Origin of the sequence: Streptomyces sp. NPDC020422 (assembly GCF_044386705.1) — a bacterium.
Classification (GTDB): domain Bacteria; phylum Actinomycetota; class Actinomycetes; order Streptomycetales; family Streptomycetaceae; genus Streptomyces.
In genome coordinates this window covers 115,344-171,766 of sequence record NZ_JBIRVJ010000004.1, presented here as the reverse complement: position 1 = coordinate 171,766, position 56,423 = coordinate 115,344, and the positions used below count along the sequence as shown (strand labels likewise).

The following is a 56,423-nucleotide window of genomic DNA, read 5'->3' as shown; positions in this document are numbered from 1 at the left end:
CTGCAGGCGCAGGATCACGGCGGGGTGGTGGCGGACGATCCGGATCGAGGGCCCGGCGATCCGCGCGCCCGCGGGCAGCCGCCCGTCGCGCAGGCGCGGGGTGACGAACTGCGCGAGGGAGACGGTGGGCAGGGTCGGTGCGGCGGCCGCGATGCGGTGCAGGGAGCGGGCCGAGAAGCTCATGACGCGCACGGGGGACTCCTCGGGCGCGGCGGGCTCGGCGAGACCGAAGCGGTCGAGGAGCTTGAGCAGCTTGTCCTCGACCTGCCCCGCCCAGCGGGTGGGGTGCTTGGTCTCGATGGCGAGCTCGACCCGCCGCCCGGCGTCGGAGACCAGCTCCAGGAGGCGCTCCAGGGTGAGCACGGAGGTGGCGCCGGGGTCGCCCCAGTCGGGGCTCTCGCCGGCCTCCTCGCGTCCCTTCCAGGTGCCGAAGTCGAGGGCGGCCAGGTCGGCGAGCTCCAGGGCGGAGACGGCGCCGCGGCCGTTGGAGGTGCGGTTGACCCGCCGGTCGTGGACGCAGACGAGGTGGCCGTCGGCGGTCAGCCGTACGTCGCACTCCAGGGCGTCGGCCCCGTCCTCGATGGCCTTCACATAGGCGGCCAGCGTGTGTTCCGGGGCGTCCTCGGAGGCCCCGCGGTGGGCGACCACCTGGATGGGGAGGCGGTTCGGTTGCTGCGGTGCGTGGGTCACCGCGTCATGGTAAGGGTGTGTCTGATATGCACCTATATAAAGAGTGGGGTGCGGACACACAGCTCCGGCTTACAGTGGCCTGACGCCCGGTGGGAAAAGCTGATTGCAGCACCACCACATCCGTGCAGTGAACGAGGAGAGAGCTGTGAGCACCGAGAACGAGGGCACGGCGGTTCCGGCGGACCAGAGTGCCCCGTCCGTCCCTCCCGCCCCTCCCGCCCCGCCCGCGACCCCTCCGACGCCGGCCGCCCCGACGGAAACGCCCGCCACGGCCCAGGAGCCGACCCCGGCCGAGGCCCCGGCTCCGACCCAGGCCCCGGCTCCGACCCAGGCCCCGGCTCCGTCCCAGGCCCACGCTCCCGCGGCCCCCTCCCCCGAGCCCACTCCGGCCCACGCCCCGGCCGCCCCGGCCCACGCCCAGACCCCCGTCCCCGCCCCCGCGGCGGCCGGTGGCTGGCCGCCCCCGCCGCCCGTGACCCCGGCCTGGGGCGCACCCGTCCCGCCCGCCCCGGAGGCCCCGCGCAAGCGCACCGGCGGTCTGGTGGCGGCCGTCCTCGTCGCGGCCCTGGTCGCCGGCGGCGTCGGCGGCGGCGTCGGCTACTGGGCGGCGTCGCAGCGCGACGACGACCCGACCAGCTCGACCACGATCTCCTCGGGCGACTCCCCCGCCTCCTTCAAGCGCGACCCCGGCACGGTCGCCGCCGTGGCCGCGAAGGCGCTGCCGAGCGTCGTGACGATCCAGGCGAAGTCCGGCGGCACCGACGGCGAGGGCGGCACGGGCACCGGCTTCGTCTACGACAAGGAAGGCCACATCGTCACCAACAACCACGTGGTGGCCTCGGCTGCGGACGGCGGCACGCTCTCCGTGACCTTCTCCAACGGCAAGTCGTACGACGCGGAGGTCGTCGGCCGCGCCGAGGGCTACGACGTGGCCGTGATCAAGCTGAAGAACGCCCCGTCGAACCTGACGCCGCTGGCGCTGGGCGACTCCGACAAGGTGGCGGTCGGCGACTCGACCATCGCGATCGGCGCGCCCTTCGGCCTGTCCAACACGGTCACCACGGGCATCATCAGCGCCAAGAACCGTCCGGTCGCCTCGGGCGACGGCGGCAGCGGCAAGAACTCGTACATGAGCGCCCTGCAGACCGACGCCTCGATCAACCCGGGCAACTCGGGCGGCCCGCTGCTCGACGCGAGCGGCGCCGTGATCGGCATCAACTCCGCGATCCAGTCCACCGGGAGCGGCTACGGCCAGTCGCAGGCGGGTTCGATCGGCCTCGGCTTCGCGATCCCGGTCAACCAGGCCAAGAACGTGGCCGAGCAGCTGATCAAGACCGGCAAGCCGGTCTACCCGGTGATCGGCGCGACGGTGAACATGCAGGACCAGGGCGAGGGCGCGGCCATCGCCGAACAGGGCACCGGCGGCACCCCCTCGGTCACCCCGAACGGCCCCGCGGCCAAGGCGGGCCTGAAGCCGGGCGACGTGATCGTCGCCTTCGACGACCACAAGATCGACAGCGGCCCGACCCTCATCAGCGAGATCTGGACCCACAAGCCCGGCGACACGGTCAAGATCACCTACGAGCGCAACGGAAAGACCGCCACCGCCACGGTCACCCTCGGCGAGCGCACGGGCGACAGCTGACCCTTTCCCGTCCCGGTAGGCTGTAGCTCGCTTCGCCCTCGCGGGCGGGGCGAGGGTGGGTTGCCCGAGCGGCCTAAGGGAACGGTCTTGAAAACCGTCGTGGCGCGAGTCACCGTGGGTTCAAATCCCACACCCACCGCGGCTTCGACGAACGGCCCCCGACCGGCAGTGACCGGTCGGGGGCCGTCGGCGTTTCGGGCAGACCGGTGGATTGGCCGAAAAGCTGCCGAAACGCTTCACCCCTTGGGAGGGCCGGGCTCCCTCGTCCCGTCGGTGGCTCCGTGGGGGTGAGCTGCGGCTTTGCCGTGGTCGGGTGGGTTTATCGACTTGTCCTCACGCTTGAGGGGGAATCGGGCGCTAGGGGGTGGTTCGCCGGGGATTCGGTGGGCAACTCTGGTCTCGCGACGTCGAGCACGAAACGACCGAGGCGGTCGGCCAACCGCCTTGGAAACAGGAGCAGTCAGCACACGCACGTGCTGCACCATCCAGAGCTTCAGTTCCCGGAGGAACAGACATGGCAAGCATCCGTAACGCCCGCGTCATCGCCGTTGTCGCCGCCCTGCCCCTCGCCGCCGCGCTCTTCACCGGGGTGGCCCAGGCCGACAACGGAGGATTCGCGGACAACGGATCGAACACGAGCGTCGCCACGATCATCGGCAGCGGTGTGGGTGGCAACAACCTGGGCAACTCCACCACGACGCAGCAGGTGGCGACCGGTTCGGGTGCCTCCAACCAGAACAACACCGCGAGTGTGAACGGCTCCGCCTTCACCCACATCGACCAGTCCAACACCAATGCGGTGGTCAACTTCTATCCGTGGTGGTGACCGGCCCGACGGGGGGGCAGTCCGCGGGGTGAACGACGGCCTGCGCGACGGTGCTTCGGCACCCGAGCGCGGGCCGTCTCGCGTTGCGGTGCGGCGCCGAACGGCGGTGGGGCAGCCCGTGGCCGCCGTGACCTTGACAGCCGTGCCAAATCTGACGGACAGTCAGAAACCTCAGGTGGAAGTCCTGTCCGACGAGAGGCCGTCGCCGTGCACCTCGCCCCGACCGAACGGCAGCTGCGGCTGCGTGCCGAACTCCGCGCGTACTTCCGCGACGTGATGCCCGAGGGCCCCCCGCCCGCCGCCGACACCGCCGCACAGCGCCGGCTGCTGCGCCGTATCGGCGGCGACGGCATGCTGGGGCTCGGCTGGCCCGAGGAGTACGGCGGCCAGGGTCGCGGCCCCGACGAGCAGTTCGTCTTCTTCGACGAGGCCTACCGGGCCGGCGCCCCGGTCTCGATGGTCACGCTCAACACCGTCGGCCCGACCCTGATGAAGTACGGCACCGAAGAGCAGAAGGCGTACTTCCTGCCGCGCATCCTGCGCGGCGAGACCGTCTTCGCGATCGGCTACAGCGAGCCCGAGGCCGGCACCGACCTGGCCTCCCTGCGCACCCGGGCCGTACGCGACGGGGACACCTGGCTGATCGACGGGCAGAAGGTCTTCACCTCGAACGCCCAGAACGCCGACTGGATCTGGCTCGCCTGCCGCACCGACCCCGACCCGGAAACGCCCCGGCACCGGGGCATCTCGATCGTCCTCGTTCCCACGGACGCGCCCGGCTTCTCCTGGACGCCGATCGAGACCGTCGGGGGGCTGACCACCACGGCCACCTACTACGACTCCATCCGTGTCCCGGCCGGCAACCTCGTCGGGCCCGAGAACGGCGGCTGGGGTCTCATCACCAACCAGCTCAACCACGAGCGGGTCGCACTCGCCGCGATCGGCATGCAGGCCGAGGACTTCTTCGCGGCGGCGCTCGACCACGCCCGTACCCCCGACCCGGTGACGGGAGCGCGCCGGATCGACGAGCCGTGGGTCCGGATCAGGGCCGCCGAGGCCCACGCCCGGCTGGCCGCGACCCGCCTGTTGAACTGGCGCCTGGTGGGCGAGGTGGGGGCCGGGGCGCTGGCCCCGGGGGACGCGAGCGGCGTGAAGTTCGCGGGCACCGAGTCGGCGGTCGAGGTGTACCGCATGTGCCAGGAGATCACGGGCGGCGCCGGGCTGGTCAGGGCGGGATCGCCGGGCGCGTTCGACGGCGGCGAGCTGGAGCGGATGAACCGGGCCGCCCAGATCAACACCTTCGGCGGAGGGGTGAGCGAGGTGCAGCGCGAGATCGTCGCCACGATGCGGCTCGGCATGAAGGGGAGGGGACGGCGATGAGCGACCCGCAGGGCGAGGACCCGCACGACGCGCTCTACGAGCGGCTCAAGGCGTACGAAGGGCGCCCGGCGGCGGTCGGAGGCACCGGCAAGGACCCCGTCAACGAGCCCATGATCCGGCACTGGTGCGAGGCGATGGGCGACACCAGCCCTGCCTACCGCGGTCCCGACGCCGTCGCGCCGCCCACCATGCTCCAGGCCTGGACCATGGGCGGGCTCTCCGGCCACACCGACCGTTCCGGGGCGTACGACGAGCTGTCGGCCCTCCTCGACCGGTCCGGGTACACCTCGGTCGTCGCCACCGACTGCGAGCAGGAGTACCTGCGGCCCCTGCGGCCCGGTGACGCGATCACCTTCGACGCCGTCATCGAGTCCGTCTCGCCGCGCAAGACCACCAAGCTGGGCACCGGCCACTTCGTCACGACCCGCATGGACGTGCGCGCCGCCGGCGAGCTCGCCGGCACCCACCGCTTCCGCATCCTCAAGTACGCGCCCGCCGCGCGCGAGGCGGAAGCCGCGCCCGCCGCGCGCGAGGCGAAGGCGGCGCCCAGGCCCCGCCGTCCCCGCCCCGTCGTCAACCGCGACAACGCCGGCTTCTGGGAGGGCGTCGCCGGGCACCGGCTGCTCGTCCAGCGGTGCGCCGGCTGCGCGACGCTCCGCTTCCCCTGGCTGCCCGGCTGCAACGCCTGCGGCTCGCCGCGCTGGGACACCGTCGAGGCGAGCGGCGAGGGCACCGTCTACTCGTACGTGGTGATGCACCACCCGCCCTTCCCCGCCTTCGACCCTCCCTACGCGGTCGGTCTGATCGAACTGGCCGAGGGCGTGCGGATGGTCAGCAACGTCATCGGGGTGCCGTACGACAAGGTGCGGATCGGGATGCCGGTCCGGCTGGAGTTCCTGAGGGTGGACGACGAGCTCGAACTGCCCGTCTTCCGGGCCGGAGACGAGGACTGACATGGACTTCACGCCCACCGAGGAGCAGCAGGCCGCCCGGGACCTCGCCGCGCGGATCTACGGCGACCTCGCCACCCACGAACGGCTCACGGCCACCGGCACCGGAGTCGACGCCGAGCTGTGGAAGGCCCTGTGCGCCGCCGGACTGCCCGGCGCCGTCGAGGAGACCGGACTCCTCGGACTCGTCCTGCTCGCCGAGGAGCAGGGCCGCACGACCGCGCAGGTCCCCTTCACCGCGAGCTGTGTGTACGGGCTGCTCGCCGTCGCCCGGCACGGCACCGAGGAGCAGCGCGCCCGGCTGCTGCCCGGCTTCCGGGACGGCACGGCGGTGGCGACCGGCGCCTTCCCCGCCCTGCCGGGGGCCGGGGCGGTACGGGCGGACGCCGACGGCCGGCTCACCGGCACCGTCGAGCGGGTGCCCTGGCTGCGGGACGCCACCCATGTCCTCGTCCCGGACGAGGAGCGGGCGCTGTGGCTGGTGCGCACGGCGGACGCCGGGCCGGTCGAGGCCGTCGAGCTCACCGCGCCCTGGTCGGCCGGCCGGCTCGCCCTCGACGGGACGCCGGGCGAGCGGCTCGGGACGGCGGCGGGCAGCCGCCCGTACGACGACGTCCTCGCCGCCGCCAGGATCGCCTTCGCCGGGCTCCAGGCCGGTGTCTGCGCCGGGTCGCTGGCCCGGGCCGTCGCGTACACCTCGCAGCGGGAGCAGTTCGGGCGGCCGCTCTCCTCCCACCAGGCGGTGCAGCTGCGCGCCGCCGACGCCCACATGGACACCGAGTCCATCCGGGTCACCGCCTACGAGGCGGCCTGGCGCCTCGACCGGGACCTGCCCGCCGCCGAGCACGCCCTGACGGCGGCCTGGTGGGCCTCCGAGGCGGGCAAGCGGGTGGTGCACGCGGGCCAGCATCTGCACGGCGGACTCGGCGCCGACCTCGACCACCCCGTGCACCGGCACTTCCTGTGGGGGCGGCAGCTGGACGCGTATCTGGGCTGCGGCACCGAACTCCTCGCCGAACTGGGCGATCTGCTCGCGAAGGGAGCGGCCTCATGACCGCCGTGCAGGCCGGGGACGAGCTGGCGCCGCTCGTCGTCCCGATCACCCGCACCCTGATCGTCGCCGGGGCCGTGGCCTCCCGCGACTACCAGGACGTGCACCACGACGCCGAGCTCGCCAGACAGAAGGGCTCCCCGGACATCTTCATGAACATCCTCACCACCAACGGCCTGGTGGGGCGGTACATCACCGACCGCTTCGGCCCCGGGGCCGTGCTCCGCAAGGTCGCCATCCGGCTCGGCGCGCCCAACTACCCGGGAGACACGATGACGCTGACCGGCACGGTCACGGAGGTCGAAGGCCCCCTCGTCCGGGTCCGGGTGGTGGGCGCCAACGGTCTGGGCCACCACGTCACCGGCACGGTCACCGTGGAGCTGCCGGGGACCGGGGCTGAGGCCGGGGCAGGGACCGGCACGGAGGCGGAGGCGGAGGCGGGGACCGGGACCGGAACCGGGACGGCGACGATCACGGCGTCGGCGTCGGGGGCGGGGGAGCGATGAGCGTCCGCAGCCGGGACACGCTCGGCGGCCGGGCCGCCATCGCCGGGATCGGGGCCACCGAGTTCTCCAAGGACTCGGGCCGCAGCGAGCTCACCCTCGCCGTGGAGGCCGTGCACGCGGCGCTCGACGACGCCGGGCTCACCCCCGCCGACGTCGACGGTCTGGTCACCTTCACCATGGACACCAGCCCCGAGATCACCGTCGCCCAGGCGGCCGGCATCGGCGAGCTGTCCTTCTTCTCGCGCGTGCACTACGGCGGCGGCGCCGCCTGCGGCACCGTCCAGCAGGCCGCCCTGGCCGTCGCCGCGGGCGTCGCCGACGTCGTCGTCTGCTACCGGGCCTTCAACGAGCGCTCGGGGCGCCGCTTCGGCTCCGGGGTGCAGCAGCGCGAGCCGTCCGCGGAGGGCGCCGCGCTCGGCTGGCAGCTGCCGTTCGGGCTGCTCACCCCCGCCTCCTGGGTCGCCATGACCGCCCAGCGCTACCTCCACGCGTACGGGCTGACGCCGGAGGCCTTCGGCCACGTCGCCGTCACCGACCGGCGGCACGCGGCCCGCAACCCCGCCGCGTACTTCCACGGCAAGCCGATCACCCTGGAGGACCACGCCGCCTCCCGCTGGATCGCCGAGCCGCTCCGCCTCCTCGACTGCTGCCAGGAGACCGACGGCGGCCAGGCCCTCGTCGTCACCTCCGTCGAGCGCGCCCGCGACCTGCGCCGGCCGCCCGCGGTGATCGTGGCCGCGGCCCAGGGCGCCGGGCGCAACCAGGAGGCGATGACGAGCTTCTACCGGGACGACCTGACGGGGCTTCCGGAGATGGGAGTGGTGGCCCGTCAGCTGTGGCGGAGCTCGGGTCTCGGGCCCGACGACATCGACGTGGGCATCCTCTACGACCACTTCACGCCGTTCGTGCTGATGCAGCTGGAGGAGTTCGGCTTCTGCGGCCCGGGCGAGGCCGCCGGCTTCGTGGCGGCGGACGCGCTGCCGCTGAACACCCACGGGGGCCAACTGGGGGAGGCGTATCTGCACGGCATGAACGGGATCGCGGAGGCGGTCCGGCAGATGCGGGGCACCTCCGTCAACCAGGTCCCCGGGGCGGCCAGGACCCTGGTGACCGCGGGCACCGGGGTTCCCACGTCCGGGTTGATCCTGGGCACGGACGGCTGAGGCGACGGCCCCAGCGGTGGCCGCGCGGGGCGCGGCGCTCTTCACTCGCGCCATGGACGCCATGGACGCACCGAAGCCGATCGCCCCGCCCGCCCGCCGCCGCATCCGCACCGCACCGGCCGCCGTCGCCCTGCTGGCCGCCTCCGCCCTCCTCGCCGGCCCGGCGGGGGCCACCGCCCACGGGACGCCCGGGCGCGGGACCCCGGGGCACGGGACGGCGGCCCACGGCACCCGCCCGCACGACACGCACGGCACCCGCCCGCACGACACGCACGGCACCCGGGCGCACGGGACCCCCGCGTACGGCAACCGGGCGCACAGACCCCCCGCGTACGGCACCCCGGCGCACGGACCCCTCGCGGTCAGGGCCGCCCATCCCGCCCCCGGCGCCCCCGCGGCAGCTCCCCACGCCCCTCACGCCCCTCACGCCCCCGAGGCCGTCTCCGCCCCTGCGGCAGTCTCCGCCCCCGCGGCCGGCTCCGCCGCCCCCCGTCACTTCTCCGGCCGTGCCTTCGACACCTGCGAGGCCCCCTCGCTCGCCGTCATGCGGGCCTGGCGGGACTCTCCCTACGGGGCGGTCGGGGTGTACGTCGGCGGGCGTGGGCGCGGGTGTCCCGCCCAGCGGAACCTGACGCCGGGCTGGGTCGACTCCGTGCACGCCCTCGGCTGGCGGCTGCTGCCGCTCTACGTCGGCTCGCAGGCCCCGTGCGTGATCGCCGAGGCCAAGCGGCGGTACGCCATCGGCCGCACCCCCTGGCGGCAGGGCACCGGCGAGGCCGCGGACGCGGTGCGGGCCGCCCGGGCCCTCGGGATCGACGCGGCCAGCCCGCTGTACCTCGACATGGAGGCGTACCGGAGCGGCGACGCCGCCTGTGCCGCGACCACCCTGAACTTCGTGCGGGCGTGGAGCAGGGAGGTCCGGCGCCTCGGCTACGTGCCCGGCTTCTACAGCAGCGCCGAGACGGGCGTGCGGCACATGGAGCGGGAGCGGCGGGCGGGCACGAAGGACCTGCCGTCGGTGATGTGGTTCGCGCGCTGGCGCGGTGGGCCCGCGCTCGACACGGAGTCGGTGCTGCACCCGCTGGCCTGGCAGCCGCACGCCCGGATCCACCAGTACGCGGGGAACGTCGCCGAGACCTACGGCGGCCGGCGCCTGGTGATCGACCGCAACGCCGTCGACGCGCCCGTCGCCCGCATCCGACCCTGAGCCGGGCACACCCGGGCTCCACCTGAAGGAGGTCCGGCAGGCCCCACCCCTACAACCTGAGGCGGAGTGCGGGTCGGGACCTGGGGCCGATACCCCGGAGGGTCACCCGCTCATAGCGTGGAGCCATGACTCCGCCACCCTCCGGCCCCGTCTGCGCGGGCGCCTCGCAGTACGCCACGCAGGTGACCCACGCGCCGTACGCGGCGCACGCGGCGTCCACGGCGTACACGGCGTACTCCTCGTTCTCCTCGTACGTGCGCGCCCGCGGCCCCGTCCTCCTGCGCACCGCGCGCTCGCTGACGGCCAACCCGTCGGACGCGGAGGACCTGCTCCAGACGGCGCTGGCCAAGACCTTCGTCGCCTGGGAGCGCATCGAGGACCACCGTGCCCTGGACGGTTACGTCCGCCGCGCGCTGCTCAACACCCGTACGTCCCAGTGGCGCAAGCGCAAGGTCGACGAGTTCGCCTGCGAGGAGCTGCCGGAGCCCGCCGGGCTGCCGGAGCCGGACCCGGCCGAGCGCCAGGTGCTGCACGACGCGATGTGGCGCGCGGTGATGAAGCTCCCCGACCGGCAGCGCGCGATGGTCGTCCTGCGGTACTACGAGGACCTCAGCGAGGCGCAGACCGCCGAGGTGCTCGGGGTCTCGGTCGGCACGGTCAAGAGCGCCGTGTCGCGTGCCCTGGGCAAGCTCCGTGAGGACCCGGAGCTCTCGCCCGTCCGCTGACGGGCGACACCGGCGGGCCCGCTCCCCCGCCCCGGCCCGGAGTTACCCTCGGTTATGCCAGTGATCGCTGGCAAATTCGTACTCTCGGGTAGTGACATGCCACGCGGTACGTGCGCAGAATCGGCACATCCTTACTGCCGCGTAGCGCCCTCGGGAGGACGCCCGTGCTCAGCACCATGCAGGACGTACCGCTGACCGTGACCCGCATCCTGAACCACGGGATGCGCATCCACGGGAAGTCCACCATCACCACGTGGACCGGAGACGGCGAGCCGCAGCGCCGCACCTTCGCGGAGACGGGCGCCCGCGCCGCCCAGCTGGCCAACGCCCTGCGCGACGAACTCGGCGTCACCGGCGACGAGCGGGTCGCCACCCTCATGTGGAACAACGCCGAGCACGTCGAGGCGTACTTCGCGATCCCCGCCATGGGCGCGATCGTCCACACCCTCAACCTGCGCCTGCCCGCCGAGCAGTTGGCCTGGATCGTCAACCACGCCGCCGACCGCGTGGTCCTCGTCAACGGCTCGCTCCTCCCCCTGCTCGCCCCGCTGCTCCCGCACCTGCCGACCGTCGAGCACGTCGTCGTGTCCGGCCCCGGCGACCGCTCCCTGCTCGACGGCGCCGCCCCGCGGGTGCACGAGTACGAGGAGCTGCTCGCCGGCCGTCCCACCACGTACGCCTGGCCCGAGCTCGACGAGCGCCAGGCCGCCGCCATGTGCTACACCTCCGGCACCACCGGCGACCCCAAGGGCGTCGTCTACTCCCACCGGTCCATCTACCTGCACTCCATGCAGGTGAACATGGCCGAGTCGATGGGGCTGACCGACCAGGACACCACCCTCATCGTGGTGCCGCAGTTCCACGTCCTGGCCTGGGGCCTGCCGCACGCCACCTTCATGACCGGCATCAACATGCTGATGCCGGACCGTTTCCTCCAGCCGGCCCCGCTCGCCGACATGATCGAGGCCGAGAAGCCGACCCACGCCGCCGCCGTCCCCACCATCTGGCAGGGCCTGCTCGCCGAGGTCACCGCCCGCCCCCGCGACCTGACCTCCATGGCCCAGGTCACCATCGGCGGCGCCGCCTGTCCGCCCTCCCTCATGGAGGCGTACGACAAGCTGGGCGTCCGCCTCTGCCACGCCTGGGGCATGACGGAGACCTCCCCGCTCGGCACCATGGCGCACCCGCCGGCCGGTCTCACCCCCGAGGAGGAGTGGCCGTACCGCGTCACGCAGGGCCGCTTCCCGGCCGGTGTCGAGGCCCGCCTGGTCGGCCCCGCCGGCGAGATCCTGCCCTGGGACGGCGAGTCCGCCGGCGAGCTGGAGGTCCGCGGCAACTGGATCGCCGGCGCCTACTACGGCGGCGCGACCGGCGGCGAGCTCCGCCCCGAGGACAAGTTCAGCGAGGACGGCTGGCTCAAGACCGGCGACGTCGGCGTCATCAGCGCCGACGGCTTCCTCACCCTCACCGACCGCGCCAAGGACGTCATCAAGTCCGGCGGCGAGTGGATCTCCTCCGTCGACCTGGAGAACGCCCTGATGGGCCACCCGGCCGTCGCCGAGGCCGCCGTCGTCGCCGTGCCCGACGAGAAGTGGGGCGAGCGTCCGCTCGCGACCGTCGTCCTCAAGGAGGGCGCGAGCGCGGACTACGAGGAGCTGCGGGCCTTCCTCGCCGCCGAGGGCGGCATCGCGAAGTGGCAGCTCCCGGAGCGCTGGGCGATCGTGCCGACGGTCCCGAAGACGAGCGTCGGCAAGTTCGACAAGAAGGTCATCCGCAAGCAGTACGCGGAGGGCGAGCTGGACGTGACCCAGCTCTGACCGCCCCCGATCGGCACCGACCGGGCGCTTCCCGCGCCTAGTTGGTGCCGATCTTCGCCAGCAGGTCGACGATCCTGGCCTGCACCTCGTCGCTGGTCGAACGCTCGGCGAGGAAGAGCACCGTCTCGCCCGAGGCGAGCGTGGGCAGTTCGGCCTCGTCGAGCCCGGCGGAGGTGTAGACGACGAGCGGGGTGCGGTTCAACTGCCCGTTCGCCCGCAGCCAGTCGATGATCCCGGCCCGGCGGCGGCGCACCTGCATCAGGTCCATCACCACCAGGTTCGGACGCATCTGCGTGGCCAGCGTCACCGCGTCGGTGTCGCCCGCCGCCCGCGCCACCTGCATCCCGCGCCGCTCCAGGGTCGCGGCGAGCGCCTGCGCGATGTCGTCGTTCTCCTCGATCAGCAGCACGCGGGACGGGTGCTGCTCGCTGTCCCGCGGCGCCAGCGCCTTGAGCAGGACGGCGGGATCGGCACCGTACGCGGCCTCCCGGGTGGCCTGCCCGAGCCCGGCCGCCAGCAGCACCGGCACCTCGGCGGCGACGGCCGCCTGGCGCAGCGACTGCAGTGCGGTACGGGTGATGGGCCCGGTCAGCGGGTCGACGAAGAGCGCGGCCGGGAAGGCGGCGATCTGCGCGTCGACCTCCTCGCGGGAGTGCACGATCACGGGCCGGTAGCCGCGGTCGCTCAGCGCCTGCTGGGTGGAGACGTCCGGCGCGGGCCAGACGAGCAGCCGGCGCGGGTTGTCCAGCGGCTCCGGGGGCAGTTCGTCGTCGACGGGCTGCGGCAGCGGCTGGTTGGACACCTCGACCGCGCCGCCGGGACCGTCCAGCGGCTCGGGACCCTCCGCAGAGCCCTCGGCGGGCGCCCCTATGGCGTAGGCGCGGCCCTCGGGGGCGGCGGCGGGCGCCGGGATCGGGGCGAGCTTCCCCGCGGCCGGCCCGGGCTGCGCCGGGGGCTGCGGGTGCGGCTTGGCGGCGTCGACCGCCGGGGCGGCCGGGACCGACGGGACCGACGGCATCGGACGGTTCTCCTCGGCCGGGTTGCCCAGCTTGCGACGGCGCCCCGAGGCACCGGCGGCCGGGGGCTGGGCGACGGCCGGAGGCTGCGCGACGGGCGCTGGCTGGGCGGCGGCCGGGGGCTGGGCGAAGGGCACGCCCTGCCCGAGGGTGCGCACGCTGAACGCACGCCCCTGCGTCGTGTCCTTGCCGGGCACGGAGGGCGCGGTGGGCGCCGGCGCCGCGGGTGCCGCCTGGGCCGCCGGGGACAACGCGGGCGCCGCCGGGGCCTCGGGCGGCAGCGGCACGGACCCCGTGCCGGTCCCGCTGGTGGTCTCCTGCGGGCCACGGCGCCGGCCGGGCAGCGGATGCGGCTGCGGCGTCGTGTGGTCGTCCGGGTGCGACGCCCGCACGGCCTCGTGGCGCTCCTCGTGCCCCGCCGCCCCGACCTGCTGAGGGGCCGGTACGGGGGCCGGGGCGTCCTCGCGGTCGGCGTCGGCGGGCGGCAGCGCGAAGGGTGTGCGCGGGCCCGCCTCCGCCGCCGCGGCCCGCTCCTGCGCGGCCGCGAGCGCACGCCGCCTGCGCCCGGTGGGCTGCGGCGCGGCCGGCTCCTCGGACGCGACGGCGGGCAGCGCGAGCGCGGGTGCGAGCGCCGGGGCGCCCGGGTCGGGGGAGTGGGCGTCGACGGGCACGCCCTGCGGGGGCACGGTGTCGCCGAGCGCCGGCCGGCCCTGCGCGCCCTCGGCGGCGGTCACGACGGCGCCCTCGGCGGGCCGCCCACGGCGCCGCCCGGTCCCGGTCGGCTCGGCGGCCCCGGCGTTCTGGGCCGGGATCAGCTCGCCCGGTCCGCCCGCCGGGACACCGGTGGCGGGCGTGTCTCCCGTACGGCCACGGCGGCGGCCGGTCGGCTCGGGCCCCGGGCCGTCCTCGGGCGCCAGCGGGCTCTGCAGGAACGCGTCCGTGGAGGCCCGCCGGGCCCGCCGCCGCCCGCCGCCGTTGGTGGCGTCGGCACCGCCGCCGGCGTCCGGGGACGGGACAGGCGCGTCCGCGGGGGACGCCTGTGCGGGAAGCGCGGGCAACGCGGGCAGCTCCCGGCCGGCCCCGGCCGCGGCCGCCTCGGCCTCGGCCTCGGTCGGCTCCGGAGGGGCCACCGTCCCGCGCCCGGACCCGAGGGGCAGCTCCACCACATAGGAGCTGCCGCCGGTCCCCGGCACCTCGTGCGTCTGCACGACACCGCCGTGCGCGGTCACGATCCCGCGCACGATCGGCTGGTGGACCGGGTCGCCGCCCGGGTACGGGCCGCGGACCTCGATCCGTACGACGTCGCCGCGCTGTGCGGCCGCGACGACGATCGTGGAGTCGGCGTAGCCACTCGGCTGGGCGGTCCGGTTCTTGCCGGTCGCGTCGACCCCGGCCACGTCCGCGACGAGGTGGGCGACGGCGGTGACGAGCCGTCCCGCGTCGACCTCCGCCTCGATCGGCGGCGCGTGGACGGCGAACTGCGCCCGCCCCGGGCCGATCAGCTCGACCGCGTGGTCGATGCCCGCGGTCACGACCCCGTCGAGCAGCGCGGGGACCTTGTCGAGCTCCTCCGTGCCGGCGTCGAGCCGCTGGTAGCCGAGGACGTTGTCGACGAGCGTGGTCATCCGGCCGTATCCGGCGGCGAGATGGTGCAGGAGCTGGTTGGCCTCGGGCCAGAGCTGCCCGGCGTCGTCGGCGGCGAGGGTGCCGAGCTCGGCGCGCAGCTCCTCAAGGGGCCCGCGCAGCGACTCGCCGAGCACGGCCGTCAGCTGCTCGTGCCGGGCGGCGAGCGCCGCGTACCGCTCCTTGTGCTGCTCCAGCTCGGCCAGGTGCCGCTCGGCACGGTCGGCGGCCTCGGCGGCGTGCCGCTCGACGAGCTGCTCGTACGGCCGGCGGTCGGTGAAGGTCATGACGGCGCCGACGAGCTGGTCCCCGTCCCGTACCGGCGCGGTGGTCAGGTCGACGGGCACCCGGTCGCCGTTCTTCGCCCACAGCACCTGGCCGCGGACGCGGTGCTTGCGCCCGGACTTGAGGGTGTCGGCGAGCGGCGACTCGGCGTACGGGAAGGGCTCGCCGTCCGGGCGGGAGTGCAGCACCAGCGGGTGCAGCTCCTTGCCGCCGAGGTCGGTGGCGCGGAAGCCGAGGATCTGGGCGGCGGCCGGGTTGACGAGGACGACGCGCCCGTCGGTGTCGGTGCCGACGACGCCCTCGGCCGCGGCGCGCAGGATCATCTCGGTCTGGCGCTGCGAACGGGCCAGCTCGGCCTCGGTGTCGAGGGTCCCGGTGAGGTCGCGCACGACGAGCATGAGCAGCTCGTCGCCGGTGTAGCCGCTGTAGGAGTCGTAGGCCTCGCGGCCGTCCTCCAGGCTGGCGCTGGTCACCTCGACGGGGAACTCGCTGCCGTCCGTGCGCCGGGCGACCATCCGGGTCGGCTTGGTGCGGCCCCGCTCGTCGGCGCCCTCGGGGCGGCGCATGGAGCCGGGGATGAGCCGCGAGTCGAACTCCGGCAGCAGGTCGAGCAGCCCGCGGCCGACGAGGGCGGTGCCGGGCGTCTCGAACATGCCGAGGGCGATGGTGTTGGCGTTGACGACCGTGCCGTTGCAGTTGACGAGCACGAGGCCGTCCGGGAGGGCGTCGAGTATGGCTGCGAGGCGAGCAGCGCCTCGGGATGGCCTGCTGCTCACGACGACGGTTCCTCCCTGACCCACTGCACTTGCCTATCGCCTGTGCCTATCGCCTGTCGGCCGGGCCCATCTTGCCCCTCGGGCCGCAGCCTGTCACGGAGGGAGTCTAAGGGAGGCGCTCCCTCCGCTCCCCGGGGCTCACCCCCGGCGGCCGTCTCAGACGCGGGGGAGGACGGGCCGCAGGTTCTCCCAGCGGTCGATCTCGCAGCCGTTCGCGCGGGTGAAGCGGGCGTCGACGGTGCGGCCCTGCCAGCTGCCGGTGATGTGCGCGGTGGCGGGTCCTCCGTACTGCTGGGTGCACATCTGGTCGGCGGGCACCGGGGCGAAGGGGTTCCCGCCCGCGGAGGCGAGCTGGTCCAGCCGCTTGCAGGCGTTCTCGGCTGCGGGGTGCGTCCCGCCGGGGGTGCCGCCGCACTCCAGGCGGAACGTCCCGTCGGCCTCGGCGTGCCCGCTCCGCTCGACGACCACGGTGAGCGAGTCGGGCGTGGAGAGCAACGGCAGCGGAGGCAGCGGCCCGAGCCCGACACCGGAGGCGGCGAGCGGGGCGAGGGTCGCGAGGGCGAGGCGGCGCAGCATACGAACTCCAGGGCGGGTGGTGACCGGGACGGGGACGTCCCCCTCTTCCCTCTCACTAACGCTCGCCCCTCCTCCGCGTTGCGCAACCGGGGTGCGCCGGGCGGGGGCGCGAGGGGGTGAGGGCTTTGCCCTGGGGCCCTGGGGCCTAGTACGGTGATAAGCGATTGGTGGCACGCGGCTTGTCTGTGTCATCATCTGCACGCACCACTCGCGTACGCGCGGGGTGCATGGAGGCGTCGCCTAGTCCGGTCTATGGCGCCGCACTGCTAATGCGGTTTGGGCCTTAAAGCCCATCGAGGGTTCAAATCCCTCCGCCTCCGCCACCACCGAAGCCCCGGCCCCCAAGGCCGGGGCTTCGCCCGTTTCCACCCCCGGCCACGCCCCCCTTGTGACCCCGGTCTCTTTCCCCCCACTCCCACCCCTTGACGCGCCTCCACCCCACCCCGAACCCGCCCGGTCCGGCGCTCCCGCGCGTGACGTTTCCGCAGGTCAGAGGGGGTGAGGCCAATGGATTTCACATGACGGCGGGACTCATGTAATGTTCTTCCTGTCGCCGGGACAGCGGGCCGAAAGGCCGGGAAACGGAGACGGAAACAAAAGAACAAGCACTCGTAGCTTAACGGATAGAGCATCTGACTACGGATCAGAAGGTTGCAGGTTCGAATCCTGCCGAGTGCACAGCAGGCCAGAGGCCCTCAGGAGAGATCCTGAGGGCCTCTGTCGTATGTCGTGACGGCAGTGATTGACGGCAACCGCTGCGAAGAGCTGCTGCCGGACCGATCAGACGGCTACGAGGACACCGGCCGCGCCGTCGTCATCGTCCGGCCCGTTGCCGTCACCCCTCAGCGCGTCCCCGACGCGGTCGAAAGCGGAGCGCTGGGAGTCCAGCCGCACGAAGGTGTAGATGTCCATGGTCACGCGGATCGAGCTATGGCCCAGAACTTCCATGATCATGCGGGCGTCGGCACCCTGTTCGTGGAGCAGGGACGCGCACGTGTGGCGCAGGTCGTGGAAGCGGACCTTGCGGACGCCGGCGCGGCGGACAGGGCCTCGAAGGACCGGTTCAGGTTGCGCGGCTCGATGGGGGTCCCGTTCTTGGTCGTGAAGACGAGGCCCTTCCCTGTCCCCTTCCAGTTGTGACCCGCGGCCTTCTGGTCGGCGATCTGCTGGACGCGCTGGGCACGGAGCGCGGTCACGCATTCGGCCGGCAGCGCCACGCGCCGGGCCGATCGCTGAGTCTTCGGCGCGACGATCAGCAGCTCGCCGCCGACACGCTGAAGAGCCTGCCGGACGGTCAGAACCCCGTCGAGAAGATCCACGTCCGACCAGCGCAGCCCCAGCAGCTCACCCCGCCGGAGCCCGATGCGGACCGCCAGCTCGTACGCGGCCCAGAGCCGGTTGTCCCGGGCCGCCGTCAGGAGCCGACGCCCTTCCGCGGCGGTGAGCGGTTCGATCTCGCGCTTGGTACCCATGCTCAGCTCCACGTTGCGGGCCACGTTGCGGGGCAGCTCGTCCTCCCGTACGGCGTGCTGGAGAGCCGCACGCAGGATCACCAGCAGGAAGCGGACGGTCCGGTCCGAGGGGAGCTTCTTGCAGCACTTGCCGAGGGCGCAGCAGCGTCGCTTGTGTTCCGGCCGCTTCTTGTCCTTCCCCTGCGCGCAGCACTGGCAGGTGGCCGCCGTCTTCATGAGGAAGGCCCGGATGTCACGGGCGGTGAGCCGGACCAACTTCTTTTTCCCGAACTCCGGGGTGACGTAGTTCCGGACGAGGGATTCGTAATTGACGTAGGTCGTGGGGCGACCTTGGCCTTGGCTACGCTCGCCAGCCAGTACGCCAGGTACTCGGCGATCGTCATCTTGTTCGTGGCCACCGGAAGGCCGCTGAGCGAGTCGGCCTTGAGCTTGGTCAGCTTCTCGTGCGCCTCGTCCCAGCTCTTGCCGTAGACGCTGCGCCGTTTGTACGTGACGTCAGTCGTCAGGACGTACGCGCTGCCTTCCCAGCGGCCGTCCTTGCGCTGGTAGATGGTGCCCTCGTTGTTCGCGTTCTTCTTCGGCTTGGCCATCAGGCGGCTTCCTGTTCGGTGCGGAGGGATACGTAGGCGTCCAGCGCGGCTTCGCTGATGCGGCGGCAGCGGCCGATCTTGAAAGAGGCGAGTTCGCGCGAGCGGATCAGGTCGTGGACCTTCCAACGGCTGATGCCGAGACGCTCGGCGACCTGGTCCACGGTGAGTACGGCGGCCGTCATGCAGGCACCAGTCCTTCGTGCTTGAGGCGTGCGGTGTGGGCTATGTCGTGGCGGACCTGGGCGGCGAGGAGCTCTTCGCCGGGGCGGTAGCCGCTGCTGAGGTAGGTCCAGGAGGAGGTGGTGACGAGCGTGGTGCTCTCGGCAGTGGCGGGGAGGCCGGCGCGCGTGCGGGCGGCTTCTGCCTGGGCCAGTCGCCAGGCGCGGCGTACGTCGCGGAGGGCGCCGAGGGTGGTGCGGTAGACGCGAGACTTGCTGGAGAAGTGGCCGCGGAAGCCGAGCATGTCCACAGGAGGGTGCGGTCCACGGTGCCCGCGCCTTCGGCGTTCTTGGTGGCGTACTTGGCGACGTATCCGGCGACCTTGGCGTCTGTGTATTCGGCAACGCGGGCGTCGATGAGTTCGCCGTCGCCCAGGGCCTTGATGGGGTCGACCTTGAACCGGCGGCCCCAGGCGATGACGCGTTCACCGATGGCGTCGGACTCGACGGTGAGCCGGGCACGCTCGACGGCCAGGCCCACGGCGGCGCTCAGGGCGTCGAAGGTGGCCCAAGGCAGGGGCGGTGTGGCGTGCCCGTCGGGGCCATCGAAGCGGATCACGGCATGGAAGTGGACCAGTCCACGCTTCTGGTACTCGGCGACCTTGGCGAAGGAGACCCGTAGGGCAGCGTTGAGCGCCTTCTGCGTCATGCCGAGATGACAGGCCAGGGCGCGCTGATCGCCGGGCGGCGGCAGTTGCTGCACATGGACGTGATCGAACGGATCTCGGACGGACTGCGTATCCCCGGGCACATGCTCGGACTTGCCCGACGCTCCTGGGAGACGCCGCCCAGCCTGACAGTCACGCCCCACCAACCGGCCGAGGTGCCGACCTCCGCCGTCGAACCGTTTGTCGCCGGACTACCGGGGCAGACGTCGACAGCATCCTCGCTCTGGCGGCCGAGCGGGATCTCAGCACATCGACGCTGGACGCGCTGCACTCGTCGATCGCGGACTACTGGCGCCGGGACGACGAGCACGGCGGCGAGACCTTACGGCCGGCCGTCGTCGGCCAACTCCGCTACGTCGTCGACCTCCTCAAGGAACAGCGTCCGGCTCCTCTGCGGGACGGCCTGCACAGCATCGCGGCCGAGCTGGCTCGGCTCACCGGATGGACCTACTTCGACGCCCGCCAGTACAACCAGGCACGCGCATACTTCACCGAAGCCCTCGGCCTGGCCAAGACCATCGACGACCGCCAGTTCATGGCCAACGTCCTCGCCTGCATGAGCCTCCAGGCCACCTATCAGGACAAGCCCGGCGACGCCCTCGCACTCGTCACGGCCGCCCAGGACCAGGCCCGAGCGGCCGCAGGGACGACACCGCGCGTCCTGGCCATGCTCGCGATGCGCGAAGCCTTCGCCCACGCCACCCTCGGCAACCACGGCGCGACCCACACCGCGATCTCGGAAGCCCACACCCAGTTCGGGCGGATCGGCACCGGTGATCCGGATCCGGCCTGGGTCGCCTACTTCGACGAACCGAAGCTGATCGTGGACACCGGCATCGCGCACGGCCGCTTGGGCGAAGCCGCCCTCGCCGAACCCCTCATCGTGGACGCGCTTCGCCGAGAACACCAGTCGAACCACCGGGGCCGCGCCTTCCACGCCTTCTGGCTCGCCCGCACCCAGCTCCAGCGCGGCAAACTCGACGAGGCGTGCCACACGGCCATGGACGCGCTTGCCCCGGCGGCGGCCGTCAGCTCGCAACGAGTCGCCGGCCACCTGCGGGAGTTCTACGAGGCGTTGGAGCCTTTCCGCCGCGAACCGGCCGCGGTGGCTTTCGAGTCCCGGCTCCGGGAAGTGCTGCCCCGTTAGGTCAGCGGATCGCCTCGTCCATGAGCACGTAGAGCAGCCCGACGAGGGAGCCACTGCTGACGATCTCGCGCCGGTCGATCATGCTCCGCACGTCGGCCAGCGGGATCCACTCGATCCGGTCCGACTCGTTCTTCTCGGTCGGCGGTCCTTCGTACGTCGCCCCGTCGGCCCGGAAGACGTGGTGCTGGGAGTCGGTGATGCCGTTGGCCGGCTCGGCGTAGATCAGCGGCGTGATCGGACCAGGCCGCCAGCCGGTCTCCTCCAACACCTCACGGGCCGCAGCTTCGGCCGGCGTCTCGCCCTCCTCCACCAGTCCCATGGGCAACTCCCACGCCCAGGCGTCCGTGATGAAGCGATGCCGCCACATCATCAGCACCTCGCGCCGCTCGTTGACGACGGCGGCCACGGCCAGGTGGCGGAGCTTGACGACGTGATGTTCCCAGCGGTTCCCGTCCGGCGTCTCGACGTCGGTGAGCCACAGGTTCACCCAGCTGTTCTCGTAGATCGGACGTTCCCCGTGGATCTTCCACTGCATCGCTGCGGCCCCTCTCGATCGACCTCCAGCATCGCAGAGCGAACCTCGGAGACAGCAGAGTTCAGCGACTTAGTGTCGATCTGACCAATAGGGGGAGGTCATCCCATTACAGGAGAGGCGACAAACCGCCGTCCAGCTCGGCCTCGCGTCGCTCGGGGGTCAGAGTCCCTGGCTGTCCCGGGATCGCAGTAGTCGGCACGGTGACCGTCTCCTTAGGTCCGAACATCAGGCTGGACGTCTGCTGGGTCCGCCGGTCGGATACGACGATCCCGCCGCGCCACTTCCCCATGGGGTCCTGGTACCGGAACTGCAGCTTCTTCAATCGCTGCCCGAACTGCTCCCGCAATGGCTGGTAAGCGTCGTCGCAGTGCACGTTCCACGTCACGTCGCTCAGGTAGGCGTGGCACGCGATGGGGAACAGCACGGAGGACACCACGAGATCGGCGAGCTGGAGAAGTGTGTGGGTGTCGCTGTGGCCGAAGACCGGCGACTCGATTACCCCGCGGAGGCTGTCACCGCCCGTGCGGTACTTACGGGTGGTGACGCAGTGCACATTGGGAGCGTTCTTCACCTTCGTGCGGCTGTCGAGGACCATCATGCCGCGCGAGTGCTCATGGGCGAGTTGAGCCTGGAAGGTCTCGTTCAGCGCGGCGACGGAGGCCGGGTACACCCCGGACTCGTCGAACGCCAGCCCTTCCTGTTTGATCCACACGCGGGCGAGGATGCGGGCTTCGTGGGATTCCAGCATGTCGAGCAGCGAAGCCACTAGCTCCATGGCAGCACGTTGCCAGCTGTGGTTGCCGGCACGGAGATTCTTGCGGACATCCGAACCCTTGATCTCGTGCTGGATTACCTCGGAGAGCTGCTCCGCGTTCCGCAACTGCGGCCGGTAGTGCTTCTTGGTGTCGAGGAAGGCCCAGGTGAGGGACTTGACATGGGCCCGGGGCACGGTGAAGCCACCGACGACGAGGACTGGAGGGGCGTCAGGCCTCATGGGGTCGAGTGTCTGCCCGTTGCCCGCCTCGTCGATGTAGCACAGATGCACCGAATCTCCCAAAACGCATCTGTGGCCGCCCCAGAAGGGACGGCCACAGGGTCTGCGCAGCCATATGCGCGATATTTTGCTTGCTAAGGCCGATCCTGCCGAGACCGACTACGTTCGGTCAAGCCGAGAGCACGGTTAGGTGGTACGGGTTTCGGTCAACCTTGACGGGCGGAGCCGAGGAACGCCGCCCAGGCGGCGGCACGACGGCGAAGCTGCGGGATGGTGGGCCGGGCAAGACGGTTTGCACGGAGGTCTTCGTCTGAGACGCGAGGGGTGGAGCCTCGGGCTTGTCAAGTCTGGATGGAGTGGGGCTTGGGGGCCGTAGGATCCTCTGTGTGATTACGGGCGAGCTGAAGAGCAAGGTGGGGCGCGTCTGGGACGCGTTCTGGTCGGGTGGCATCTCCAATCCGCTGGAGGTGATGGAGCAGATCACGTACCTGCTCTTCATCAAGCGGCTGGACGAGATCCAGACCCGCAAGGACCGCAAGGCGACCGTAACGGGCAAGCCCGATCCGGACCCCTTCTTCTCGGACGACCAGCAGGATCTGCGCTGGCAGAACTTCAAGGTCAAGGACCCCGAGATCATGTACGGGATCGTCGCCGACGGCGTCTTCCCGTACCTGCGTCGCATGGGTGGGGACGAATCGACGTACTCCCACCACATGAAGGACGCCCGGTTCACCATTCCGGGGCCAAACCTGCTGGCGAAAGTCGTCGACCTGCTCGACGACATCTCCATGGACAGCAGTGACACCAAGGGCGACATCTACGAGTACCTGCTCGCGAAGATTGCCACGGCAGGCCAGAACGGCCAGTTCCGCACGCCGCGCCACATCATCGACCTGATGGTCGAGATGACCCAGCCCAGCCCGCGCGATGAGATTTGCGACCCGGCGTGCGGCACGGCTGGCTTCCTGGTGCAGGCGGCGTCATACGTGCAGCGGGTGCACCGAGACGCGCTGCTCGGGGTGGAGCAGCGCAAGCACTTCAACGAGTCGATGTTCCACGGTTTTGACTTCGACTCCACGATGCTCCGCATCGGCTCGATGAACATGCTGCTGCACGGCATTGAAAACCCGGACATCCGGTACCGCGACTCGCTCGCGGAGAACGCGGCCGGCGAGGCCGAGCGCTACTCCCTGATCCTTGCGAACCCGCCCTTCGCAGGGAAACTGGACTACGAGTCCACGGCGGTAGACCTTCAGCGCATCGTCAAGACTAGGAAGACGGAACTACTGTTCCTGGCCCTGTTCCTGCGGCTCCTGAAGCCCGGTGGTCGGGCTGCCGTCATCGTCCCAGACGGCGTCTTGTTCGGCTCGACGAAAGCACACAAAGAGCTGCGCCGTGTCCTGGTGGAGGACCAGCAGCTTCAAGCGGTGGTCAAACTCCCGAGCGGCGTGTTTAAGCCATACGCCGGTGTCTCGACAGCGATCCTGTTCTTCACGAAGACCGACTCGGGCGGCACAGACCACGTCTGGTTCTACGACGTACAAGCGGACGGCCTGAGCTTGGACGATAAGCGCAACGCGCTGCTTCCGGAGGGGCGCTTGGGCGTCCGCCCGCAGGGCGACCCGCTGTCACCGGACGAACTCCTAAAGAACAACCTCCCGGACGTTCTGGCTCGCTGGCAGGAACGCGATGGCACGGAGAGGGACCGGGCGAGGACTGAGCAGAGCTTCTGCGTACCAAAGAGGGAAATCGCGGCTCAGGGCTATGACCTATCTCTGAACCGTTACAAGGAAATCGTCCACGAGGAAATTGCGACTCGGACGCCGGCGGAGATTCTGGCAGATTTGGAGCAACTGAACGAGGAGATCGTCAAGGGTATGGATGAGCTGAAGGGAATGCTGGCGTGACCGTGGTGCCGGATGGGTGGATGCTGTACACGCCACATGACATTGCTGGTCTTGCGAAGGACGCCTTGGTTATCGGCCCCTTCGGCAGCAATCTTAAGACGAGTGATTATCGCGACGAAGGCGTTCCTCTCGTCTTCGTAAAGGACATCCGCGCCGAAGATTTCTCTCGTCCGCGAGCTTATGTTTCGACTACTAAGGCTGCCGAACTTGAGGCGCATCAGGTTCTCCCGGGCGATATCTTGATCACAAAGATGGGGGACCCGCCCGGGGACGTAGCTTTGTACGATAGTGATGTGCCCGGAATCATTACGGCTGACTGTATTCGCTTGAGGCCGACAGTCGGATTCGATCGAAAATATCTGGTCCACTGCTTGCGGACTCCGAACGCCTGCCGACAGATCGATGCGATTACTACGGGGGCGGCACAGAAAAAAGTCAGTCTAGATCGCTTCCGGACCCGGTTGCACATCTCGGCGCCCCCTCTGGCCGAGCAGAAGCGCATCGCTGCCGTGCTCGACCAGGTGGATACCCTCCGCGCCAAGCGCCGCGAGGCCATCGCCCTGCTCGATGATCTTGAACAATCCATCTTCCTGGACATGTTTGGCGACCCCATGACGGTTGCCAGCGGTGCGGAAACCGTTGCCGATGCCGGTGTGGTCCAGTTGGGGCGGCAGCGCGCGCCCAAGTATCAAACAGGCCATCACTCCAGGCCGTATCTACGTGTGGCTAACGTCTTTGAGGATCGAATCGATCTAGATGACGTCCTGCAGATGGATTTTGATGATTCGGACTTCCAGAAGTACTGCCTTAAGTCCGGAGATATTTTGCTGAACGAGGGGCAAAGCACCGAACTAGTTGGACGTCCTGCGATTTGGCGTGGTGAGCGGGAGGGAATGTGCTTCCAGAATACCTTGGTGCGTTTTCAGGCCGGCGAACGAGTCCTCCCTGAATATGCACTGGCGATATTTCTCCGATATTTTCGCACTGGCGAGTTTTCTAAAATTAGTAGCAAGACTTCCAGTGTCGCCCACTTGGGTGCGGCGAGGTTTGCTAAGATGCCCTTCCACATCCCGCCGATGGAGTTGCAGGAGAAGTTCCGAAAGCTGGCCAGCGTAGTTCGGCAGCAGAGAGAGCGGAATGCCGAGCACCTTGCGGCCCTTGATGAACTTTCCACCTCCCTCCAGCACCGTGCCTTCTCCGGCACTCTCTGGGATCATGAAGCCCCCGGCGAAGCCGCGTAAGCCGCTCCCGCCGTACCCGGTGCACAGCACCAACTGCACCACGAGCACCACACGCCGCCCGTGCGGCCGGGCAGGGAGGCCTGGCCCTCGTGCGGTTCTGCCGTAGCAGACAGACGGATATGCCGGCCTCGTGCGGGCCGGGGGACGCTGAGCCCCGGACCCGTTCGGCAGGGCCGCTACAGGGGAGAGGGGCACCGCACCGCCATGGGTAGCGACCAGAACGGTCAGACCAGCCAGAACAGCGACGGCCAAGGCCAGGCCGACTACGGAAAGAGTGCCCGTGACCGCGCCGCAGCCGACAACGTCGGCCGTACCGCGACCGGTAATTTCGCCTTCCTCCGCGCCGAGTGGCCCGCCCTCTACGACGAGGCAATCCGCGCTGAGCGACTGATCCACCACGACCCCCGTGCCGCCTGCTTCTACGCCCGCCGTGCCATCGAGATCACAGCGCGCTGGATGTACGACAAGGACAGCAGTCTCAGCGAGCCCTACAAGAAGGACCTCGCTGCGATGCTCCACGAGCCGAGCTTTCGACAGCTCGTCGGGCCGACGGTCAATGCCAAGATGGACCTCATTCGCCGGCACGGCAATAACGCCGTGCACAAGGCCGCCCCCGTCCCGAGGAGCGTTGCCGAGGCCAGCGTCAAGGAGCTGTTCCACTCCCTCTACTGGTTCGCCCGGACCTACACCCGCCAGGCCGCCGCGCTGCCGCCCGCCGGCCTGGAGTTCGACACCAGCGCTGTCCCGCGTCCCCTCTCCCCGCAGACCCGCGCTCTGAAGCAGGCAGAGCTCAAGGCCAAGGAGGCGGAGGACGAGGCACGCTTCAAAAAGCAGGCCGAGGAACTGGCCGCCGAGCGTGCCCAGAACGCGGATCTCGCCCGGCAGCTCGAAGAGCTCAAGGCGCAGATCGCCGCCGCGAAGGCCGCCAACCAGGCCGTGCGGGACACCCACGACTATGACGAGAAGGCGACCCGCGACGCCTTTATCGACCTACTCCTCAAGGAAGCGGGCTGGGACCTCCTCACCCGTGGCAAGGACACCGAGTACCCGATAATGACCGGGATGCCCACCAAGACGGGCAAGGGGTACGTCGACTACGTGCTCTGGGGTGACGACGGCAAGCCCCTCGCCGTCGTCGAGGCCAAGAAGACCCAGCGGGACGCCCGCGACGGGCAGCAGCAGGCGAAGCTGTACGCCGACGCGCTCGAAGCCCAGTTCAACCGCCGCCCGGTGATCTTCTACACCAACGGGTACCAGACCTACCTCTGGGACGACGGCCTCGGCTACCCGCCCCGCCAGGTGCAGGGCTTCTTCACCAAGGACGAGCTGCACTGGCACATCCGTCAGCGCGCCGGACGCCTCTCCCTCACGTCCACGCTGGTGAACGAGAAGATCGCCGGCCGGCCCTACCAGCTTCGTGCGATCAAGCGGGTGGGCGAGACCTTTGAGCGAGACCGCGTCCGTCAGGCGCTGCTCGTCATGGCGACCGGCACCGGCAAGACCCGTACCACCGTGGCCCTCGTGGACCAGCTGATGAAAGCGGGCTGGGCGCAGCGGGTGCTGTTCCTTGCCGACCGGCAGGCGCTGGTCACCCAGGCGATGAAGGCGTTCAAGGAGAACCTGCCGAACACCCCCGTGGCCAGCCTGCTCGACGACAAGGCCGCCGCGGCCCGCGTCTACCTCTCCACGTACCAGACGATGATGAAGCAGATCGACGTCATCGACGGTGCGGGCCGCCGCCGCTTCGGGCCCGGCCACTTCGACCTGATCGTCATCGACGAGGCGCACCGCTCCGTGTACGCGAAGTACGGCGAGCTGTTCCGCTACTTCGACTCGCTCCTGCTCGGCCTGACCGCCACGCCCAAAGACGAGATCGACCACAACACGTACAAGCTCTTCTCCATGGAGGACGGGGTCCCGACCGATTCCTACGACCTCCATGAAGCCGCCGCCGAGGGCTACCTCGTCCTGCCCAAGGCGGTGAAGGTGCCGCTGAAGTTCATGGAGCAGGGCATCCGCTACGCCGACCTTTCGGAGGAGGAGAAGGCCGAGTGGGACGCTAAGGAATGGACCGAGGACGGTGACATCCCGGACGCGGTGAGTCGGCACGAGATGAACGAGGTCCTCTTCAATAAGAACACCGTAGACAAGATGCTGGAGACGTTGATGACGCGCGGCCACCGCGTCGAAGGCGGCGACCGGCTCGGCAAGACGATCATCTTCGCCAAGAACAACGACCACGCCCGGTACATAGAGGAGCGCTACAACGCGAACTACCCGCAGGGTGCTGGCCACACCGCGCGCGTGATCACGTACAAGGAGACGTACGCCCAGTCCCTCATCGACGATTTCTCCAACCCGAAGAACCCGCCGAACGCCCCCGACATCGCCATCTCCGTCGACATGCTCGACACCGGCATCGACGTGCCAGAGGTGGTGAACCTGGTTTTCGCCAAGCCGGTCTTCTCCAAGACCAAGTTCTGGCAAATGATCGGCCGCGGCACCCGCCTGCGCCCCGCCCTCTACGGCCCCGACCCGGACAACCCCGAGCACAACAAGCAGAACTTCTACGTCTTTGACTTCTGCGGCAACATCGACTTCTTCAACAGCCAGCTCGACCGGTCGGAGGGGCGCAGGGCCGTCACCCTCACCGAAAAACTCCTCCAGCGCCAGCTCGACCTGGTCCGAGTCCTGGACAAGCGGCAGCAGCCCGACCCGGCACGTGACGCCGGCCCCGACGCTATCGGTACTGAGGCGGAGATTCGCTGGTCGCTGGCCCACCGGCTGCACCACACCGTCACCGGCATGAACCTGGATAACTTCCTGGTGCGCCCGCACCGCCGGGAGGTCGAGGTCTTCAGCGACTTCGGCAGCTGGCACCGGGTGGACGACGACGCGGACACCGCGATCCGCGACCACCTGCTCGGACTGCCCAGCGAGTCTCGCCCGGACGACGAGGAGACGGGCGAGGAGGCCAAGCGGTTCGACTTGATGGCGTATGGTCTCCAGCTCGCCGCGCTTGAAGGCGGCAAGGACTTCGCCAAGCTGCGCACGAAGATCCAGGACATCGCGTCCAACCTGCTCACCAAGACCAACATCCCGGCGGTCGGTGAACAGGCCGAGCTGCTGGAAGCGGTGGCGGGCGACGAGTGGTGGAACGACGTGACACTCCCGATGCTGGAGGACATGCGTCGCCGTATGCGTCGGCTCGCCCGGCTCACCGACCCCAAGGTCAAGCGGAACGTCGTCTACACCGACTTCGTTGACCAGTTCGGTGACATCGCCGAGGCCGAGATCCAAGGAATGCCTCAGGGCACGGACGAGCAGCGCTTCAAGCAGAAGGCGCGGGCCTACCTCCTGCGTCACGAGGACCAGCCGGTGGTGCGCAAACTGCGTCTCAACGAGCAGATCACCGAACTCGATCTAGCGGACCTGGAGGAGATCTTCCTGTCAGAGGCCATCGCCTCCCAGGAGGACCTCGACGAGGTGCGGTCCTCTGGCGGCCTCGGCCTGTTCGTGCGCGGGCTATGCGGGCTGGATCGACAGGCCGCACAGAAGGCGTTCGAAGTCTTCTGCACGAGTAAGCAGCTCAGCTCCCGCCAGATCGACTTCCTGACGTTGATCATCGATACGGTGGCAAAGCGCGGAATCCTGGGCTTGGGCGACCTCTACGAGGATTCGTTTGCCGATCTTGCCCCGGGTGGTCCCGACGACCTGTTCACCGGTGAGGAACTCGAAGTCCTCAACGTCATCTTCAAGGAACTGGAGCGGACAGCCAGGCCCACCGCCTTGGCGGCTTAGGCTGCGGCGATCGCCCACGCTGCGAGCTGGTGCCACTGTTCCGAGCTGACGGCAACCCTGACGGCAACGACGGCACACAGAGGCTGTTGATCACGACCATCAGCGATCAGCCGGGAGGAAAGCGGAGCCCCCGCCCAATGGCCTGCCCGATCCTACGGATCAGAAGGTTGCAGGTTCGAATCCTGCCGAGTGCACAGAGTCAAGAGGCCCGGACGAGAGTCCGGGCCTCTTGCGTTGTCGGGGTGGGGCGCAGCGACGTACGGGCCGCCTGGCATCATCCTCGGGCCATCGCCGTTCACGGCGGTGCTCAGGGAGGGGATCGGCTGTGGTTGTGGGTATCGCGCTGTTCTTGTTGGGGCTGGCGGGCGTCGCGTGGGGCGCGATGTTCCTCTTCAACCTGCGGGGAGCGGCGGACAAGGCGGTCGCGCGGCGCAATGCCGTCCGGAGTGTGACCGCCGCGCGGACGCTGGACATCGGGCTTGCCGAGCCTTCGCGAATCGGGGCCTGGTTCTTTCGGCTCATGGGCGGTGTCGTCTTCCTCGGCTCGCCCGTGATCGCGCTCGTCGGGCTCGTCGTCGCCACGCTCGAATGACACGCCGTGCCCGGCACGGAGCCGGTGGGGCGTCGGTGACGGGCTCGGACCGCCGACCCTGATCGGGTGGAGTTCCCCGTTCCCCCACACCTTTGGGTGAACCGGGATGATTTCCATGTCAGTTGAATATGCCTTCGGCCTACCTTGCAGGTAGAGGTGATGTCCGATGAACGCCAACGGCAACGTCAACGCCATTGATATCGACGACTTCGTCCACGCCGCCACCGGAGCGCGGCTGCGCAGGCTGACCCTGCCGGACGGGACGCACTGGTTCCCCGCCGCTGACGTGGCCACCGCGCTCGGGCACGCCGACGTGCGCAAGGCCCTCCGCGCCCATGTGGGCAAGGCCATGCAGACGAAACTCGGCGAGCGGATGGTCAGCCTCGAAGGGCTCGTGCAACTCGTCGCCGCTTCCACGGGGGGCCGGGCCGCGTCCTTCAGGGCCTGGATCGCCGAGGTCGTCGGCGCCGTGCAGCGCAACGGGTCCTACGCGCTCGAACCCTCCCCCGTGCAGGCCGGCTTCGTGCCGCCCGCGCCTGTCCTCGACGGGGTCGTCCGGCTGGAGGGGGAACACCTCGACGACCTGTCCCTCACCCGGCTCGCCGAAGCCGTCGAGGGGATCGGCGTCCCCGCCCAGCGCGGCGGGCCCGCGCTCACCCCCCAGGAGCTCCTCGCCTCCTGGCGCGAGCGGAACGTGGTGCTCAGCGCCGACGTCCACGCCGTCGCCGCCTGCCTCGCCCCCGAGCTCGTCCGCGGCGGTGTCCGCTACCGCCTGGAGGAGGTCGCCCGGCGCACCGGGCTCCCCTCGGACCGGGTCCGCGACTGCGTCCGTCTCCTCGTCGAGAGTGGCTGCATGCGGTACGCGGGCGAGAGTAGTGGTGGGGGTGGGGACGGGGGGCTTTTGTATGTGTTGCCCTGAGGGGACGTGGGCCGAGGGGGATGTGGGCTGAGAGGGACGTGGGCTGAGGGGTGGGCGTCTAGGAGACGTGGGCTGAGGGGGTGGAGAGGGGTGGGCGTTTGAGGGGGCGGGATTTTCCGGGGGGCACGGTCCGGCGCCGGGGTTGTCAGTGGGCCCGGTCAGACTGGGGGCATGGTGTGGCGGAGTGCCGGGATGTCCTGGCAGGGCGGCCGGCCCGGGCTGCGGTGGGACGGGGGGCGGGTCAGCTCGCTCTCGTACGGGCGGGTGATCGGCTTCCGCGCCGTGGGGGAGCGACGGTGTGCCGGGGCCCGGGGCAACGCCTGTCCGCTCGGCGCCCTCGTCGGCGGGCGGAGCACCGGCGGGCGGTGCCCCGACTGCGCCCGGCTCGACCGGGCCCACTCCGTCGCCGCCGACACCCTCCTCGACGACCCGCGGCCCTACCGCGTCTACCTCGCCTGGTTCGGCCCCGGCATGGTCAAGGTCGGCATCACCCGGGAGGAGCGCGGCGACGCGCGACTCCTGGAGCAGGGGGCCGTCGCGTTCAGCTGGCTCGGCCGCGGGCCGCTCATGGCCGCGCGGCGCACCGAGGAGGTGCTGCGGCACGCGCTCGCCGTGCCCGACCGCATCCCGTACGCGCGCAAGCGCCTCGTCCGCGCCGCCCTGCCCCCGGCCGCCGACCGGGCCCGGGAGGTCGAGGAGCTGTACGGGCGGGCGGAGGGCGTCGGCGCGTGGGCGGAGACGCTGGAGCGGCTGCCCTGCGAGGTCCACGACCACGTGGGCGCCTTCGGGCTCGACGGGCTGCCCGCCCTCGACGCGAGCGTCGTCGAGCTCGTGCCCGACGGTGTCGTCTCCGGGCGGCTGCGCGCCGCCGCCGGGCCGGATCTGCACCTCCTCGACCGGGACGGGCGCCATCTCGCCCTCGACACCCGGCTGCTCACCGGCTGGGGGATCGAGAGCGCTCCGCCGGACCGTCCCGTCACGGTGCCCCTCGGCTTCGGCGACGGGCAGGAGCAGTTGTTCTGACGCCGGCGGGGGCGATCGTAAAGTCTTGGATCCCTTCCGGGGGCGGGCATGGACACGGCCGCGCGGCCCCGGTCAGGGTGATCACATGACCCAGAGCCTGGTGGCGGGCCTCGAACCGCCCTACTACACCGTCGTCTTCACCTCCCTCAGGCCCGACGCCCCGGAGGGTTACCACGAGACCGCCGACGCCCTGCACGACGCCGTCCAGGACATCCCCGGCTTCCTCGGCTACGAGTCCGCGCGCACCCCCGGCGGCCTCGGCATCACCGTCGGCTACTTCCGCGACCAGGAGGCCATCGAGGCCTGGCGGCGCGACTCCGAGCACCAGGCGGCCCAGCGGCGCGGCCGCGCGGAGTGGTACCGGGCGTACAGCCTCCACATCGGCAAGGTCGAGCGGAGCCACAGCTTTGAGCGCGAGTAGCGGGGCCGAGGTGCGGGCGTGGGCGGCGCGGCTCGGGCTGCCCGGGCTCGTCGACGTCCACACCCACTTCATGCCGCGCAACGTCCTCGACAAGGTGTGGGCCTACTTCGACTCCGCCGGTCCCCTCACCGGCGTCGAGTGGCCCATCACCTACCGCGAGGAGGAGGACCGCCGGATCGCCCTGCTGCGCGAGTTCGGGGTGCTCGCCTTCACCTCGATGCTCTACCCGCACAAGGCCGGCATGGCGGCCTGGCTCAACGACTGGGCCGCCGACTTCGCCCGCCGCACCCCGGACTGCCTGCACACCGCCACTCTCTTCCCCGAGCCCGGCGCCCCCGGATACGTCCGCGACGCGCTCGACCGCGGGGCCCGGGTCCTCAAGGTGCACCTCCAGGTCGGCGGCTTCGACCCGAACGACGAACGGCTCGACGAGGTGTGGGGGCTGGTCGAGGACGCCGGGACGCCCGTCGTCATCCACTGCGGCTCCGGGCCCGCGCCCGGGCGCTTCACCGGGCCGGGACCGGTCGGGCGGCTGCTCGCCCGGTACCCGCGGCTGCGGCTGATCGTCGCCCACATGGGCATGCCCGAGTACGGGGACTTCCTCGGCCTCGCCGAGCGCTACGAGGGCGTCCACCTCGACACCACCATGGCTTTCACCGACTTCAGCGAACGCCTCGCGCCCTTCCCGGAGACGGAGCTCAAGCGGCTCGCGGGCCTCGGTGACCGGATCCTGCTCGGCACCGACTTCCCGAACATCCCGTACCCGTACGTGCACCAGCTCCACGCCCTGGAACGGCTCGGGCTCGGCGACGACTGGCTGCGGGCGGTCTGCCACGGCAACGGGACCCGGCTCTTCGGGCTGCCCGCGGTCGCCCCGTAGCGCGCCCAGGGCATTCTCAGGAGATTCACAGGGAAGCGAAAGAACGGTCTCAGCGGCGCCGGACACCGTGATGCCATGACTGCGACCACTCCCCGCTCGCGAACCGATCTGCTCCGGCCCGACGGCACCGCCGTCCGCGTGCTCGTCGTCGACGACGAGGCCTCCCTCGCCGAGCTGCTCTCGATGGCCCTGCGCTACGAGGGCTGGCGGGTGCACAGCGCGGGCGACGGAGCCGGGGCGCTGCGGACCGCGCGGGAGTTCCGGCCCGACGTCGTCGTCCTCGACATGATGCTGCCCGACATGGACGGGCTCGCCGTCCTCGGGCGGCTGCGGCGCGAGCTGCCCGAGGTGCCGGTGCTGTTCCTGACCGCGAAGGACACGGTCGAGGACCGGATCGCCGGGCTCACGGCGGGCGGCGACGACTACGTCACCAAGCCGTTCAGCCTGGAGGAGGTGGTGGCCCGGCTGCGCGGGCTCATCCGCCGCTCGGGGGCCGCCCAGGCGCGCAGCGAGTCGCTGCTCACGGTCGGCGACCTCACCCTGGACGAGGACAGCCACGAGGTCACCCGGGGCGGCGACTCCATCCATCTCACCGCGACCGAGTTCGAGCTGCTGCGCTACCTCATGCGCAATCCGCGCCGGGTGCTCAGCAAGGCGCAGATCCTGGACCGCGTGTGGTCGTACGACTTCGGCGGCCAGGCCAACGTCGTCGAGCTCTACATCTCCTATCTGCGGCGCAAGATCGACGCTGGGCGCAGCCCGATGATCCACACCCGGCGGGGGGCCGGCTATCTCATCAAGCCGGCGGAGTAGCCCGCCGTGCGCCTCCGTCCCCGGGCCCGCCGTCTCGGGGGCCTCCGTCTCCAGGCCCTCCGACCCCGGGGCCTCCGTCTCCAGACCCTCCGACCCCGGGCCCGCCGTCCCCGCGCCCTCCCGACGCGGGCCGGGTCCGTGCGGGGCGGGCGCCCCTGGTCCCTGCGGACCCGGCTCGTCGTCTCCGCCGTCGCGCTGATCGCCGTCGTCGCCGCCGTCATCGGCACGGTGACGACGATCGCGTTCCGGTCCTATCTGTACGACCAGGCCGACGGGCAGCTGCGCGGCGTGGCCAACCGGGCCGCGGGGCCGCCGCCCTCCGCCGCCCTCCCCGCGCCGGGGCACCTCGGCTTCCTCGACCCGCTCGGCTTCGTCATGGGGCCCGGCGCCCCGCTCGGGACGCTCGGCGGGGTCCTCGCGGACGGCGAGGTCACCTCGGGCTCGATCTCCGCGCCGCCCGAGGAGGGCGAGTACGGGCCCAGGTACACCGCCCGGCCGCTCGACGCCGCCCAGCGCGACGCCCTCGCCGCCGTCCCCCGCGACGGCGATCCGCACACCGTGGCGCTGCCCGGCGGCCTCGGCGACTACCGGGTGCAGTACGCGACCGGCAGGAACGGCGACTACCTCGTCGGCATCCCGCTCAGCGAGCTCCAGGACGCCCTCGCCACCCTCGTCGTCGTGGAGCTGAGCGTCACCGGCGCCGGGCTCGTCGCCGCCTCGCTCGCCGGGACCGTGCTCGTCCGGGTCGCCCTGCGGCCGCTGCGGCGGGTCGCGACGACGGCCGCGCAGGTGTCCCGGCTGCCGCTGCACAGCGGCGAGGTGGCGCTCGACCACCGGGTGCCGGAGGCGCAGGCCGACCCGCGGACCGAGGTCGGACAGGTCGGCGCGGCGATCAACCGGATGCTGGACCATGTGCACTCGGCGCTCGACGCGCGCCAGCAGAGCGAGACGCGGGTACGGCAGTTCGTCGCCGACGCCAGTCACGAGCTGCGCACCCCCCTGGCCTCGATCCGGGGCTACGCGGAGCTGACCCGGCGCGGCCGCGAGGAGTGCGGCCCCGACACCCGGCACGCCCTGGGGCGCATCGAGTCCGAGGCGACGCGGATGACGGGCCTGGTGGAGGACCTGCTGCTGCTCGCCCGGCTCGACGCCGGACGCCCGCTCTCGTACGAGAGCACCGATCTCGCGCTGCTCGTCGTGGACGCCGTCTCCGACGCCCGCGCCGCCGGGCCCGGGCACCACTGGCGGATCGAACTGCCCGACGGGGACGCGGCCGTGAAGCTTCCCGCCGACGGGGCCCGGCTGCACCAGGTGCTCGTCAACCTGCTCGCCAACGCCCACCGCCACACCCCGCCCGGTACGACCGTCACGGCGCGGCTGCGGACCGCCGCCACCCACGTCGTCGTCGAGGTCGAGGACGACGGGCCCGGCATCGCACCGGAGTTGCTGCCGTGCGTCTTCGAGCGGTTCGCCCGCGGCGACGCCTCCCGCTCCCGCCACGCGGGCAGCACGGGGCTCGGCCTCGCCATCGTCCGGGCGGTGACGCTCGCGCACGGCGGCGAGGTGAGCGTCGACAGCGCGCCGGGGCGGACGCTGTTCGCGGTCAGACTGCCGAACCAGCGCTGACCGGCCCGGCCCCTGTCCGGCGTCGGCTTCCTGTCCGGCGTCGGCTTCCTATCCGGCCTAGGCTTCCCGCCCGGCCTCGGCCTCCTACCCGGACCCGGCCCCTGTCCGGCGTCGGCTTCCTGTCCGGACCCGGCTTCCCACCCCGGCGTCGGCTTCTTGTCCGGCCTCGGCCTCCTGCCCGGACCCGGCTTCCTACCCGGCCTCGGCTTCCCGCCCGGCCCCGGCTTCCTACCCGGCCTCGGCTTCCTGTCCGGACCCGGCTTCCCACCCCGGCGTCGGCTTCCCGCCCGGCCTCGGCTCCCTACCCGGCCTCGGCCTCCTACCCGGACCCGGCCTCCTACCCGGAGCTCCCCGCCCGGACCCGGCTCCCCGCCCGGACCCGGCCCCCCGCCCGGACCCGGGCCGCCATCCCCCCCCGGGACCCAGCCCCACCCCCCTCGCCGACACGACTCACAGCCCCGCCACAGGCTCGCCACACCGTCGTGACAGCGGCCCTGGCGAGGGTCGGGGACATGCAGATGTCACCGACCGCCGAAACCCTTCCCGCCCGGGAGCACCTCCCCGTCGGCGCGGCCGGCCGGCCCGTCCTCGACGTGGTGATCCCCGTGTTCGACGAGGAGAAGGACCTGGAGCCCTGCGTGCTGCGGCTCCACGAGCACCTCTCCCGCACCTTCCCGTACGCCTTCCGCATCACCGTCGCCGACAACGCCTCCACCGACGCCACCCCCGACGTGGCGCGTGCGCTGGCCGCCCGGCTGTCCGGCGTACGCTCCGTACGCCTGGAGCAGAAGGGCCGCGGGCGGGCGCTGCGCGCCGTGTGGTCGGCGTCCGACGCGCCGGTCCTCGCGTACATGGACGTGGACCTGTCCACCGACCTCAACGCGCTGCTCCCGCTCGTCGCGCCGCTCATCTCCGGCCACTCCGACCTCGCGATCGGCTCGCGGCTCGCCCGCTCCTCGCGGGTGGTCCGCGGGCCGAAACGGGAGTTCGTCTCCCGCGCCTACAACCTGATCCTGCGCAGCTCGCTCGCCGCCCGCTTCTCCGACGCCCAGTGCGGCTTCAAGGCCATCCGGCGCGAGGTCGCCGAGCGGCTGCTGCCGATGGTCGAGGACACCGGCTGGTTCTTCGACACGGAGATGCTGGTGCTCGCCGAGCGGGCCGGTCTGCGCATCCACGAGGTGCCGGTCGACTGGGTCGACGACCCCGACTCGACCGTCCACATCGTGCGCACCGCCACCGACGACCTGAAGGGCGTGTGGCGGGTCGGGCGGGCCCTCGCGACCGGTTCGCTGCCGCTGGACCGGCTGGCCCGGCCCTTCGGCGACGACCCGCGGGACCGTGACCTCAGCGGTGTCCCGGGCGGTCTCGCCCGCCAGTTGGTCGGTTTCTGCGTGGTCGGGGCGCTGTCGACGCTCTGCTACCTCGTCCTCTACTCCCTCTTCCGGCTCGGCGTCGGCCCCCAGCTCGCCAACGCCGGGGCCCTGCTCGTCTCCGCCGTCGCCAACACGGCGGCCAACCGCCGGCTCACCTTCGGCGTCCGGGGCCGCGAACGCGCCGCCCGCCACCAGGCCCAGGGGCTCGTCGTCTTCGGCATCGGCCTCGCCCTGACCAGCGGCTCCCTCGCCGCGCTCGGCGCCGCGACGGGCGATCCGGCGCACTCGACCGAACTCGCCGTGCTGATCGTCGCCAATCTCGCCGCGACCGTCGTGCGCTTCCTCCTCTTCCGGCTCTGGGTCTTCCCGGAGCGCGCCGCCGCCACCAAGCCGTCAAGGACCTCCCGATGAACCCCGCGAACCCCGCGAACCCCGCGAACCCCGCGAACCCCGCCACCCCCGCGAACTCCGCTCTCCTACGGCGCTGGTGGCGCGGCAGGCCCGAGGACGCCCCCTGGGTGCGGCCCGCGTTCCTCGGTCTGCTGCTCGCGACCGCCGCCCTCTACCTCTGGAACCTGAGCGCGAGCGGCTACGCCAACTCCTTCTACTCCGCGGCCGCGCAGGCCGGCAGCCAGAGCTGGAAGGCCTTCTTCTTCGGCTCGCTCGACGCGGCCAACGCCATCACCGTCGACAAGCCGCCGGCCGCCCTGTGGCCGATGGCCCTGTCCGTGCGCCTCTTCGGCCTCGGCTCCTGGCAGATCCTGCTGCCCGAGGTGCTCATGGGCGTGGCCACGGTCGGTGTCCTGTACGCGGCCGTCCGGCGCCGCTTCGGGGCGGGCGCGGGCCTGATCGCCGGCGTGGTCCTGGCGCTCACCCCCATCGCCGCGCTGATGTTCCGCTTCAACAACCCGGACGCGCTGCTCGCGCTGCTCATGACGGGCGCCGTGTACTGCGTGCTGCGAGCCCTGGAGCTCGACAGGGGCGCGGCGCGCTGGCTGGTGTGGGCGGGGGTCGCGCTCGGCTTCGCGTTCCTCGCCAAGACCCTGCAGGCCTTCCTGATCCTGCCGGTGCTCGCGCTCGTGTACGTGGTGTGCGCGCCGGGCGGGTTCGGGCGCCGGCTCGGCCGGCTGGGCCTGGGCGGGCTCGCGCTGATCGTGTCGGCGGGCTGGTGGGTGGCCCTGGTCGAACTGTGGCCGGCGTCCTCCCGCCCGTACATCGGCGGCTCGCAGAACAACAGCTTCCTGGAGCTGACCTTCGGCTACAACGGCCTCGGCCGGCTGAACGGCGACGAGGTCGGCAGCGTGGGCGGCGGGGCGCGCGGCGGCGGGACGGCCATGGACCTGCCGGCCGGCGTGGAGCTGCCCGGGCGGGGCGCCGGCGGTCCGGGCGGCGGCTGGGGCGAGACCGGCATCGGCCGCATGTTCGGCGAGCAGGTCGGCGGCCAGATCTCCTGGCTGCTGCCGGCCGCGCTGCTGTTGCTCGTCGCCGGTCTGGTGGTGACCTGGCGGGCCTCGCGTACGGACACGGCGCGGGCGGCGTTCCTGGTGTGGGGCGGTTCGCTGCTGATGACGACGGCCGTCTTCAGCTTCATGGCCGGCATCTTCCACGAGTACTACACGGTGGCCATGGCGCCGTACCTGGCCGCCCTGATCGGCATGGGCGCGGCGGTGCTGTGGGAGGAGCGGGGCCGGTTCGCCGCCTCGGCGGCGCTGGCCGCCTCGGTCGCGGTGACGGCCGGGTGGGGCTGGGTGCTGCTCGGCCGGACCCCCGACTGGCTGCCGTGGCTGCGCTGGGCGGTGCTCGTCGCGGGCTGCGCGGCGGCGCTCGCGCTGCTCCTCGCGGGCCGACTGGACCGGCGGATCGGCCTGGCGGCGGCGGGCCTCGGCCTCGCGGCCGGTCTCGCGGGCCCCTTCGCGTACACCCTGGCCACGCTGGCCGAGGGGCACCAGGGCTCGATCGTCACGGCGGGTCCGGCGGGCATGGCCGGGCCGGGCGGGATGCGCGGCGGCCCGGGCAACGGCCGGATGTTCTTCGCCGAGGGGCCGGGCGGCCAGATGCCGGGCGGCCAGGGCGGCCAGGGCGGCCAGGGCGGTCAGATGCCGGGCGGCGGCCCCGGCGGCCAGGGCATGGGCCGCTTCCCGGGCGGGCCCGGCGCGGGTCAGGCTCCCGGCGGTGGCCAGGCCGCCGGTCGGCTTCCCGGCGCCGGTCAGCTCCCCGGCGGCGGTCAGGCTCCCGCCCTGCCCGGTGAGGACACCCGCCGCGGCACCATCGGCGGTCTCCTCAACGGTGCCGCGGTCGGCACCGCGGCCAGGAGCAGGCTGCTCGCCGACGCCGACGCGTACACCTGGGTCGCCGCCGCCGTCGGCGCGCAGAACGCCGCCAGTTACCAGCTCGCCACGGAGAAGCCGGTCATGGCGATCGGCGGCTTCAACGGCAGCGACCCGTCGCCGACCCTCGCGCAGTTCAAGCGGTACGTGGCCGAGGGGAGGATCCACTACTTCGTCGCCTCGGGCGGCGGTATCGGCGGCGGTTTCGGCGGCGGCGCCGGCGGCAGCGCGGGCATCACGTCCTGGGTCGAGTCCACCTTCGAGAAGGTCACCGTCGACGGTGCCACCTTCTACGACCTGACCAGCAGGAAGTAGGCACGCACCGAGAAATCGCTATACAGCGTAAGAGAGCTCCTATACGGTGTACGAGAACTCGCCTCGTACACCGTATAAGGAGCACTTCCATGACGGCGCCGAACGGCACCACCGGGGGCGGCCATCCGCAGCGCTGGCTGATCCTCGGCGTCATCTGTCTCGCCCAGCTCACCGTCCTCCTCGACAACACCGTGCTCAGCGTCGCCATCCCCTCGCTGACCACCGAACTGGGCGCCTCCACCAGCGACATCCAGTGGATGATCAACGCCTACTCGCTCGTCCAGTCCGGTCTGCTGCTCACCGCGGGCAACGCCGCCGACCGGTACGGCCGCAAGAAGCTCCTCGCGGTCGGGCTCGCGCTCTTCGGCCTCGGCTCGCTCGCCGCCGGCCTCGCCGACTCCACCGGGCAGCTGATCGCCGCCCGTGCGGGCATGGGCGTCGGCGGCGCGCTCCTGATGACCACGACCCTCGCCGTCGTCATGCAGATCTTCGACGACTCCCAGCGGGTCAAGGCCATCGCCATCTGGGCCACCATCAGCTCCCTCGGCTTCGCCGCGGGCCCGCTGATCGGCGGCGCGATCCTCAACCACTTCTGGTGGGGAATGATCTTCCTGATCAACCTCCCGGTCGCCGCCATCGGCCTGGTCGCCGTCCTCAAGCTGGTCCCCGAGTCCAAGAACCCCCAGGGCGACCGCCCCGACCTGCTCGGCGCGCTGCTCTCCACCATCGGCATGACCTCGGTCGTCTACGCGATCATCACCGGCCCCGCGCACGGCTGGACCTCCGCCCAGGTGCTGGTCCCGGCCACGATCGGCCTCGCCGTCCTCGCCGCCTTCGCGTGGTGGGAGCTGCGCGTCCCGTACCCGATGCTCGACATGCACTTCTTCCGCAACCAGAAGTTCGTCGGCGCCGTCGCCGGCGCGATCCTGGTGATGCTCGGCATGGGCGGCTCGCTCTTCCTGCTCACCCAGCACCTGCAGTTCGTGCTCGGCTACGAGCCGCTGGAGGCGGGTCTGCGGATGGCGCCGCTGGCGCTGACGATCGTGGTGCTCAACCTCTCCGGCATCGGCCCGAAGCTCGTCATGAAGATCGGCATCCCCTCCTCCGTGGCCCTCGGCCTGACCCTCGTCGCCGGCGGCCTGACCTCGATCGCCCTGCTCGGCGGCGGCACCGACGGCACGTACGGCGGCATGCTGCTCGGCCTGATCCTGATGGGCGCGGGCATCGCCCTCTCCAACCCGGCCATGGCCAACGCCATCATGAGCGCGATCCCGCCGGAGAAGGCCGGCGTCGGCGCCGGCATCAACGGCACGCTCGCCGAGTTCGGCAACGGCCTGGGCGTCGCCATCCTCGGCGCCGTCCTCAACGCCCGCTTCGCCGCCCTCGTCACCGTCACCGCCACCTCCCTCCCGGCCGCCCTGGCCGCGGCGGGCGGCGAGGCCGAGCGGCAGCAGATCTCCGCGGCCTTCGCCCAGGGCCTGCAGACCAGTCAGCTGGTCGGCGCGGTCGCCGTCTTCGCCGGCGGACTGCTCGCCGCGGCCCTGCTCAAGCGGGCCGAGCGGGTGGACGAGCGGGCGAAGCAGCACGCGATGGCTGCCTAGCATGGGCGTGGACCACTGACAGACGGAGGGACGCGATGGTCAAGGCAGCGGACAGGGCCAGGAACCCGGCGCGTTCCAGCGTCTGGCTGGAGAACAGGACCGCCCCCGCCCGCAGCGGGGGCGGCCCGGCCGGGCTGGACCGAGAGCGGATCGTCGCCGCCTCGATCCGGATGCTCGACGAGGAGGGCCTGGCCAAGCTCTCGATGCGCAAGCTGGCGACCGAGCTGAACGTCACCGCGATGTCCCTGTACTGGTACGTGGACACCAAGGACGACATCATCGAGTACGCGATCGACGCGGTGTACGGCGAGATCGACCTCGCCGCGGTCGACGCCGCCGGCGGCTGGCGGGAGCGGATCCGGGCGCTCGCCCTGGACTACCGCCGGATGCTGGTCCGCCACGGGTGGATGTCGAGCTGCGCCGGCCAGTACGCGAACATCGGCCCGAACGCGATCGCCGTCGGCGTGAAGATCCAGGAAGCGGTCAGGGACACGGGCCTGCCGATCGACCGCCAGCCCAGCGCGATGTCGGCGGTCTTCCAGTTCGTGTACGGCTACGGGACGGCCGAGTCCCAGTTCCAGCGCCGTGCGGCCGAGGCGGGGATGTCGCAGGACGACTTCTACGTGGAGGCGGTCCAGGCCTTCCGGGACGACCCCGCGTTCGCGGAGGCGCTCGAACCCATGACGGACATCCTGCACGAGCGGGCCTCGCACGGCAGCGTGAGCGAGATCTGGGACCGCGACTTCGACTACGCCCTGGACGTCCTGGTCGCCGGCATCGAGACGATGGTGGCCCGCAGCGCCGAAGCCTCCTGAACATGCCGGAGCGGCGGGCCGTCCCCTGCCCGCCGCTCCGTATTCCGCCCGGTCGCGCCTCCGCTCGAAGCGCGACCGGGAGCTTTTCCTAGGCGCCCTGCTTGGCGTCCGCCGCCTTGGCGCCCTCCGCCTTGGCGTCCGCCGGTGCGGAGTCCTCCGCCTTGGCGTCCGCCGGGGCGCTCGTGTGGCTCTTGAGCGCGACCTCCTTGATGAACAGCGTCACCACGAAGGCCAGCAGCGCGAACGGCGCGGAGTAGAGGAAGACGTCGCCGACGCCGTGCCCGTACGCGCTCTCCATGACCGTACGGATCGGGGCGGGCAGCTTGTCCATGTCGGGGATGCCGCCACCGCCGCCGCCCTGGCCCATGGCCGCGGCGGCCTTCGGGCCGAGCTCGGTCAGACCGTCCTTGACGTAGTCGGTGACCCGGTGGGCCATGACCGCGCCGAGCGCCGAGACACCGATCGCACCGCCCAGGGAGCGGAAGAAGGTGACGACGGAGGAGGCGGCGCCGAGGTCGGAGGGAGCGACCTGGTTCTGGGTGCAGAGCACCAGGTTCTGCATCATCATGCCGAGGCCTAGGCCGAGCACCGCCATGAAGATCGCGATGTGCCAGTACTCCGTGTCGTAACGGATCGTGCCGAGCAGGCCGAGGCCGCCGGCGGCGAGGGCGCCACCGCTGACCAGCCAGGCCTTCCAGCGGCCGGTCTTGGTGATGATCATGCCGGAGACGGTCGACGAGACGAACAGGCCGCCGATCATCGGGATGGTGAGGACGCCGGACATCGTCGGCGACTCGTTGCGGGCCAGCTGGAAGTACTGGCTGAAGAAGACCGTGCCGGCGAACATCGCGACACCCACGAAGAGCGAGGCCAGCGAGGCCAGCGTGATCGTGCGGTTGCGGAAGAGGCGCAGCGGGATGATCGGCTCGGAGGCCCGGGACTCCACGAAGAGGAACACGGCGCCGAGGACGAGCGATCCGCCGACCATGGCGGCGGTCTGCCAGGAGACCCAGTCGTACTTGTCGCCGGCGAAGGTGACCCAGATGAGGAGGAGGGAGACGGCGGCGCTGATGAAGAAGGCGCCGGCCCAGTCGACCTTGACCTCGCGCTTCACGACGGGGAGCTTCAGGGTCTTCTGCAGCACGATCAGCGCGATGAGCGCGAAGGGGACGCCGACGTAGAAGCACCAGCGCCAGCCGAGCCAGTCGGTGTCGGTGATGACGCCGCCGAGCAGCGGGCCGCCGACGGTGGCGACGGCGAAGGTCGCGCCGAGGTAGCCGCTGTACCGGCCGCGCTCGCGCGGGGCGATCATGGCGGCCAGGATGATCTGGGAGAGGGCGGTCAGACCGCCGACGCCGATGCCCTGGACGACCCGGCAGGCGATGAGCATGCCGGTGTTCTGGGAGAGTCCGGCGACGATCGAGCCCGTGACGTAGATGACCAGGGCTATCTGGACCAGCAGCTTCTTGGAGAAGAGGTCCGCGAGCTTGCCCCAGAGCGGGGTGGTCGCCGTCATCGACAGGAGGGCGGCGGTGACGACCCAGGTGTAGGCGGACTGGCCGCCGCCGAGGTCGGTGATGATCTGCGGGAGGGCGTTGGAGACGATCGTCGAGGACAGGATGGCGACGAACATGCCGAGCAGCAGCCCGGAGAGCGCCTCCATGATCTGCCGGTGCGTCATCGGGGCACCGGAGGTGTCGGTCCGGCCTTCCCGTACACCCGTGGCAGGTGCGGTGGTAGCCATGAAGTTCCTTTGCATGTGTACGTGGGGTACGTGAAGTCGGCGGGTCGGCTGGGCGGCTGGTCGGCGGGGTCAGGCGTGCGCGGCCCGGCAGTCCCCGAAGGAGTCGCGCAGGCGCACCAGCAGGGTGGTGAGGAGGGCGACGTCTTCGTCGGACCACTCCGCGAGGTGCCGGTTGAAGGCCTCGGCGACCCGGCCGTCGAGCTCGCCGAGCATCGTCAGGCCCTCGGGGGTGAGGCGCAGGATCCGGGAGCGCTTGTCGTCGGGGTCGGGCAGGCGGTCGATCCAGCCGTGCTCGACGGTGTGGGCGACGTGCCGGCTGCAGACGGACATGTCGACGGCCATGAGTTCGGCCAGCCGGCTCATCCGCATGTCGCCGTGGTGCTTGACGAGGGCGAGGACTGCGGCGGCGCCGCCCTGGCAGTGCGCGGGCAGGACCCGGGCGAGACCGCGCTTGACGGCACCGAAGGCGCTCACCGCCCGGGCGAGCTCCTCGTACTGGTTCAGCGTCGTCGTCATCGCTCCATCGCCCTCGTACTCCCCGACATCTTGTTGCTTAGGGCAACGATAGAGATGGATGGTTGCTTCAGGCAAACTAAATCGGTCAAAGCGCGCTAAAGAATCGGTAAAGGGGGTGGGGGATGGAGGTGCGGGGTGGGAGCGGTGCCGCTCGGGGGTGGGTCCGGGGCGGGTCCGGGGCAGGGCAGGGGCCCAGGGCTTGGGGCCGGAAGCCGGTCTTCGCTAGGGTCCGGGCCATGGCACACAACCCCCAAGCACCGTACGGCCAGGGTGGCCAGGGCCCCGAGGGCTCCTACGACCCCGCCGGCAGCACCCAGATGTTCCGCGCCTTCGTCGACGAGGGCGCCCCGCAGCAGGGGCAGGGATCGCGGCAGCAGTACCAGTCCGCGACCACCCACTCCTCCGGCCCCCGCGTCGGCGTGATCGTCGGCGTCATCGTCGCGATCGCGGTCCTGGCGGGCGTCGCCTGGCTGGCGCTCGGCTGAGCCGACCGGCTCCTGGGAGGGGGCGGCCGCGACGGAAGCCCTGACGGGGTTCCGTCGCGACCGCCCCCTTTCGACCTTTCGGTGGGCCGGGGCGAGTGGTCCGGGCGCCTGTGCCGCCGTCCGGCTCCGCGTTCAGGTGCGCGCACCGCCCCCGTCATAGGCTGGAGCTCGCCCGTGAAGGAGCAGGGAGACCCCGGGCAGATCCGGGGCGGACCAGGAGGACGCGGTGACCGAGACGACCGTCGCCGAGGTGATGGCCGAACTGGCCGCGCTGGAGGACCCGAAGGCCCGTGCCGTGAACGAGCGGCACGGCGACGACCACGGCGTGAACCTCGGCAAGCTCCGCGCCCTCGCCAAGCGGCTCAAGACCCAGCAGGACCTCGCCCGCGCGCTCTGGGCCACCGGCGACGGCGCCGCCCGGCTCCTCGCCCTCCTGATCTGCCGCCCCAAGTCCTTCGACCGCGACGAGCTCGATGCCATGCTGCGCGCGGCCCGCACCCCGAAGGTCCACGACTGGCTCGTGAACTACGTGGTCAAGAAGAACCCGCACGCCGAAGAACTGCGCCTCGCCTGGACCGCGGACCCCGACCCCGTCGTCGCCAGTGCCGGCTGGGCCCTCACCACCGAGCGCGTGACCAAGCGGCCCGACGGACTCGACCTGTCCGCCCTCCTCGACGTCATCGAGGCCGAGATGAAGGACGCCCCGGACCGGCTCCAGTGGGCGATGAACCACTGCCTCGCCCGGATCGGCATCGACCACCCCGCCCACCGCGCCCGCGCGATCGGCATCGGCGAGCGCCTCGAAGTCCTCAAGGACTACCCGACGCCCCCGGGTTGCACGTCCCCCTTCGCGCCCGTGTGGATCGACGAGATGGTGCGGCGGAAGACTGCCTGAGGGGGGCAGGGGGGGGGCAGGGGGGGCAGGTGGGCAGGTGGGCGGGTAGGCAGGTGGGCGGGTTGAGGGTGGGTGGGTCGAGGGCGGTGGGGTGAGGGTGGTGGGTTGAGGGCGGTGGGGTGAGGGCGGGCGGGTCCGGGGTGGGCGGGTGCGGCGTGGTCGGGTCGGGTCCGGGGCGGTCGGGTGCTCGGAGCGGGCGTTTCCGGAATCGGGCGCCGTGCGGCCGCCCTCTTTCCGAGTGTGGCCCCCTCCACCACCGCGTCAAGGGCGCTCCCTTCGGTCGCGTCGCTGCGCGATGGCCTACGGCCACCCTTGACCCGGCGGCTCCGGGGGCCCTTTCACACTCGGAGGGCGGCCGGGGGCGCGGCCACGCGGACAGGCCGGGCAGGGGTCTCGCTGGGTGGGCGGCGCGCGGGCCTGTGGGTGGGGGCGTCGGTTTGTGGCCGGGGCCGGTGGGCGGAGTGCCGGGCGGTTCGGGGTGCGCGGGAGTGGAGTGGGGTTGCCGGGCCGGGCTCGGCGGCATGCGCCCGGCGCGGGGCCGGGCTTCAGGCCCCGCTGGTCACTGTCGGATGTCCGTGGGGGCCGTCCCGGGGCGGGGTCGTGTGCGTTTCCGCGTGGGGAGAGGCCGGGGGTGCCTCACTCGTCACACCAGTTTCGTTCCGTCCCATCTCGGGGCTGGAGACGTGACTTTGCATGGCGTGGCGGTCAGCCGTCCTTCACGGTGAGACCGATGTGGTGGGCGAGGGCGGGGGCGAGGTCGAAGAGCTGGAGGGTGGTGATGGTGGCGCCCTTGAGGGCCTCGATGCCGGAGGTGATGCCCAGCGCGGTGGCCTCGCGGAGGTCGACCCGGGTGAGGGTGGCCCCGGTGAGGTCGACCCGGTCCAGGGCCGTCCCCGGGAAGGAGACGTCCGTGAGGCTCGCGCCGGCGAAGTCCACGTCCCGCAGCAGGCAGTCCACGAACGTGACGTCGCGCAGCTGGGCCGCGCGCAGGTTGACCGAGTCGAACTTGCAGTGGTGGAAGACCGTGCGGCGCATCTGGCTCCCGTGCAGCTGCGTGCCGGCGAGGAGGCTGGAGCGCCATTCGGCGTCCAGCCAGCTGGTCTCGGCGAGGTCGCTGCCCACGGTGCGGACGTTGTCCAGCCATACGGTGTCCAGGCGGGCGCGCCGGAACCGGCCGCCGGTGAAGGTCACCGAGGACAGGGCGCACTCGCTGAAGCGCGTCATGCCGCCGTCGGCGTCGTCGAAGTCGCGGCCGTCGATGTGCAGCCACTCGTAGACCTCGTCCCGCTCCAGCTCGGCGGTGAACGGTTCGAGTCGGTGCGCGAAGGGCAGGGAGGGCAGATCCCGGGGGGCGGGTGTGTGCATCGACGTCCTTCCAGGGCGGGTACGGCGGCGGTGCCGTCATGCTTACCCGCAGCGGAGTGATCCCGGCCAATCGCGTCGCCCCACCCACCGGCAGTGACCAGCGGGGCCTGAGGCCAAGCCGCCCACCGGGGGCCACACGCCAAGCCAAGCCCGGCAGCCCCATTCCACTCCCGCGCACCCCGGACCGGCGGGAGTCCGACCACCGGGCCGGGCCCCGAACCGACGCCCCCACCCACCGGCCTTCACGCCGCGCGCCGACGGTGACCCCTGCCCGGCCTGTCCGCGTGGCCGCGCCCCCGGCCGCCCTCCGAGAGGTCTTTCGCGCCTGGAGCCGCCGGGTCAAGGGTGGCCGTAGGCCATCGCGCAGCGACGCGACCGAAGGGAGCGCCCTTGACGCGGTGGTGGAAGGTGCGACTCTCGGAAAGAGGGCGGCCGCACGGTGCCCGATTCCAGGCCGCCCGGCACGACAACCGGTCTCCCCCGAGCGCTCCGAAAAAAGTTCGGCCCGCTCGTCACACCTCCGTCGAGCGCGGTGTCAGAGGGATAGAAGCGAGCGAGAAGCGCCCGCCAGAGCCCCTCCGAGGAGCACCCGATGTCCACCACCGCCATCGTCGTCACCGCCGTCGCCGCCTTCATGGCCGGGTTCTCGGGTGCCTCGATCTTCTTCAAGGCCAAGTTCACCGTCGAGCCCCTCGCCGAGTACGGCGTCCCGCGCACCTGGTGGAACTGGCTGGGTGCCGCGAAGGCGGCCGGCGCGGTCGGTCTCCTCGTCGGCTACGCGATCCCCGCGATCGGGATCGCCGCCGCGATCGGCCTCGTCCTGTACTTCCTCGGCGCCGTGATCACGGTCTTCCGCGCCAAGGCGTACGGGCACGCGATCTTCCCCGTCATCTACATGGCCCCGGCGGTCGCCGTCCTGGCCCTGGCGGCGTGAGGAGCGGTCAGAGGCTGCGGACGAACGTGTCCCATGCGTGGCGACCGAAGACGACAGCAGGGCCCTCAGGGGCCTTGCTGTCACGTACGGGGGCGAGGTCGGGGAATCCGGGGGCGACTTCGAGGCAGTTTCCGCCGTCGTTGCCGCTGTAGCTGCTCTTGATCCAGATCGACGCGTCGAGTTCGTACCTCTGCATGGTGCTCGTACCCCTCCATCGCCTCGCCGATCAGAGCAGCGGACTCCACAGCTGACAGAGCGTCCGCCCGGAGCACATCATAGGTCTGGCTATGTCGCGCGAAGACGGTTGGATCATCGATGAAATGGCCCTGGCCCAGGGACTCGGAGTAGATCCACTCCTTGCCCTCCGGTAACCGGATCAGTGACATCGAGGTGCTCGGCGGCACGAGGTCGGCCCGGGCGGCCGGGGCGACCTGAATCACGAAGTTGGGCCGCCTGCCCACCTCCAGCAGGTGTGCGCACTGGTCGCGCATCACGGCGGCGCTGCCCACAACGTTCCGTACACAACTCTCGTCGAGGACTGCGATGTACAGCGGGCCGTCCTCCGTCAGGAAGCGCTGCTGGCGGCTCAGTCGGGCTCTCACCCTGCGCTCCGCCTCGTCCGGTGCGGCGATCTGCGAGAGCAGGGCGTACGCGTACTCCGGGGCCTGGAGCAGACCCGGCACCACCTGCACCTGGTACTCCCGCAGCGCCACCGCTTCCGCGTCCATCTGGGCCCTGCGCTCGAACCAGTCCGGGTGCTGCACCTCCGGATACCAGTCGATCCGCCCCCACAACCGCAGCAACACCCCGCCCGTCCCCAGGATCTCGTCGCACGCCCTCGCGAACGTGTCCGTCGGTACCCGTTTCGCCGCCTCCACCCTCGCCACCTGCGAGCGGTCGCACGGGATGAGGCGGGCCAGGGCCTCCTGGGTGAGGCCCGCCGACTCGCGGTAGTGGCGGAGGAGTTCGCCGAACATCTGCGCCGTCGTGGCGGCCGTCTCGGTCCCCGCCGTGGTCCTTCTGGTCACTCCGTCCCCCCTCGTGACAGCACTCCTTGGCACGCCGTGGGCGTTGTGGCCGCCTCCTCCATTGAGCAACGCTGGATGCACGGAGAGTAGTCGCCCGATCGGGTGAGTGTGGGGCGTGAGCGTGAGGAGCGAGGAATGGCAGGGCACGAGGAGTGCGGCGCGTACCTGTACGACCCGGTGGCGCGGAAGGTCGGGGAGTACCGGGGGCAGGCCGGCCCGTACGCGATGTTGCGGCCGCTCGGGGGTGGGCGGGAGTGGCAGGCGGACCCGGAGAGCGTGCGGCCGGCGACGGCGGAGGAGCGGCTGAGTGCGGGGGTGCGCGCCGCCAACCGGCGGGCGTCCGCCTCGTACGAGCTGTCCCGCCCGCCCGCGCCCGTCCCGCACTGTGCCGAGTGCGGGGAGCTCGCGGCCGCCCGGGCCGCCGCCCGGGAGCGGTTCGACTGGAGTGCCGAGACCGACGCGAACGTCCTGCTGCGGCGGCACCTCCGCGCGGGTCATCCCGGGTGACGTGCCGGCGCGGTGGTCGTCATTGTCGGCGTGGGCGAGTCCGGCGAGGGAGACGGCACCGACAACTTCGGCTCCGGCGTCAACGCCGCCGACAACTGGAACTTCACGGCTGCCGACGTCTGCCTCCAGGGGCTCGCGGTCGTGCCCGCGCTCAGCGACTGGACGGGCAACCACCAGAACAACTGCTCCAACGGCAACGTCGTCGACCACTCCGGCAGGTAATCTCCCGCCGACCTGTTCCTAGGGGTGCTAGGTTATAACCTAGTGCCTCTAGGAAGGATTCGCGCATGGCCCGCGTCGGCATCACCGTCGACCGTCTCGTCCAGGCCGCCGCCGAGCTGGCCGACAGCGACGGCCTCGACAAGGTCACCGTCTCCGCGCTCGCCCGCCGCTTCGGCGTGAAGGACGCGAGCCTCTACTCCCACATCAGGAACCTGCGCGACCTGCGCGTCCGCCTCGCCCTCCTCGCCTCCGCGGAGATGAACGAGGCCATCGGGACCGCCGTCGCCGGGCGCTCCGGCAAGGACGCGCTCGTCGCCTTCGCCGGCGCCTACCGGGACTACGCGCTCGCCCACCCCGGCCGCTACGCCGCCACCCAGCAGCGGATCGAGCCGGAGGAGATCGAGGACCCCGCCGTCCTCCTGCGGGCCGTCGAGCTCACGTACGGGATGCTGCGCGGCTACGGGCTCGACGAGCCCGACCTCACCGATGCCGGGCGGCTGCTGCGCGCCACCTTCCACGGCTATGTCCACCTGGAGCTGAGCGGCGGCTTCCACGCCTCCCGGCCGGTCGCCGCGTCCTGGGCGCGCTCGCTCGACGCCCTGCACACCACCCTGGAGAGCTGGTCATGACCGACGTCGCCACCCTGCCCGTCCCCGGCGCGACCCTCCACTACGAGACGCGCGGCCGCGGGCCCGTCCTGCTGCTCATACCCGGCGGGGCGGGTGACGCCGGGCTGTACGAGGGGATGGCGGACCTGCTCGCAGGCGCCGGGTACACCGTCGTCTCCTACGACCAGCGCGGGCTCTCCCGCAGCCCGCTCGACGGGCCGCCCGCCGACCAGCGGGTGGGGGAGTGGGCCGAGGACGCCCGTGCCGTCCTCGACGCCGTCGTGCCGCGGGGCGAGGCCGCGTACGTCTACGGCAGCAGCTCCGGCGCCGTCGTCGCCCTCGAACTCCTCGCCCGGCACCCCGCCCGCCTCGCCCGGGTCGTCGCGCACGAGCCGCCCCTGGTGGAGCTGCTCGACGAGCCCGGCCCGTACCGCGCGCACTTCGCCGAGGTGCGCGAGCTGCACCGAACGCGGGGGCTCGGTCCCGCGATGGCCCGGTTCGCCGAGACGCCCGACGGGCGCGGTCCCGAGCCGGAGCGGCGGCACGCCGAACTCCCGCCGTCCGTGCGCCCGATGGCCTCCCGCATGGGCGCCAACATGCCCGTCTTCCTTGAGCACGTGCTCTGCCCCTTCTCCTCCTCCGCCCCCGATCTCGACGGACTGCGCGCCGCCGCCGGGAAGCTGGTCCTGGGTGTCGGCCGGGAGTCGGACGGTCAGGAGGCGCTGGTGGGGCCCGCCCGCCGGATCGCCAGGGAGACCGGGGCCGCCGTGGTCGAGTTCCCCGGCGGGCACCTGGGGTGCGTCGAGCGGCCGGAGGAGTTCGCCGAGGTGCTGCTCACTGCCATGAGGCCGTGACGTCCTTCGTGTCCACGTGCATCCCCAGCGGCACCCGCCAGGACTCCACGCACACCGTGTAGGTCCGGGTGCGCGCCGTGCCCGCGGCGATCGGGGACGGGAGGGGCTGGCTGGAGCGGAAGGTGCCCCAGTCGACGCCGAGCGCGCCGATGATGTGGGTCGCGAAGTCGACCGTGCCCGAACGGGCCGCCGTCCCACCGGTGTTGCGGAAGGTCACGGTCACGCTCTCGCACCAGCGCCGGTCCGTGTCGGCGAGCGTGGGCGCGGAGAGGGTGAGCAGGGCGGGGGAGGGGGTGGGCGTGGGCCTGCTCGTCGGCGGGGGTGTGTCCGGAGTCGACGGCGGGGACGTGGGGGCGGGCGGGGGCGTGCTCCCGGGGGCGGTCGTCCCGCCGCCGGTGCGGGGCGGGGGGCCGGCCGTACGGGGCGGGGGCGCCGTGGCCGTACGCGGGGCGCCCGCTGTTCCGGGGGGTGTACCGGGCGGCGGCGTGCCGTCCGTACCGCTCCGCCTGCTGCCGTTCCCGGCGCTCTCGCCGTTCGTGCCCGGCGGCCGGGGGGACGGGGAGCTCGTGCTCGACGTGTCCCCCGGGTCCAGGGGGATGAGGGTGACGGATCCGCTCGGCGGGACCGCGCCCTTGGGGGAGGAGCCGGCGCCGACCGCCGCGTAGCCCTGGTCCTCGCCGCCCGATCCGCAGGCGGTGAGCGCTCCGCCGAGGCAGAGCGCGACCACCACGAGTCCCGGTCGCTTCCTTCGCCACGTACTCGCCATGAGGGCAGTGTGGCTGACGGAGTGTCAGCGAGGAAGCGAAACGGGCAACTTCAGTCGGCGATCAGGCCCTCGCGGAGCTGTGCGAGGGTGCGGGTGAGGAGGCGGGAGACGTGCATCTGGGAGATGCCGACCTCCTCGCCGATCTGCGACTGGGTCATGTTCGCGAAGAAGCGGAGCATGATGATCTGCCGCTCGCGGGGAGGGAGTTTGGCGAGCAGGGGCTTCAGCGACTCGCGGTATTCGACGCCTTCCAGGGCGGTGTCCTCGTAGCCGAGGCGGTCCGCGAGGGAGCCCTCGCCGCCGTCGTCCTCGGGGGAGGGGGAGTCGAGCGAGGAGGCCGTGTACGCGTTGCCCACGGCGAGGCCGTCGACGACGTCCTCCTCCGACACCCCGAGCACCGCGGCGAGTTCGGGGACGGTGGGGGAGCGGTCGAGCTTCTGGGCGAGTTCGTCGCTGGCCTTGGTGAGGGCGAGCCGGAGCTCCTGGAGGCGGCGCGGGACGCGGACGGACCAGGAGGTGTCGCGGAAGAAGCGCTTGATCTCGCCGACGACGGTCGGCATCGCGAAGGTCGGGAACTCCACGCCCCGTTCGCAGTCGAAGCGGTCGATCGCCTTGATCAGGCCGATGGTGCCGACCTGGACGATGTCCTCCATGGGCTCGTTGCGGGAGCGGAAGCGGGCCGCCGCGTAGCGCACGAGGGGGAGGTTGAGCTCGATGAGGGTGTCGCGGACGTAGGTCCGCTCCGGGCTGTCCGCGGCGGCTCCCTCGTCGTCGAGGGCGCGCAGCCGGAGGAACAGGGAGCGCGAGAGGGTGCGGGTGTCGATGGCCTCGGGCGTGACGGCCGGCGGGGCGACGAGGGTTTCGTCCGTGACCGGCGCCGTGTCGGGCCCGGCCGGCGCGCTGTCGACGGCGGTGGGCGCCGTGGTCTGCGTCGGGACGGCCGCCGGCATCGTGCCGGACGTGTCGGGCGTGACGGGCGTCTGCGCCGACGCGGGCATGGGCGTGAGCGTGAGCACCTTCGAGCTGCCCTGTTCTGCGGACATGCCACCCCCTTGAGGTCGCGGACGGTCGTGATGGCCACGACCATCTGAGGAACGCAGCCTCCACCTGAATACCGGAGGCGGGGCCGCGGCAAACTCGGTTTCTGCAGAATGTCACATGTCGGCAACACGCTGTAGTGACTTGTCGACAAGGACAGGGCGGGAATCCGCAGGAAACAAGGGGTGTGCGGCACTTGGTGCGCCGAAAAGCTGCTCCGAAACGGTCTACCCGTTCCAGCTATGCCTCGATCCTGTTTGCGGATCTCAACCGGGCGAAGCTCCGGGCGAGGAGCCTTGACACGTGCATCTGGGAGACCCCGAGCTCCTGACTGATCTGAGACTGGGTCAGATTGCTGTAGTAGCGCAGCATCAGGATCCGCTGCTCGCGCTCGGGGAGCTGGACGAGCAGGTGTCGTACGAGGTCGCGGTGTTCGACCCCGGCGAGGGCCGGGTCCTCGTAGCCGAGCCGGTCGAGCAGCCCGGGCAGTCCGTCGCCCTCCTGGGCCGCCTCCAGGGAGGTGGCGTGGTAGGAGCGCCCGGCCTCGATGCAGGCCAGCACCTCGTCCTCGCCGATCTTGAGGCGTTCGGCGATCTCGGCGGTGGTGGGGGAGCGGCCGTGAGCGGTCGTCAGGTCCTCGGTGGCGCCGTTGACCTGGACCCACAGCTCGTGGAGCCGGCGGGGGACGTGGACCGTGCGGACGTTGTCGCGGAAGTAGCGCTTGATCTCCCCGACGACGGTCGGCATGGCGAAGGTCGGGAACTGCACGCCCCGGTCGGGGTCGAAGCGGTCGATGGCGTTGATCAGGCCGATCGTGCCGACCTGGACCACGTCCTCCATCGGCTCGTTGCGGCTGCGGAAGCGGGCGGCGGCGTACCGCACGAGCGGCAGGTTGGCCTCGATCAGGGCGCCGCGCACGCGGTGGTGCTCGGGGCTGCCCGGCTCCAGGTTCTTGAGCTGTCCGAAGAGCACCTGGGTCAGGGCCCGGGTGTCGGCGCCACGGGTGCTCTGGGGGCGGGGGCGCGGGGTTTCGGGGGCCCCGGCCTCGTTCTGGGGCGGGACTTGAGGCGCTGTACTGGCCGGCACGTTCACGCCACCCCTTCATGTCAACTTCGGTCGACTCATCCGTCAAAAGCGGTCATAGCATCACAAGACATGTCCACTGTGTGCAAGCACCGTATAACCACGTGTTGAGGGCAAGTTGGACGGGTAAAACCACGGGCCCCCCGCCGTGGAACGGCGAGGGGCCCGGGAAAGCGAGGGGCTGAGGCTCAGGCCTCGAACGGGTAGTCGGCGATCACCCAGGTGGCGAACTCGCGCCACTGGGCGACGCCCGCCTGGTGCGCCGGGTGCTCCAGATAGCGCTGGAGCGCGTCCTTGTCCTCGACGGCCGAGTTGATGGCGAAGTCGTACGCGATCGGGCGGTCGGAGATGTTCCAGTCGCACTCCCAGAAGCGCAGCTCCGGGATCTGCGAACCGAGGGCGCGGAAGGCCTCGACGCCCGCCACCACGCGCGGCTCGTCGCGCTGCACGCCGTCGTTGAGCTTGAAGAGGACCAGATGGCGGATCACGGGCGGTACTCCTAGTTGACGAGCTCGGTCATGAACTGGCCGACGCCTTGAGCGGCGCTCGATATGCCCTCGAACCCTACCTGGACGAGATCCGCGGCCCGGGCCGGGGACGTGATGATCGTGTACAGCACAAAGACCACGACCGCATAGAGTGCGATCTTCTTCGCCTGCGCCATCCGCTCCGCCCTCCCCTGGCCGCCTCCGCCGCGCGGTCGCCGAGTCTAGCCCAGCCCCTCTTCACCGGGCCTTTATGGACCAAGGGCCCTGCGATCGAGGCCTTTTGCCGCCCGACGGAAGGGTGGCGGACGAGGAGTATGGATGTCGAGCCCGGCGGATCTGGCAGGAATCCGCAGGGCCGAGGAACCGGCCCTCACTGCGGGGCCCACGCCGCGAGCTTCCCCCCTGACTGCGGCGTCGGGCTTGCAGGACCGGTTCTCATCGGGGGGAGCGGCTTGTCCCCCCGATGCCGCTCCCCCCGTCCTGAACTGACGTCAGATTGACATGCTCATGACAATAGGTCGAGGGACTGTCGGTGGCCACCAGCGGCCATGGGGGGTCATGAGCGGCCATCAGGAGCCATCAGTGGCCATCAGGGGCAATCAGGGGCAATGAAAAACCTCCCCGAACCGCGTTTCCGCAGTTCGGGGAGGTCTCTGGCGGTAGCGGAGGGATTTGAACCCTCGGTGAGTTTCCCCACACTCGCTTTCGAGGCGAGCTCCTTCGGCCGCTCGGACACGCTACCGAGAGAGAGCTTAGCCCAAAGGTGCCCAGGACTGAAATCCGTATGTCCGCGCAGGTGAGAAGCGTGCCGCGGACGGCGTCAGCGGTCCCGGAAGAAGGCCGTCAGCCGGCCGGAGCACTCGTCCTCCAGGACCCCGTGGACGACCTCGGGGCGGTGGTTGAGGCGCCGGTCGCGGACGAGGTCCCAGAGCGAGCCGGTCGCGCCCGCCTTCTCGTCGAAGGCGCCGAAGACCACCCGTTCGACCCGCGCCTGGACGAGCGCGCCCGCGCACATCACGCACGGCTCCAGGGTCACGACGAGCGTGCAGCCGGTCAGCCGCCACTCACCGGTCGCGGCGGCGGCCCGCCGCAGGGCGAGGACCTCCGCGTGGGCCGTCGGGTCGCCGGCCGCCTCGCGCTCGTTGTGGCCGAGGGAGAGGACGGCGCCCTCCGGGGAGAGCACGACCGCGCCGACCGGTACGTCACCGGCCAGCGCGGCCTTGTCCGCCTCGGCGAGGGCCAGCCGCATCGGGTCCCGCCAGGGGTCCCGTACGGGATCGGCGCCCGCGCCGGGGTCGTGTACTGCCAGGGGCACTAGCGCACGGCCTCCAGGACGGAGGAGGCGCCCAGGACATCCGCGATCTCCCCCAGGGCGTCGCTGTCGAGCGCGAGCAGCTCCCGCTCGCCCAGGCCCAGGTCCGCCAGGATCTGCCGGTCGCCGACGGGGGCCGCGGGCACGCCCGTGTCCTCGTCGTCGTCGGCCACGGCGCCGGCCGGCTCGCCGTCCTCCGTGCCGTCCAGGTCGAGGGCGTCCACGTCGGTGTCGGCATCCCGCCGGTCGTCGCCGAGGATCTCCGAGGTGAGGATCTCCCCGTACGAGGAGCGGGCCGCCGCGGCCGCGTTCGAGACGAAGACCCGCGGGTCGTCCTCGCCGTCTACGCGGACGACGCCGAACCACGCGTCCTCCTGCTCGATGAACACGATCACGGTCTCGCTGTCGTCCGCCGCGGCCTCCCGGGCCAGGTCGGCGATGTCCGACAGGGTCTCCACACTGTCGAGCTCTGTATCGCTCGCTTCCCACCCGTCTTCGGTGCGCGCGAGCAGTGCGGCGAAGTACACCTGACTCTCCCACTGATCAGAGGTGTGTCGATCCGGCGGCGCGCTCCTCATGCCCCGCCCAATCGGCATCGTGACAGAAACCTCGCCGTCAGGAGAGGTCTTCGGCTCTTGCGTCGTGCATCAGTCTGAACGACACCGCGATCGGGCGGGCGTGCGACCCCGGCGCACACGGGGGGCGCACGACGGGCACGTCAGCGGCGCGACACCCGCGCGTCACCGGTGCCACCCGCAGCCGTCACCAGCGGAACGTGCGCATGCGCATCGCCTGCCGCATCCGGGCCGCCCGGGCGCGTCGCGGCTGGACGCGGTCGCGCAGCGCCTTGGCCTCGTTCAGCTCACGCAGGAACTGGGCGCGGCGCCTGCGGCGCTCCGCGTCGGTCTCGCGGCGGGGCTCCTCTTCGGGAGCCGTTCCGCCGGCCTCGCCTTCCAGGTCGGCCATGGGCCACACCATCCCAGGACTGGGTCCGGTCACCTGTGACCCCACCTTCCCTCGACGGCACGGGTTGACGCCAGTCCCGGGTACGGTTGAGCCATGCG

General features: G+C 71.5%; 50 protein-coding genes, 4 tRNA genes and 5 pseudogenes (2 of these 59 cut by a window edge). 36 read left to right on the top strand and 23 right to left on the bottom strand.

The window, feature by feature from the left end; translation table 11 throughout:
- A protein-coding gene (locus tag ACH414_RS11580) for a glycerophosphodiester phosphodiesterase (protein ID WP_382538830.1) crosses the window boundary here: on the bottom strand, positions 1-690 show its 5' portion. Its footprint begins 132 nt before the window's first position; 690 of the gene's 822 nt are visible here — the first part of the coding sequence; it begins with the start codon at positions 688-690; its stop codon lies beyond the left edge, outside the window.
- A gap of 145 nt (positions 691-835) precedes the next feature.
- Here ACH414_RS11580 and ACH414_RS11575 point away from each other — a divergent pair, with 145 nt between their 5' ends.
- The 11 genes and pseudogenes from ACH414_RS11575 (at position 836) to ACH414_RS11525 (ending at position 11,960) form a co-directional block, all read left to right on the top strand.
- Positions 836-2,335: a S1C family serine protease gene (locus ACH414_RS11575; RefSeq protein WP_398941648.1), complete on the top strand. Its 1,500-nt coding sequence runs from the start codon at positions 836-838 to the stop codon at positions 2,333-2,335.
- Between the two features lie 54 nt (positions 2,336-2,389).
- Positions 2,390-2,474, top strand: a tRNA-Ser gene (locus ACH414_RS11570).
- Positions 2,475-2,849: 375 nt separating this feature from the next.
- Entirely contained in the window at positions 2,850-3,161 is a 312-nt protein-coding gene (locus ACH414_RS11565) for a hypothetical protein (protein ID WP_382538795.1), read from the top strand.
- Positions 3,162-3,368: 207 nt separating this feature from the next.
- Positions 3,369-4,541 carry an acyl-CoA dehydrogenase family protein gene (locus ACH414_RS11560; protein ID WP_382538792.1) on the top strand — a complete coding sequence of 391 codons (1,173 nt, stop codon included), beginning with the start codon at positions 3,369-3,371 and terminating at the stop codon, positions 4,539-4,541.
- On the top strand, positions 4,538-5,494 hold the full coding sequence (locus tag ACH414_RS11555) for a bifunctional MaoC family dehydratase N-terminal/OB-fold nucleic acid binding domain-containing protein (protein WP_398941646.1): 957 nt from the start codon (positions 4,538-4,540) through the stop codon (positions 5,492-5,494). Before ACH414_RS11560 ends, ACH414_RS11555 begins: the two co-directional genes overlap by 4 nt.
- A gap of 1 nt (position 5,495) precedes the next feature.
- Positions 5,496-6,545 carry an acyl-CoA dehydrogenase family protein gene (locus ACH414_RS11550; protein WP_382538786.1) on the top strand — a complete coding sequence of 350 codons (1,050 nt, stop codon included), beginning with the start codon at positions 5,496-5,498 and terminating at the stop codon, positions 6,543-6,545.
- 5 nt (positions 6,546-6,550) lie between these two features.
- A pseudogene (locus ACH414_RS11545) lies at positions 6,551-6,940 on the top strand (MaoC family dehydratase); the annotation flags it as partial.
- A gap of 104 nt (positions 6,941-7,044) precedes the next feature.
- On the top strand, positions 7,045-8,211 hold the full coding sequence (locus ACH414_RS11540; protein WP_382538783.1) for a lipid-transfer protein: 1,167 nt from the start codon (positions 7,045-7,047) through the stop codon (positions 8,209-8,211).
- Between the two features lie 52 nt (positions 8,212-8,263).
- Positions 8,264-9,418, top strand: a complete 1,155-nt coding sequence (locus tag ACH414_RS11535) for a DUF1906 domain-containing protein (protein WP_398941644.1) — start codon at positions 8,264-8,266, stop codon at positions 9,416-9,418.
- A 125-nt stretch (positions 9,419-9,543) separates the two neighbouring features.
- Positions 9,544-10,143, top strand: coding sequence for a SigE family RNA polymerase sigma factor (locus tag ACH414_RS11530; protein WP_398941642.1), 600 nt, complete (start codon positions 9,544-9,546; stop codon positions 10,141-10,143).
- A gap of 164 nt (positions 10,144-10,307) precedes the next feature.
- Positions 10,308-11,960 carry a long-chain fatty acid--CoA ligase gene (locus ACH414_RS11525; RefSeq protein ID WP_382538776.1) on the top strand — a complete coding sequence of 551 codons (1,653 nt, stop codon included), beginning with the start codon at positions 10,308-10,310 and terminating at the stop codon, positions 11,958-11,960.
- 37 nt (positions 11,961-11,997) lie between these two features.
- Here ACH414_RS11525 and ACH414_RS11520 read toward each other — a convergent pair whose 3' ends face one another.
- The gene (locus ACH414_RS11520) at positions 11,998-15,660 is read right to left on the bottom strand and encodes a PAS domain-containing protein (protein WP_398941640.1); all 3,663 of its coding nucleotides are present in this window, start codon (positions 15,658-15,660) and stop codon (positions 11,998-12,000) included.
- Between the two features lie 156 nt (positions 15,661-15,816).
- On the bottom strand, positions 15,817-16,236 hold the full coding sequence (locus ACH414_RS11515) for an SSI family serine proteinase inhibitor (RefSeq protein ID WP_382538770.1): 420 nt from the start codon (positions 16,234-16,236) through the stop codon (positions 15,817-15,819).
- 229 nt (positions 16,237-16,465) lie between these two features.
- Here ACH414_RS11515 and ACH414_RS11510 point away from each other — a divergent pair.
- Both ACH414_RS11510 and ACH414_RS11505 read left to right on the top strand, forming a co-directional pair.
- Positions 16,466-16,559 (top strand) — tRNA-Ser (locus ACH414_RS11510).
- A 282-nt stretch (positions 16,560-16,841) separates the two neighbouring features.
- Positions 16,842-16,914, top strand: a tRNA-Arg gene (locus ACH414_RS11505).
- A 102-nt stretch (positions 16,915-17,016) separates the two neighbouring features.
- Here ACH414_RS11505 and ACH414_RS11500 read toward each other — a convergent pair.
- The 4 genes and pseudogenes from ACH414_RS11500 to ACH414_RS11485 all read right to left on the bottom strand — a co-directional run bounded on the left by ACH414_RS11500 (position 17,017) and on the right by ACH414_RS11485 (position 19,165).
- Positions 17,017-17,190 (bottom strand): hypothetical protein, encoded by a 174-nt coding sequence (locus ACH414_RS11500; RefSeq protein ID WP_398941941.1) that lies wholly within the window; start codon positions 17,188-17,190, stop codon positions 17,017-17,019.
- A 3-nt stretch (positions 17,191-17,193) separates the two neighbouring features.
- Positions 17,194-18,065: pseudogene (locus tag ACH414_RS11495) on the bottom strand (tyrosine-type recombinase/integrase); the annotation flags it as partial.
- A gap of 232 nt (positions 18,066-18,297) precedes the next feature.
- Positions 18,298-18,480, bottom strand: coding sequence for a helix-turn-helix domain-containing protein (locus ACH414_RS11490; protein WP_360798059.1), 183 nt, complete (start codon positions 18,478-18,480; stop codon positions 18,298-18,300).
- Positions 18,477-19,165 (bottom strand): annotated as a pseudogene (locus ACH414_RS11485) (replication initiator). The gene ACH414_RS11490 and the pseudogene ACH414_RS11485 overlap by 4 nt, the downstream one beginning before the upstream one ends.
- 18 nt (positions 19,166-19,183) lie before the next feature.
- On the opposite strand from ACH414_RS11485, the pseudogene ACH414_RS11480 reads away from it, so the two are divergent.
- A pseudogene (locus ACH414_RS11480) lies at positions 19,184-20,331 on the top strand (hypothetical protein); the annotation flags it as partial.
- Position 20,332: 1 nt separating this feature from the next.
- Here the strand turns inward: ACH414_RS11480 and ACH414_RS11475 are convergent.
- Together ACH414_RS11475 and ACH414_RS11470 are read right to left on the bottom strand one after the other, a co-directional pair.
- A complete protein-coding gene (locus ACH414_RS11475) occupies positions 20,333-20,866 on the bottom strand; it encodes an NUDIX hydrolase (RefSeq protein ID WP_398941637.1) in 534 nt (177 codons plus the stop codon).
- A 106-nt stretch (positions 20,867-20,972) separates the two neighbouring features.
- Positions 20,973-21,911 (bottom strand): DUF3800 domain-containing protein, encoded by a 939-nt coding sequence (locus ACH414_RS11470; protein ID WP_398941635.1) that lies wholly within the window; start codon positions 21,909-21,911, stop codon positions 20,973-20,975.
- Positions 21,912-22,246: 335 nt separating this feature from the next.
- Here ACH414_RS11470 and ACH414_RS11465 point away from each other — a divergent pair, with 335 nt between their 5' ends.
- From ACH414_RS11465 to ACH414_RS11400, 14 genes are all read left to right on the top strand, one after another.
- On the top strand, positions 22,247-23,767 hold the full coding sequence (locus ACH414_RS11465; RefSeq protein WP_398941632.1) for an N-6 DNA methylase: 1,521 nt from the start codon (positions 22,247-22,249) through the stop codon (positions 23,765-23,767).
- Positions 23,764-25,008 carry a restriction endonuclease subunit S gene (locus ACH414_RS11460; RefSeq protein ID WP_398941630.1) on the top strand — a complete coding sequence of 415 codons (1,245 nt, stop codon included), beginning with the start codon at positions 23,764-23,766 and terminating at the stop codon, positions 25,006-25,008. Before ACH414_RS11465 ends, ACH414_RS11460 begins: the two co-directional genes overlap by 4 nt.
- A 204-nt stretch (positions 25,009-25,212) precedes the next feature.
- Positions 25,213-28,809 carry a DEAD/DEAH box helicase family protein gene (locus tag ACH414_RS11455; RefSeq protein ID WP_398941628.1) on the top strand — a complete coding sequence of 1,199 codons (3,597 nt, stop codon included), beginning with the start codon at positions 25,213-25,215 and terminating at the stop codon, positions 28,807-28,809.
- Positions 28,810-29,140: 331 nt separating this feature from the next.
- The gene (locus tag ACH414_RS11450) at positions 29,141-29,401 is read left to right on the top strand and encodes a hypothetical protein (protein ID WP_382538767.1); all 261 of its coding nucleotides are present in this window, start codon (positions 29,141-29,143) and stop codon (positions 29,399-29,401) included.
- A 166-nt stretch (positions 29,402-29,567) separates the two neighbouring features.
- Positions 29,568-30,320, top strand: coding sequence for a BRO family protein (locus ACH414_RS11445; protein WP_386563039.1), 753 nt, complete (start codon positions 29,568-29,570; stop codon positions 30,318-30,320).
- A 171-nt stretch (positions 30,321-30,491) separates the two neighbouring features.
- Positions 30,492-31,343, top strand: coding sequence for a DUF2797 domain-containing protein (locus ACH414_RS11440; protein ID WP_382538761.1), 852 nt, complete (start codon positions 30,492-30,494; stop codon positions 31,341-31,343).
- 85 nt (positions 31,344-31,428) lie between these two features.
- On the top strand, positions 31,429-31,764 hold the full coding sequence (locus tag ACH414_RS11435) for an antibiotic biosynthesis monooxygenase family protein (protein WP_382538759.1): 336 nt from the start codon (positions 31,429-31,431) through the stop codon (positions 31,762-31,764).
- Entirely contained in the window at positions 31,751-32,644 is an 894-nt protein-coding gene (locus tag ACH414_RS11430) for an amidohydrolase family protein (protein WP_398941625.1), read from the top strand. The genes ACH414_RS11435 and ACH414_RS11430 overlap by 14 nt, the downstream gene beginning before the upstream one ends.
- Positions 32,645-32,719: 75 nt before the next feature.
- Positions 32,720-33,457 (top strand): response regulator transcription factor, encoded by a 738-nt coding sequence (locus ACH414_RS11425; protein ID WP_382538753.1) that lies wholly within the window; start codon positions 32,720-32,722, stop codon positions 33,455-33,457.
- 138 nt (positions 33,458-33,595) lie between these two features.
- On the top strand, positions 33,596-35,083 hold the full coding sequence (locus ACH414_RS11420; protein WP_382538750.1) for a sensor histidine kinase: 1,488 nt from the start codon (positions 33,596-33,598) through the stop codon (positions 35,081-35,083).
- 512 nt (positions 35,084-35,595) lie between these two features.
- The gene (locus ACH414_RS11415) at positions 35,596-36,867 is read left to right on the top strand and encodes a glycosyltransferase (RefSeq protein ID WP_398941623.1); all 1,272 of its coding nucleotides are present in this window, start codon (positions 35,596-35,598) and stop codon (positions 36,865-36,867) included.
- Positions 36,864-39,098 (top strand): ArnT family glycosyltransferase, encoded by a 2,235-nt coding sequence (locus ACH414_RS11410; RefSeq protein WP_398941621.1) that lies wholly within the window; start codon positions 36,864-36,866, stop codon positions 39,096-39,098. The genes ACH414_RS11415 and ACH414_RS11410 overlap by 4 nt, the downstream gene beginning before the upstream one ends.
- A gap of 89 nt (positions 39,099-39,187) precedes the next feature.
- The gene (locus ACH414_RS11405) at positions 39,188-40,699 is read left to right on the top strand and encodes an MFS transporter (RefSeq protein WP_398941618.1); all 1,512 of its coding nucleotides are present in this window, start codon (positions 39,188-39,190) and stop codon (positions 40,697-40,699) included.
- 35 nt (positions 40,700-40,734) lie between these two features.
- A complete protein-coding gene (locus ACH414_RS11400) occupies positions 40,735-41,514 on the top strand; it encodes a TetR/AcrR family transcriptional regulator (RefSeq protein ID WP_398941616.1) in 780 nt (259 codons plus the stop codon).
- An 88-nt stretch (positions 41,515-41,602) separates the two neighbouring features.
- On the opposite strand, the gene ACH414_RS11395 is transcribed toward ACH414_RS11400, so the two are convergent.
- Positions 41,603-43,258 carry an MDR family MFS transporter gene (locus tag ACH414_RS11395; protein ID WP_398941613.1) on the bottom strand — a complete coding sequence of 552 codons (1,656 nt, stop codon included), beginning with the start codon at positions 43,256-43,258 and terminating at the stop codon, positions 41,603-41,605.
- 69 nt (positions 43,259-43,327) lie between these two features.
- Complete coding sequence (locus ACH414_RS11390) at positions 43,328-43,774, bottom strand: MarR family winged helix-turn-helix transcriptional regulator (protein ID WP_382538733.1); 447 nt, start codon at positions 43,772-43,774, stop codon at positions 43,328-43,330.
- 236 nt (positions 43,775-44,010) lie between these two features.
- Here ACH414_RS11390 and ACH414_RS11385 point away from each other — a divergent pair, with 236 nt between their 5' ends.
- Positions 44,011-44,259: a hypothetical protein gene (locus ACH414_RS11385; RefSeq protein ID WP_382538730.1), complete on the top strand. Its 249-nt coding sequence runs from the start codon at positions 44,011-44,013 to the stop codon at positions 44,257-44,259.
- 226 nt (positions 44,260-44,485) lie between these two features.
- Positions 44,486-45,154 (top strand): DNA alkylation repair protein, encoded by a 669-nt coding sequence (locus tag ACH414_RS11380; protein ID WP_382538727.1) that lies wholly within the window; start codon positions 44,486-44,488, stop codon positions 45,152-45,154.
- A gap of 705 nt (positions 45,155-45,859) precedes the next feature.
- On the opposite strand, the gene ACH414_RS11375 is transcribed toward ACH414_RS11380, so the two are convergent.
- Entirely contained in the window at positions 45,860-46,519 is a 660-nt protein-coding gene (locus ACH414_RS11375; RefSeq protein WP_398941610.1) for a pentapeptide repeat-containing protein, read from the bottom strand.
- Between the two features lie 592 nt (positions 46,520-47,111).
- Here ACH414_RS11375 and ACH414_RS11370 point away from each other — a divergent pair.
- On the top strand, positions 47,112-47,453 hold the full coding sequence (locus ACH414_RS11370; RefSeq protein WP_382538721.1) for a DoxX family protein: 342 nt from the start codon (positions 47,112-47,114) through the stop codon (positions 47,451-47,453).
- A gap of 7 nt (positions 47,454-47,460) precedes the next feature.
- Here ACH414_RS11370 and ACH414_RS11365 read toward each other — a convergent pair.
- Together ACH414_RS11365 and ACH414_RS11360 are read right to left on the bottom strand one after the other, a co-directional pair.
- Positions 47,461-47,559 (bottom strand): annotated as a pseudogene (locus ACH414_RS11365) (DUF397 domain-containing protein); the annotation flags it as partial.
- The gene (locus tag ACH414_RS11360) at positions 47,534-48,430 is read right to left on the bottom strand and encodes a Scr1 family TA system antitoxin-like transcriptional regulator (protein ID WP_398941929.1); all 897 of its coding nucleotides are present in this window, start codon (positions 48,428-48,430) and stop codon (positions 47,534-47,536) included. The pseudogene ACH414_RS11365 and the gene ACH414_RS11360, both read right to left, overlap by 26 nt.
- A gap of 186 nt (positions 48,431-48,616) precedes the next feature.
- Between ACH414_RS11360 and ACH414_RS11355 the strand changes: the two genes are divergently transcribed.
- From ACH414_RS11355 to ACH414_RS11340, 4 genes are all read left to right on the top strand, one after another.
- Positions 48,617-48,988, top strand: coding sequence for a hypothetical protein (locus ACH414_RS11355; RefSeq protein WP_382538718.1), 372 nt, complete (start codon positions 48,617-48,619; stop codon positions 48,986-48,988).
- A gap of 12 nt (positions 48,989-49,000) precedes the next feature.
- Positions 49,001-49,210: a hypothetical protein gene (locus ACH414_RS11350; protein WP_398941607.1), complete on the top strand. Its 210-nt coding sequence runs from the start codon at positions 49,001-49,003 to the stop codon at positions 49,208-49,210.
- Positions 49,211-49,275: 65 nt separating this feature from the next.
- A complete protein-coding gene (locus ACH414_RS11345; protein ID WP_398941605.1) occupies positions 49,276-49,839 on the top strand; it encodes a TetR/AcrR family transcriptional regulator in 564 nt (187 codons plus the stop codon).
- Positions 49,836-50,672, top strand: coding sequence for an alpha/beta fold hydrolase (locus ACH414_RS11340; RefSeq protein WP_382538709.1), 837 nt, complete (start codon positions 49,836-49,838; stop codon positions 50,670-50,672). The genes ACH414_RS11345 and ACH414_RS11340 overlap by 4 nt, the downstream gene beginning before the upstream one ends.
- Here ACH414_RS11340 and ACH414_RS11335 read toward each other — a convergent pair.
- The 9 genes from ACH414_RS11335 to ACH414_RS11295 form a co-directional block, all read right to left on the bottom strand.
- Positions 50,653-51,438 (bottom strand): hypothetical protein, encoded by a 786-nt coding sequence (locus tag ACH414_RS11335; RefSeq protein WP_391769704.1) that lies wholly within the window; start codon positions 51,436-51,438, stop codon positions 50,653-50,655. The genes ACH414_RS11340 and ACH414_RS11335 overlap by 20 nt on opposite strands.
- 50 nt (positions 51,439-51,488) lie before the next feature.
- On the bottom strand, positions 51,489-52,481 hold the full coding sequence (locus ACH414_RS11330; RefSeq protein WP_382538703.1) for an RNA polymerase sigma factor SigF: 993 nt from the start codon (positions 52,479-52,481) through the stop codon (positions 51,489-51,491).
- Between the two features lie 235 nt (positions 52,482-52,716).
- Positions 52,717-53,562, bottom strand: a complete 846-nt coding sequence (locus ACH414_RS11325) for an RNA polymerase sigma factor SigF (protein WP_382538700.1) — start codon at positions 53,560-53,562, stop codon at positions 52,717-52,719.
- A gap of 185 nt (positions 53,563-53,747) precedes the next feature.
- Complete coding sequence (locus tag ACH414_RS11320; protein WP_382538698.1) at positions 53,748-54,047, bottom strand: Dabb family protein; 300 nt, start codon at positions 54,045-54,047, stop codon at positions 53,748-53,750.
- A gap of 11 nt (positions 54,048-54,058) precedes the next feature.
- On the bottom strand, positions 54,059-54,223 hold the full coding sequence (locus ACH414_RS11315) for a hypothetical protein (protein WP_164986384.1): 165 nt from the start codon (positions 54,221-54,223) through the stop codon (positions 54,059-54,061).
- A 478-nt stretch (positions 54,224-54,701) separates the two neighbouring features.
- Positions 54,702-54,789, bottom strand: a tRNA-Ser gene (locus ACH414_RS11310).
- 78 nt (positions 54,790-54,867) lie between these two features.
- Positions 54,868-55,296, bottom strand: coding sequence for a tRNA adenosine(34) deaminase TadA (gene tadA / locus ACH414_RS11305; protein ID WP_386563909.1), 429 nt, complete (start codon positions 55,294-55,296; stop codon positions 54,868-54,870).
- A 65-nt stretch (positions 55,297-55,361) separates the two neighbouring features.
- The gene (locus ACH414_RS11300) at positions 55,362-55,886 is read right to left on the bottom strand and encodes a hypothetical protein (protein WP_382538695.1); all 525 of its coding nucleotides are present in this window, start codon (positions 55,884-55,886) and stop codon (positions 55,362-55,364) included.
- Between the two features lie 235 nt (positions 55,887-56,121).
- Positions 56,122-56,325 carry a hypothetical protein gene (locus ACH414_RS11295; protein WP_382538692.1) on the bottom strand — a complete coding sequence of 68 codons (204 nt, stop codon included), beginning with the start codon at positions 56,323-56,325 and terminating at the stop codon, positions 56,122-56,124.
- Between the two features lie 93 nt (positions 56,326-56,418).
- Here ACH414_RS11295 and upp point away from each other — a divergent pair, with 93 nt between their 5' ends.
- Positions 56,419-56,423: the beginning of a uracil phosphoribosyltransferase gene (upp, locus tag ACH414_RS11290; protein ID WP_382538689.1), read on the top strand. The gene runs 631 nt beyond the window's last position; only the first 5 of its 636 coding nucleotides appear in the window; the start codon lies at positions 56,419-56,421; its stop codon lies off the right edge, out of view.

Excerpts from the sequence above, each read along its gene's own strand:
- ACH414_RS11565 (WP_382538795.1), top strand. The coding sequence starts at position 2,850 with ATGGCAAGCATCCGTAACGCCCGCGTCATCGCCGTTGTCGCCGCCCTG.
- ACH414_RS11555 (WP_398941646.1), top strand. The coding sequence starts at position 4,538 with ATGAGCGACCCGCAGGGCGAGGACCCGCACGACGCGCTCTACGAGCGG.
- ACH414_RS11550 (WP_382538786.1), top strand. The coding sequence starts at position 5,496 with ATGGACTTCACGCCCACCGAGGAGCAGCAGGCCGCCCGGGACCTCGCC.
- ACH414_RS11540 (WP_382538783.1), top strand. The coding sequence starts at position 7,045 with ATGAGCGTCCGCAGCCGGGACACGCTCGGCGGCCGGGCCGCCATCGCC.
- ACH414_RS11535 (WP_398941644.1), top strand. The coding sequence starts at position 8,264 with ATGGACGCCATGGACGCACCGAAGCCGATCGCCCCGCCCGCCCGCCGC.
- ACH414_RS11530 (WP_398941642.1), top strand. The coding sequence starts at position 9,544 with ATGACTCCGCCACCCTCCGGCCCCGTCTGCGCGGGCGCCTCGCAGTAC.
- ACH414_RS11515 (WP_382538770.1), bottom strand. The coding sequence starts at position 16,236 with ATGCTGCGCCGCCTCGCCCTCGCGACCCTCGCCCCGCTCGCCGCCTCC.
- ACH414_RS11500 (WP_398941941.1), bottom strand. The coding sequence starts at position 17,190 with ATGATCATGGAAGTTCTGGGCCATAGCTCGATCCGCGTGACCATGGAC.
- ACH414_RS11490 (WP_360798059.1), bottom strand. The coding sequence starts at position 18,480 with ATGACGGCCGCCGTACTCACCGTGGACCAGGTCGCCGAGCGTCTCGGC.
- ACH414_RS11475 (WP_398941637.1), bottom strand. The coding sequence starts at position 20,866 with ATGCAGTGGAAGATCCACGGGGAACGTCCGATCTACGAGAACAGCTGG.
- ACH414_RS11455 (WP_398941628.1), top strand. The coding sequence starts at position 25,213 with ATGGGTAGCGACCAGAACGGTCAGACCAGCCAGAACAGCGACGGCCAA.
- ACH414_RS11445 (WP_386563039.1), top strand. The coding sequence starts at position 29,568 with ATGAACGCCAACGGCAACGTCAACGCCATTGATATCGACGACTTCGTC.
- ACH414_RS11440 (WP_382538761.1), top strand. The coding sequence starts at position 30,492 with ATGGTGTGGCGGAGTGCCGGGATGTCCTGGCAGGGCGGCCGGCCCGGG.
- ACH414_RS11435 (WP_382538759.1), top strand. The coding sequence starts at position 31,429 with ATGACCCAGAGCCTGGTGGCGGGCCTCGAACCGCCCTACTACACCGTC.
- ACH414_RS11425 (WP_382538753.1), top strand. The coding sequence starts at position 32,720 with ATGACTGCGACCACTCCCCGCTCGCGAACCGATCTGCTCCGGCCCGAC.
- ACH414_RS11415 (WP_398941623.1), top strand. The coding sequence starts at position 35,596 with ATGCAGATGTCACCGACCGCCGAAACCCTTCCCGCCCGGGAGCACCTC.
- ACH414_RS11410 (WP_398941621.1), top strand. The coding sequence starts at position 36,864 with ATGAACCCCGCGAACCCCGCGAACCCCGCGAACCCCGCGAACCCCGCC.
- ACH414_RS11405 (WP_398941618.1), top strand. The coding sequence starts at position 39,188 with ATGACGGCGCCGAACGGCACCACCGGGGGCGGCCATCCGCAGCGCTGG.
- ACH414_RS11400 (WP_398941616.1), top strand. The coding sequence starts at position 40,735 with ATGGTCAAGGCAGCGGACAGGGCCAGGAACCCGGCGCGTTCCAGCGTC.
- ACH414_RS11395 (WP_398941613.1), bottom strand. The coding sequence starts at position 43,258 with ATGGCTACCACCGCACCTGCCACGGGTGTACGGGAAGGCCGGACCGAC.
- ACH414_RS11390 (WP_382538733.1), bottom strand. The coding sequence starts at position 43,774 with ATGACGACGACGCTGAACCAGTACGAGGAGCTCGCCCGGGCGGTGAGC.
- ACH414_RS11385 (WP_382538730.1), top strand. The coding sequence starts at position 44,011 with ATGGCACACAACCCCCAAGCACCGTACGGCCAGGGTGGCCAGGGCCCC.
- ACH414_RS11375 (WP_398941610.1), bottom strand. The coding sequence starts at position 46,519 with ATGCACACACCCGCCCCCCGGGATCTGCCCTCCCTGCCCTTCGCGCAC.
- ACH414_RS11370 (WP_382538721.1), top strand. The coding sequence starts at position 47,112 with ATGTCCACCACCGCCATCGTCGTCACCGCCGTCGCCGCCTTCATGGCC.
- ACH414_RS11360 (WP_398941929.1), bottom strand. The coding sequence starts at position 48,430 with ATGTTCGGCGAACTCCTCCGCCACTACCGCGAGTCGGCGGGCCTCACC.
- ACH414_RS11355 (WP_382538718.1), top strand. The coding sequence starts at position 48,617 with ATGGCAGGGCACGAGGAGTGCGGCGCGTACCTGTACGACCCGGTGGCG.
- ACH414_RS11345 (WP_398941605.1), top strand. The coding sequence starts at position 49,276 with ATGGCCCGCGTCGGCATCACCGTCGACCGTCTCGTCCAGGCCGCCGCC.
- ACH414_RS11340 (WP_382538709.1), top strand. The coding sequence starts at position 49,836 with ATGACCGACGTCGCCACCCTGCCCGTCCCCGGCGCGACCCTCCACTAC.
- ACH414_RS11335 (WP_391769704.1), bottom strand. The coding sequence starts at position 51,438 with ATGGCGAGTACGTGGCGAAGGAAGCGACCGGGACTCGTGGTGGTCGCG.
- ACH414_RS11330 (WP_382538703.1), bottom strand. The coding sequence starts at position 52,481 with ATGTCCGCAGAACAGGGCAGCTCGAAGGTGCTCACGCTCACGCCCATG.
- ACH414_RS11315 (WP_164986384.1), bottom strand. The coding sequence starts at position 54,223 with ATGGCGCAGGCGAAGAAGATCGCACTCTATGCGGTCGTGGTCTTTGTG.
- tadA (WP_386563909.1), bottom strand. The coding sequence starts at position 55,296 with ATGCGGCTGGCCCTCGCCGAGGCGGACAAGGCCGCGCTGGCCGGTGAC.
- ACH414_RS11295 (WP_382538692.1), bottom strand. The coding sequence starts at position 56,325 with ATGGCCGACCTGGAAGGCGAGGCCGGCGGAACGGCTCCCGAAGAGGAG.